Origin of the sequence: Bombiscardovia apis, from assembly GCF_033095945.1 — a bacterium.
Lineage (GTDB): Bacteria > Actinomycetota > Actinomycetes > Actinomycetales > Bifidobacteriaceae > Bombiscardovia > Bombiscardovia apis.
The window spans coordinates 1,556,091-1,612,810 of sequence record NZ_AP026800.1; the positions used below are offsets into that span (position 1 = coordinate 1,556,091).

Below are 56,720 nucleotides of genomic sequence, written 5' to 3' on the forward strand. Positions count from 1 at the left end.
TGCTTACTTCTCCTCAGCTTCGCTCTTGCTGCTGTCTGCACCTTCGGGCGCCTGGCTCATGCCGAGCTCGCGTTCGCGCAGGACGGTGTACATCCTGGCGATGTCGTGCTTGACAGCCTTGAGACGAGAGGTGTTCTCGAGCTGACCGGTTGCAGCCTGGAAGCGCAGGTTAAACAGCTCTTCCTTGGACTTCTTGAGGAAGTCCTCAATTTCTGCATCAGTCTTCTCGTTCAGACTCTTGATTGAATATTCGGCTGTTCCGACTGTCATCAGATGTCACCGCCTTCGCGCGCAATAATCCTGCACTTCATAGGAAGCTTGTCGATTGCGCGGCGCAGAGCCTCGCGAGCGACGTCTTCACTCACACCACCGATTTCGAAAAGCACACGGCCGGGGTGAATGTTAGCAACCCAGAACTCAGGAGCTCCCTTACCGGAACCCATTCGAGATCCGAGAGCGTGCTTAGTCAGCGGGCGATCAGGGAAGACCGTAATCCACACACGACCACCGCGCTTGATGTAACGAGTCATGGCGATACGAGCAGCCTCAATCTGACGGTTAGTCAGATATGTCGGGGCCAGCGCCTGAATGCCAAAATCGCCGAAAGCGATCTCATTGCCGCCCTTAGACATGCCCCTACGCGTGGGACGATGCTGCTTGCGGTAGTTAACCCTCTTTGGGATAAGCACAGCTCACTCCTTTGCTTCCGTTGCGACCGGAGCCGTAGCCTCGGTCAATGCGGCCTCAGCTGGCGGCGTGGCTACGCCACTGTTCGCCTGCTCCTCGGCCTGACGCTGACGCGTACGACCTTCGGAGGGGCGAGCACCCCTGCGGGGACGGCGATCGGAACCACGGCGGCCGCGGTTACCCTGCTGGGCCTGCTGCTCGTCGAACTCACGCTCGGTCATGTCTCCCTTGTAAATCCACACCTTTACGCCAATACGGCCGTAAGTAGTGCGAGCTTCAAAGAAGCCATAGTCAATCAGTGCACGCAGCGTCTGCAGCGGCACGCGACCTTCGCGGTAGAACTCAGAACGGCTCATTTCCGCTCCGCCAAGACGGCCGGACAGCTTGATGCGGATACCCTTGGCACCGGCCCTCATAGCGTCCTGCTCAGCCTTACGCATTGCGCGGCGGAAGGTGACGCGGTTGGTCAGCTGCTCAGCAATTCCCTGAGCGACCAACTGAGCGTCGATAGCAGCGTTCTTCACCTCGAAGATGTTGAGCTGTACCTGCTTGCCAGTGATCTTCTCCAGCTTGGCACGCACTCGCTCGGCTTCCGCGCCACGACGTCCAATAACAATGCCTGGACGGGCAGTGTGGATGTCAACGCGGACGCGATCACGGGTGCGCTCGATGATGATCTTGGAAACGCCTGCGCGCTCCAAGTCTTTGTTCATCTCCTTGCGGATCTTGTCGTCCTCGAGCACGAAGTCGCGGTAACGCTCTCCCTGCTTCTGAGAGTCAGAGAACCACTTGCTGCGGTGCTCTTCGGTAATGCCGAGTCGGTACCCAAACGGGTTAATTTTCTGTCCCATTATCGGGCTCCTTCCTTGTCGGCCACGACAACCGTGATATGGCTGGTGCGCTTGTTGATACGAGCTGCACGACCCTGAGCACGGGGACGGAACCGCTTCATGGTTACGCCTTCGTCTACATAGGTCTCAGTAATCACCAAGTCGTTCTCGCGGAAAGGCTCATTGGCCTTATCTGCTTTGACACGAGCATTGGCGATGGCACTCTCCAAGACCTTGCGAACCGGAACGGCTGCATCCTGAGGAGCGAACTTTAGGATAGTCACGGCTTCAGTCGCACGCTTGCCTCGGATGAGGTTGACGACGCGGCGAGCCTTGCGCGGCGTCACGCGTACGTGACGGGCAATTGCTTTAGCTTCCATGTGTCTTTCTCTTCCTCGCCTTTAGCGGCGTGCTTTCTTGTCATCCTTCACGTGACCCTTGAAGGTACGCGTGGGGGCGAACTCACCGAGCTTGTGGCCAACCATAGCTTCAGTCACGAAAACTGGAACATGCTTGCGACCATCGTGCACAGCGAATGTGTGACCGATAAAGTCCGGGGTGATCATCGAACGGCGCGACCAAGTCTTAATGACTTCATGCGTGCCCTTCTCATTTTGCGCGTCGACTTTCTTCTGCAAGTGGGCGTCGACGAATGGGCCCTTCTTGATGCTACGAGTCATCTTTTCGACACTCCCTTACTTGCGGTTCTTACCATTGGGGCGGCGGCGCACAATCATCTTGTTCGAAGCCTTCTTCGGACGACGAGTACGAACCTCTCCCTTGCCCCACGGAGACACTGGCGGTTTGCCACCGCGCGTACGTCCACCATGCGGATGATCGACCGGGTTCATGGACTCACCACGAGTGTGGGGCCGCTTGCCAAGCCAACGGGCACGTCCTGCCTTACCGAGCTCAATGTTGGCATGCTCGGAGTTACCGACCTCACCAACCGTTGCACGGCAACGAGCGTCGACGTTGCGAATTTCGCCCGAGGGCATACGCAGCTGAGCGTAAGCGCCATCCTTAGCAACCAGCTGTACGCCGGCGCCTGCGGAACGAGCAATCTTTGCACCACCCAAGGGACGCAGCTCAATCGCGTGCACAATGGTACCAGTGGGGATGTTGCTCAGAGGCAGGTTGTTGCCAGGCTTAATATCAGCCTGAGGACCAGTCTCGATAACATCGCCCTGCTTGACACCTTCAGGAGCAACGATGTAGCGCTTCTCACCATCTGCGAAGTGCAGGAGGGCAATGCGAGCGGAACGGTTGGGATCGTACTCGATCTCAGCAACCTTTGCTGGCACGCCATCCTTGTCCCAACGACGGAAGTCGATAAGACGATACTGACGCTTGTGCCCACCACCGCGGTGGCGGCTGGTGATACGGCCGTAAGAGTTACGACCGCCAGTGCGGTTCTTCTTGCGAACCAACGACTTTTCGGGCTTGGAACGCGTAATCTCGGAGAAATCCGAAACAGAAGCGTTGCGACGGCCCGCGGTCGTCGGCTTATATGTACGGATAGCCATAATCTAGTTCTTCCTTAACTTTCTCGGCTAGCCTTCAGTTACCGAAGACATCGATTGACTGACCTTCAGCCACCGTAACGATGGCGCGCTTCTCGTTGACGCGACGGCCGTAGCCTGTGCGAGTACGAGTACGCTTGCCCTGGCGGTTGAGGGTGTTGACCGAAGTCACCTTCACGTTGAAGATCTGCTCAATGGCCTGCTTGATAGCAACCTTGTTGGAATCAGGATCAACCACGAAAGTGTACTGGCCGCGATCCGAGTTGGTATAACTCTTCTCGGAAACGACCGGCTTGATGATGATGTCGTGTGCTGGCTTGTGAATAGCTACCATGTAAATCAGGCCTCCTTCGCAGTCTCAGCCTTGGCCGCATTCTTCGCCTCAATGAAAGCGTTGAAGCCTTCCTTGGTGAAGACGACGTCCTCAGCAGTGACCACATCATAGGTGTTCAACTGATCAGCGAAGATCGTGTGGACAGTAGGCAGATTCCTTACGGAGAGCCACTCGTTAATCTCGTCACGGGAGAAGACGATCGTGGTGAAACGCTCGGCAACTACCGGCACAAGAGCACCCATAGCACTCTTAGTGGAGGGCTGCTCACCGATACCGAAGTCGATGATGTGAGTACGGCCAGCGTTAGTGCGGTCGGACAGGACGTAGCGCAGAGCTGCGGCCTTCATCTTCTTGGGAGTCTTCTGTGAGTAGTCACGAGGGACGGGACCATGTGCCACGCCGCCGCCGGCCCACTGTGGAGAACGGATGGAGCCCTGACGAGCACGACCGGTGCCCTTCTGCTTCCAAGGCTTCCTACCGCCACCGGAGACCTCAGCGCGGGTCTTTGCCGAGTGAGTGCCTTGACGAGCAGCAGCCAGCTGACCCAGAACTACCTGGTGAATCAGCGGAATGTGATCGTGAACATCTTCTGCGGAAATGCCGAAGATATCAGCAGGTGCCTCAACGGAGCCAGCTGCCTTGCCCTTTGCATCAGTGATGTTCAAAGTTACGCTTGCCATAAGAATCAAGCTCCCTTCACTGCCGAGCGGACAACGACAATCGAGCCGCGAGGACCAGGAATGGCACCCTTAACTGCGATGATGCCGTTCTCAGTGTCTGCAGAGACAATCGTGAGGTTCTGCACGGTAGAAGTATCGTGGCCCATACGGCCAGCCATGCGCTTGCCCTTTAGAATGCGGCTCGGCGTAGCGCAAGCGCCCACGGAACCGGGGCGGCGCTCGTTTTTGTGAGAACCGTGGGTACGACGATAGGACTTGAAGCCCCAGCGCTTAATCGTACCGGCGAAGCCTTTACCCTTAGTGGTGCCCGTAACGTCTACTTCGCTGCCTTCAGGCAACAAATCAACGGCGAGTTCTTGGCCAGGCTCATACTTGTCGGCATCCTCAGTGCGCACCTCTACGAGGTGACGGCGAGGAGTGACACCGGCCTTAGCAAAGTGGCCAGCTAGAGGCTTAGTCACCTTAGTAGGGTCAATCTGACCGTAGCCAATCTGAACAGCCTTGTAGCCGTCAGTGTCTTCAGTCTTGACCGCTGTTACAACGTTGGTCGAAACATCAACCAGCGTTACGGGGACGAAGAAGCCGTTCTCGTCCCATACTTGCGACATACCAAGCTTGCGGCCCAGCAGTGCAGTAGTGTTTTTCTGCTCTCGAGTCATGCGGTTCCCTCCTCCCTTACAGCTTGATTTCGATGTTGACGTCTGCAGGCAGATCGATATGCATCAAGGAATCCACTGCCTTAGGAGTGGGGTCCACGATGTCAATGAGGCGCTTGTGCGTCCGCATCTCGAAGTGCTCGCGAGAGTCCTTGTACTTGTGAGGAGAACGGATGACAACATACACGTTCTTCTCTGTCGGTAGCGGAACGGGGCCAACAACTGTTGCGCCCGCGTTCGTCACCGTCTCGACGATTTTCTTCGCCGATTGGTCGATGACCTCATGGTCATAGGACTTAAGCCTGATGCGGATTTTCTGTCCCGCCATTGCCGTCCGCCCTTTCTAGCGATGAGTTAACTGTTTACCAACCTGCATTCAGGGCATCGGCGCTTATGGCTCAACGGACACTACGCCCGCTCAACCAATCCACATCAATGCGCGGACACAAGAGCAACTGGGAAGAAACTCTTGCGCTACGCTCGCTATTTTGATTACAAAGTGCGAGCCCCAAAAGAGGCAACTGTACAATTAAAGCACGAGGGGGGCCCTAGCATAATCCGGGCGTGTCGTTGATATATAGGTCCGCAAACGTCAAGAGCCCCAAGCCTTAACGACCCTTATTCACTGGTCGCCAGCTTGGAGCTCTTGCTGAGTGGTTTCATCACCTGTTTTTCAGTTCACATGGCCTTCGAACAGGTGGGCTCGCTACTTGCCTCGCTGCGATGCTTCCTCAGTTGCAGCCTCACCCTGACGCGCTACGCGACGGATATGGGCTTCTTCCTGAGTAATGCCGTAATAAGCAGCAATTGCAATATCTTTCATATCTTCGATCTGAGGCACACGCGGATTGGCTGGGGTGCACTGATCCTCGTAAGCGCGAGTACCAATCTGATCGAGAATGCTCCAGAAGTAATCCTCGTCGACACCGGCAGCCTGGAAGGTGGAATCCATGCCCAGCTTGTTGTCACGATAATCTTCCAAAGCCTGAGCGTACTTTTCGACTGCCTCAGCGGGGGAAGAGGACTTGATGCCCAGCTCTTTTGCCAATTCCTGGTAGCGCTCAGCAGCGATATATTCGCTGTACTTGGGCCAAGACGTCGACTCCTGTGGAACCTGACCGTTGTAGCGGACCACGTACGGCAGCAAGATAGCATTCGTACGTCCGTGAATCAGGTGGCATAGAGCGCCGATAGTGTGGGCCATGCCGTGGCACATGCCCAAGAAGCCTGAGCCGAAAGCCATGCCGGCCATCGTAGCTGCGTTGTGCATTTTGGCCTGGGCATGAATCTTTGCCTCACCCGGCTCCTCATTGACCGAAGGAGCCAAGTTATCCCAAATGAGCTTGGCAGCATGCAGGGCCATAGCGTCTGTGTAGTCGTTGGCATACACCGATACAAAGGCCTCAGTGGCGTGTGTCAAAGCATCGAAGCCAGAATCGCAAGCCAGAGACTTCGGCTGCGTACGGGCCAAAACTGGGTCGACGATAGCCACTGTAGGAGTGAGCGCATAGTCGGTAATGGGGTACTTGTAGCCGGTCTTGTGGTCGGTGATGACAGCGAATGGCGTGACTTCCGAGCCCGTTCCCGAAGAGGTAGGAATGCAGACCAGCTTGGCCTTCTCCCCCAGCGGCGGAATCTTGAAGGCGCGCTTGCGGATGTCGAAGAACTTCTCGCGCACATCGGAGAAGGAGATTTCTGGGTGCTCATAGAGCAGCCACATAATCTTGGCAGCGTCCATAGGAGAACCGCCGCCTACCGCGATAATGGTGTCGGGCTTGAACTCCTCGCGCATCATTTGAGCGCCGCGCTCCACAGTCTCCACGCTGGGCTCAGGCTCAACGTAGTCGATAGTGCGGAAGGTGACAGCATCCGGGCGAAGACGCAGCTGGTCGATAATCTTGTCGACAACACCCAACTGCTCCATGACCTTGTCGCAGACGATGACGGCACGATGAATGCCTGACATATCACGCAAATACTTAATAGCATTCGGCTCGAAGTAAGTCTTAGATGGCACCTTGAACCACTGCATGTTGTTGTTCCTCCGCGCAATCCGCTTGACGTTAATGAGGTTGACCGCTTGGACGTTGCCCGATACGGAATTGCCGCCGTAGGAGCCGCAGCCCAAGGTCAGTGAGGGGGCGATGGAGTTGTAGATATCTCCGATACCGCCCAAGGAGGAAGGCTGGTTCCAAATGATGCGGCAGGCGTGCATACGCAAGCCGTACTCGCGCACCAGCTCTTCGTTGTCTGTGTGGATAGACGCCGTGTGGCCAGCACCATGAACGAGCATCTGCTCGCACATCTTGAAGGCCTGTTCCTTATCGTTGGCGCCAAGCACAGCCTGAACGGGAGCCAGCTTCTCCATCGTGAGAGGCTCCATCTCGCCCACTTCCTTGCACTCAGCAGCAAGAAGGGTGGCATCCTCAGGAATCTCAAAACCGGCCTCGCGGGCGATGTATTGAGGAGACTTGCCCGGCACCGTGGAATTGAGCTTAGGAGCAGGAGCACCTTCGCTGGCGTAAGCAGTCACGCCGAACATGTACTGCTCAAGCAAAGCCTTTTCTTGGGCGTTAACGAAGTAGGCTTTGCGGCGCTTCATCTCTGCAACTAGGCGATCGTAGATGTCCTTGTGGGCAATGATGGCCTGCTCGGTGGCGCAAATCATGCCGTAATCGAAGTGCTTGGAGAGCACCAAATCGTTGACTGCACGAGTCACATTCACGTCTTTATCGACGTATGCAGGAGCATTGCCGGCACCGACACCGAGGGCGGGCTTACCGGAAGAATAAGCGGCCTTGACCATGCCGGGGCCACCGGTGGCAAGAATCGTTGCCACGCCCGGATGCTGCATAAGAGCGCCCGTTGCCTCAATAGATGGATGCTCAATCCACTGAATGCAATCCTTGGGAGCACCTGCTTCGATAGCGGCGTCGCGCACAATGCGAGCAGCCTCAGCAGAGCACTTCTGAGCGAAGGGGTGGAAGCCGAATACGATTGGGCAGCGGGTCTTCAAAGCAATGAGCGACTTAAAAATGGCCGTTGAAGTGGGGTTGGTAACTGGCGTAACGCCTGCAACAACGCCTACTGGCTCAGCGATCTCAATGATGCCGTCTACATCGTTCTCGTTAATGATGCCGACCGTGCGCTGGTGCGAGAGGTGGTTGGTGACATGCTCGCAGGCAAAGATGTTCTTAGTAGCCTTGTCTTCAACCAAGCCACGGCCGGTCTCTTCAACAGCCATCTTTGCCAGTACTAAGTGCTTATTGAGAGCCGCGATTGAAGCCTTTGCCACGATGCGGTCTACTTGCTCTTGATCAAGTTTCTCAAATTCAACCAGAGCCGATTGAGCTCGGGTTACCAGATTGTCGACTTCAGCCTCAGCGCTTACCTTGGCCTGCTCGTCGCTCTGCGTCGTCGATGATTTTTTCTGTGCCGAAACCACGGCCCCTCCTTCAACAGCATGCCTTGCGCCTGCCCTAGGGTTCAACCCCCGTATAGGATGCGGCGCCTCTGTCTCAATCGAATACTTCTGACACATAATGTGACCAGTTTCACAATTTACCGGTAGGGCACTACCTTCTTCGCTCTCAGCAGCCCAAGTTCACTTCTCCGGCGTGTCGCGAGTGCAATTGTTACCTTTGTGCTCATATAACGGTAAACAGTGTTTGTTTATTCTTGGGCTCTTCAACCGTGCCTAACGGTTTTTGAAATAGCGGAAGAGCTGAGACTGACGAATAGATAGAGCCGCACCTAAGGCACCGATTAGAGTGCCAGCTAGCAAACCCACAGGCGAGCGTAGAGCAGTAAGCACTATCAACTCTTGGTCAGCGGGCGCTGTGAGATAGACCAAGGCAACTAGCCCGCCGACTGCGGCCGCCGTTCCCAACAAAAGCCAAATCACAGTTTCCAATGCCACAGTCAGGAGTTGAGAACCTTTATCTTGCCCAGAATGAAGCGCTCCGGCATATTCTAAACGGCGACGAATTACTGACCACACTCCCATGAAAATACCCACAACAACAGCCAGGTAAGGCATCCATCGAGTAAGCCTTGCTCGATAGGAGGCAAGCCCGTCATAATGCGAGTCAAAACCTTTATTCAAAAGGGTAGTTGCGGCACCTTTACTATCAGCTCCGCCCACTGGTTGCGCCACCTTCATCAGCGCATCCAAATCTGGGGAAAGCGGCCATTGTTGCGCCCAGCACTCTTGGAAGCTGCCATCTGATGCCGCAACCGGCGTTACCAGCGCGTATGCCAACCGAGTATCGCGCCCATCATTGGGCCAGTCAAAAATGCCAGCAATATGAGCATCACCGTGGTCTGTAGGCAATACCGAACCAACATTCAAGCCAAAATCACGAGCTAGGTCGCTCGAAACCCAAGTGCCGGAAGGATCTACCTTTACAGATGGATCAGTCGAAAGGATAGAAAGCAGACCCGACGTAATCTGGAAGGAAGCAAGGTCCATACCCGGCGTAGCCAGAGGAGTTATTTGAGGACCTTTACGGAAAGCTCCCGAAGAAGAGGGGCCACCGCTAGCTTGTGTGAGGCGTTCGCATGTCACCCCATCCACGTGCTCCCCCAATAGCATTTTCACATCAGCATGAGCCTGAACACGGGTCCGAGCTTGGTTCTGCAAGGTTGAGATAGTTGCTGCTTCGTAGCCACCCATAAGCAAACCTAAAACAGCGGTAATGACCACCATCAAAGCCAGCTTGGCAGTGCCGCAAGTTAAGTTTCGCCAAGCTTCAGAACATATAGAGGACAATCTCATGTTTGCCTCCCATTGCCTTCAGCCGCGACAGTTGGCAGTTCAGATATGGTTACTTGGCTAGTGTCATCGCACAGCTCCACAGCCATTGCCCCAGGTTGTTTAGCCTCGTTTGGAGCATAGTCAGCAAGGTCAATGGCGCTCTGGCAGGCATCGCGAGTATCTTCATCGTGCGTAGCCACAACGACAGCCATACCTTGCCCTGCTAAATTACCTAGCACACGGCTTATCGAATGCGCAGTGCGAGTATCAAGCTGAGCTGTCGGTTCGTCTACCAGCAAAAGGTCAGGGCGAGAGCAGACCGCACGCGCGAGCATAAGCCGCTGGGCTTCACCACCTGAGAGTGCCGAAAAAGGCCGCATAGCAGTCGCCTCTAAATCGAAGAGTCGCAAGGTCTCAACAGCGCGAATTTCCGCCTGCTTCCGCCGCTCTCCCTTAGCCAACAGAGGTAAGACTACATGGTCCAGAGCCGAGCGCTGAGCCACCCCGTAGGGGTTTTGAAAGACCCAACCAATTCGCCCAACTCCATCCAAGTTCACCACGCCCGCTGTCGGTGTCTGCCAACCTGCCAAAATTGACATGAGTGTAGATTTACCACAACCTGAAGGCCCGCAGACCGCCAAGGTTTGCCCGGACTCAACAGTGAAAGTTACATGCTCGAAAAGAGTATCGGTACCTGTGAAGCGGTGGCCTAAATCTTCTACGCTCACGAACATTTCACTTGCGCCAATCTTGCGCCTAAATCTACCTGTTGAATCTGAACTGATCCCTGCGCACTTTCCTCTTCCACCTGGACCAAGCTCACACCAAGCTCAGAACCAACAATTGAAACTTTTCTGCTTTTGCCTTCCGACACAATACAGCCCTTGCTCTCTTTAATACCTACAATGGCAGCGGCCGGCACTCGCAGCACCTCTACCGGCTGAGCAAACGCGAGAGAACCGTCTAAGCCAGCTTTCAGTTCCTCTGCCGTATATGCAGCGAACTCCGTTTTGGCAGCCACTCTGTTGCAAAAATCAGCATCTGTTGTTTCGATAGTTCCAGCCGGTAACTTGCCAGTCTCGCCAAAAATGGTTAACGTCTGCTCACGGTCAAGCGGCGGACCGTTCTTAATGGATAGCTTAAGAACAGAACCCGGAACCTCCGCAATAGGTGCCCCTGATTGAATCGCCATACCCGTTTGCTGCGCCCAGGAGGAAATATTAACTGCCGGCGCGGGTAGCCAGACCATGCTATCTACCGTGAAGTCACCTTCTGGCTTGAGCCCATTGTCTTTCAAAAGCTGATGCCAACCAGCTGCGGTAGCGGCCGTATACGAAGTGGAATAGTACGATGAAGAGTAACCGAGGCGAGACAGCTCAACATTGAGAGCCTTAACATCATTGCCTGTATCCCCAATTTTCAGCTCCCTGTATGGAGGCGTTTCTAAGGCGAGTGCCAGCACAGGCCTATCATTAACGCTAAAAGCTGTTTGCCCAGATTTCAAAGTCGAAGAAGTCGACAATGAAGTCAGCGTACCAGAGGTATTACTCACCAGCTCACGCTTGGCACTCATTTGTGGAATCACACTGACTTGCTTACGACCTTCGTAAGTCTGGCGAGCCACCGGTGCCGTATTCACACTCGACGGGGCGTCGAGAAGCTGCGGTGCCTTATCAGGCAACACAAGAGCACATACCCCCACACTCACAGCAGCAGTAACGACCACCGCCACCAACACCCACTGCCAGCCCACAGACCGAGCGCGCTGAATTTGCTGTTGTGGAACGGCGGAGTCCAACTGCTCTCTATCATCTGTAACCATATCGGCCCCTCTCCCCGCCGTCCCCCGTCAGACGTAACTACTTTTTGCTTAAATCATAGAGAAAGATATTGTTGGGCACAAAACAGTTCTGAACCGGACTACTGAATACATCTATTGTTGCATCTGGCCCTGAGCTAATATCTTTATTCAATTGTTGAAGACTATAATTCTTGGGAACTGCCCCCGACTTATGCAAGCAATCGAGTGCAGCTTCACGTGGATTTGAGTACAAATTGGGATTACCTACTTGCAACTCATATATATATGAGATTTCTGAACTATACTCACTTGAACATAGTTGAAAATCTTTTTGAATTTTGTCAGCTTCAGCCGGAGAGTCAGAAGGCACGTCATAAGTCTGGTCATAGATACCGTTACTAGTTTTTTCAAAGCTAATGTCGCCATGACCTTTTTCTGTAAAACACCGTTTGAACGAAGCCCAAGCGTTCTCATAGTCACCGGTACTTATAGAGCCTTGGCTAACTGCTTTCTCCAAAATCTGTTTTTGAAAGTCAGATGGATCAGTTTCATCTATCCTCTTCCTAGCTAAAACAGCTATCGAAGTTGCCATTTTCTCACCGGTACTTTGAAAGACACCTTGGAAGTTATCGTCAGAAGGCGAACCTGACTCTTGGGCCTTATCAGAACTGCCAACTTCCCCACCACATGCAGAAAGACAAAGTAGAAGAGCGCAACAAGTTACCAAAGAACGACTCATTAACTTTCTTCGCGCTTGTTGCATACCCACAGCTCATTTCCTTGCATCTAGCAGGTAAATACCGTTAGGCACTAAGCATTCCTGAACTGCATTATTCTTAATATCGAAGCTAGAGCCTTTGGAGCCCTTTACCTCGTTGTTAAAATCCTCTAGAGTATAATTCTTGGGTACGAGATTCATGTGATGCAGACAATCTACAGCAGCCTCTTCAGGAACCGAATATAGCTTAGGATTACCCACCTGCTTCTCATATACGTCAGCCACATCCGAAAAGTAGTCGAGGATACAGAAGCTGTAGGCATTGTCGTACAGTCCACCAGTTAAATTAGGCGTTTTTTCAGAATTAACGAAAATATCATAAATTCCATTGTCAGTTTTGTTATAGCTTAACTCAGGAAAACCCTTGTCTGACATACATCGTTTAAACATGCTCCAAGAATTCTCATAATCACCAGCAGGCATGGAACCTTCTTGTACAGTCCGTTTCAAAATCTCCGTCTGAAAATCAGATGTCTGGCCTCTAGAAAGGATACTATCCGCATACTCACCGATTGATGCAGCTAGTTTACTCCCCTCTCCCTTTTTTGACGACTTCGCTGATTTTTCAGCAGTCGATGAAGAAGTGCCACTCTCGGAATCCAATGAGCTTGCGCAAGCAGACAGAACAAGGACTGTCGCACAAGAAAGAAGGAAGGCAACAATAATCGCCCCTGTCCGTCTGCTTTTCATAGCAATCTCCTAATTATTCTGAATATTAGTATGCAAGTGCACCATCATTATGATTTCTTGGATTCCCATTTACAGCTTGAGTAACAATCTGATTAGGATACTTTGCAGTTCTAGTCACTCTCCACCCATCTTGCCGTGCCATAGCATGAGCGAGATAGCTACCACGCCCCTGGGCGGAAGCGTACGAGTAAGACCAGTTGTAATACCAAGTGCCTGTTACCCGGGGATTATTAACACCACCACTATCAGCATTAGCCGGTGTCGCTCCAACTCCTAATGACAGGATAACCGACACAAACACTGCGAGTACAGCATTTAGACCCTTTCTCTTTGCTAACATAATTCATCTCCCTTATTATCCGTAATTCGTGTAGTAAGGTCTCAGTACTTCAAGACAGACCAGCTGCGCCCTCGCCAGCATTCTGAAATTGATTTTCCCTTAAGCTTAAAATACAACATCACTTATGTGAATACAAGTACGCTATGCTAATAATCGACTAGTCCTCGGGTTTGGTTGCATCGAACATCTCGAAGTTGTTGGGAACTAAACAGTTCTGCGCTTCGGGGGTAAAAGGATCGAAACCTAAGTCTTTGTCGGATCCTTGAGCGGCCCGGAAACGTTCAATCTTGTAGTTCTTGGGCACTACATTCTCCCGATGCAGACAATCTACAGCTGCCTCTGCATTGTCAGCGTAAAGATTGGGATTGCCTACCTGCACGTTATATATTATTGAAACCACGTCAACGTATTCTTCCTGGCAGTCTGAGTGCACCTCAGCAAAGCGCGGAGTATTCTCATCTGAGCCGTCACGGCCTCCGAAAGCAAAACTGTAGATGCCGTTTGCAGTCTTTTTGGGCGCAAAGCGCGGGTAGCCTCTGTCGACTATACATCGCTTCATCATTCCCCAAGCGTTCTCATAGTCAGATGCGCTCATAGACCCACTTTCAACCGTGCGCTGAAGAATTTCCCTTTGAAAGCCGCTAACTTGCCTTTGCTCCAACTCTTGCTTAGCCAAGACTGCGATTGAATCAGCCATTTTGCCAGAACCGGGTTTAACCGTGCCATTCGTGATAGTAGGCATATCATGTTGAGCATTTGATCCACCATCCGTGTTTGGACCACAGGCAGACATGGACAGCAAAACGGAGGCAGTTAGCATCAGAACACCTATGTATTTGATTCGACGAATCGCACAATTACTGGCAGTCAAGGGAATAGTCCTCTCTAATTGCTGAACCGCATAGACAAGTAGCACAAGCTTCGAGATGCTCTGCCACGTTTGTTGTGGTTACGCTGAGTCACGGGGCACCTACTTAGTTACATTCGGCTATGAACAGTGGGGAGACTTCGACGCGATGTCTCGTATTGGCTCTGAAGGAACTGCGGGCTGTTTATGGACACTTAGGCCTCTTGTGAAGACAGAACGCAGTACGAATATAGTTCCAATAAACTATAGATAGACGCAAAAAGCCCCTGCAAGTCCACATAGTGGACAAGCAAGGGCTTATAAAACGACTTGAAAGCCGAGGCTTTTAGCGCTTCGAGAACTGAGGAGCGCGACGGGCCTTGTGCAGACCAGCCTTCTTGCGCTCGACGATACGAGAATCGCGAGTCAGGAAGCCAGCCTTCTTGAGAGCTGCGCGGTTAGCATCGCGGTCGATAGCATTGAGAGCACGGGCCACACCCAAGCGGATTGCTCCAGCCTGACCGGTAACGCCGCCACCATCTACGATGACCTTGATGTCGAACTTGCCTTCGAGCTTCAGGAGCACGATGGGCGAGTTAACCTCGCGCTGGTGCAGGCGGGAGGGGAAGTACTCCTCCAGAGTGTGACCGTTGATGATCCACTTGCCTTCACCGGGAACCAAGCGAACGCGAGCGACAGCTTCCTTGCGGCGGCCGGTGCCGTAGCCCGGTGCGATTGCGGAAGTGCCGGTGCCTGCGCCGGAGTTGGTTTCAGAAGTGTAAGATGCCGCGTTCTGCTCAGCTTCGAGAACCGCGGAGCTGTTGTTGTTTTCAGCCATAGTAATTATTCCCTTCGGTTCTACTTAGCCTGCTGAGAGACCTGAGTGATCTGGTACTCAACGGGCTTCTGGGCCTCGTGCTTGTGGTCCTCACCTGCATAGACATGCAGACGAGTCAGCTGAGTGCGAGACAGCTTGTTCTTTGGCAGCATGCCCTTAACAGCAGTGGTAATAATCCGCTCAGGATTATTCTGCATGAGCTCGCCGTAAGAATCGCGACGCAGGCCACCAGGACGACCGGAGTGCGTGTAGAGCACCTTGCCGTCTTTGTTGCCGGTCAGGGCAACCTTGGAAGCGTTAATAACGATTACGTGATTACCAGAGTCGGCGTGAGGTGCAAATGTGGGCTTATTCTTGCCGCGCAGCAGGTTTGCAACCTGAGCAGACAAGCGACCCAGCACCATATCAGATGCGTCGACGATGTACCAGTCGTGACTCAAGTCAGCTGGTTTAGGGGTGAACGTTTTCACAGTTTCAACCTTTTCCTTGCATTGTGTTTCTGGCTCCCCGCAGCGCTGTTAAGGCAGCGAGCGGACAACCGCATTATCCGTGGGCTCCCTGCAAGTCCTAGACGGCGAGTGGGAAAAGCGCTTTGAGGACCCCTGAGGGAAACACAACAATACATAATTGTATCGCTTAGCGAGACAAGCTTCAAGCTCACCCGCATTCGCGAGTCGTTTTATGCTTGTTTAATCAAGAGACAAAAAGCTGAGAACCGGTTAGCACGACCGTTTATCGGGAGGAAGCAGCTTTAGCAACATGCTTGTCTGCATCTTTGGCAAGCCGGGAGATGGTTTCTGCATTTGCAGAAGGATTCAACGCCACTGCCCTACGCACCATCGTGGCCAACACAGTGGGTGCTCCCGGTTCAATTTCAACACCCAACTGGCCCAACCAATCCAAAGTTTCAGAATCTGTATCTTCGCTCTGTGCGCCCTCAAGCCGCATCTTCCACGATGTCATCGGATTCATTAACGCGGCAGCGCGCACGCCTTGGTCTGGATCTTTCGTTAACACACCGGCCAACCAGTTTTTATCGTCTTTATTAGCAGCCACGGCCCGGCGCACCTGCGGGTCAGGATCGTGCGAAAGCTTAACTAAGACATTAGGGAAGGGCATAGTTTGAGCCATGAAGACGCGGTCTTCGAGTGGCGTGTGCTCATTGCCGGCAACTGCTTCTAAGAGTGCCGTGGCGCGCGAATATGCTGCCTGATCAGACCTATCAGGCAGGGTTTGGCGGGCAAGTTTGCTCAGCTCTGGCGAATTGCTCGAATGCCGAATCCGCTCATACGAGACGGTGAGCACCTCCCCGGGATGCTCCTCTTCCTGCTGCTGATTACTCTCTTCGCTCATACCCCCAAGCATAAGCGATGTTCACGATTTTTACGCCTATCCGCATAAGAACCTTAGCAATTCGATAGAAGCTTCTCGCAGGTCATGTTTATGCTGATAATAAGTGAGAAATATACTTGGGAGGCGGGATGCGGACGGTTTTGGACTCGCCTGGGCAGCCGGCGGTTGGGGAGCTGGAGGAGCGCAAGTCGGTGTTTATCGGGGCGGCTTGCCATATCAGCAGCGAGGCCGAGGCGCTGGCATTTTTGGAAGAGCAGCGAGAGGCCAATCCTAAAGCTCGGCACGTGTGCCATTGCGCGATTTGGGGCGGAGACTCGGTCGGGCCGGATGCACAAGAGCCTACAGACTCAGCAGATACGGACGGACTCGACGCTCAGCCGAGCCCCACCAATTCCGGCTCCGGCACGCTCTCGGAGCACATGAGCGACGACGGGGAGCCCTCTGGTACGGCCGGTAAGCCGATTCTGGAAGTGCTGCGCCGCAACGATATGACTGACTGCATCGTGACTGTGACCCGCTACTTTGGTGGCATCCTGCTGGGCTCAGGCGGGCTAATCCGCGCCTACTCCTCAGCAGCTTCCCTAGCGCTCAAAGCCGCCCGGCAAGCGCAAATTGTGCCCGCCCGGCGATTGCTGGTACGCGTGGACTACCCCCGCTACGAGCGCCTCAAACAACTAGTCGAGCGCTGCCGGGGCCAAGTAAGCAATGAGGAATTCACGGACCAAGTCACGCTCACTATTGACCTAGCAAGCGACCAGACCGAAGCCTTCACAGCCGAGCTCACCAACCTCTTCAACGGGCAAGTCAGCGCCCAAGACCGAGGCTCCACCGCCTTCTACCAAGCCACGGAATCGTAAGCGGCCAAAAGCTCGCGAATAACCCAACTTGTCGCGAAATTTGTGCCGTTTACAGCGCAAAAATGGCCAAAAGCTCGCGAATCAGGGATATTGCCGCGAGCTTTTGGCCGTTTGGAATCAGATTGCGAAGAAGGTCTTGAAGATGAAGGCGCCTAGGATGGCTCCTAGGATTGGGGCTACTACTGGGATCCAGGCCTCGTCCCAGCGGGAAGTGCCCTTGCTTGGGATGGGGAGAATCTGGTGGAGGATGCGCGGCACTAGGTCGCGAGCGGGATTGAGGCCGGGGCCAGTTGGGCCGCCGAGAGACGTGACCAAGCCCCAGACGATAAAGCCTACAACGATAGCAGCCGAAGCCTTGTTCTTGGCACCCCAAGCACCCTCGAGGCAGCACAGAGCGCCCATAACAAGCAGCAGGGTACCGACGAATTCGTTGATGAAGTAGTTGGGCTTGGATTCGCTGGCGTCGGTCGTGGTGAAGGACGCGAGGATTGCTTCAGGAGATTCGGTCTGCATATAGTGTGGATAGTAGACCGCGTAGACGATGAGTTGGCCCAGCGCTGCGCCCAGAAGCTGGACGAGAATGAAGGGTGCTACCTGGTTCCAGGGGAACATGCCATTGACTGCCTGAGCAATGGTCATAGCCGGGTTGATGTGCGCGCCCGAAATGGCACCGAACATGAGCACAGGGAACATCACGCCAAAACCGTAGCCCATGGCAATGGTCAACCAGCCGGAATGGTAGCCCTTGGTTCCCTTGAGTTCGACGTTAGCCACTGCGCCGTTGCCAAAAATCATCAGAATAGCGGTGCCAATAAACTCCGCCATTAGTTTAGTAGTCAGAGAGTAATCCATAATGAATCCTTTACCATGTTAGCGTCGTCTCCAATGATGGCGCAACCGAGCTCGCTTTCAGTTTTAATGTCTTATCGAACTGCGACTGAAACGCTCCGAGACCAGCACTGGCCCCTTAGCAAGCGAACTGTTGATATTAGTGTAACTCGAACACTTCATCTGCCTTGGCCGCCCGCAGACAATAAATATGTGACCTATGTCTCATAAACCAGAAAAACTCGGAACCGCTGTTTTCCAACGGTTCCGAGTCTACTCGCGGAGACGAGGAGATTCGAACTCCTGGACCGTTTGCACAGTCAACACCTTAGCAGGGTGCCCCTTTCGGCCGCTCAGGCACGTCTCCGAGTCTTACGCCAGCCGAAGCTTAGTGAAGACTACAAGGAGCCAGCATATCACCACGCGAGGATCAGACGCGCCGGAAGCTTCTAACTTCGCATGATTGGACCGGGATACCACTAACGATGAATGCCTCCATACCAAGTACTCAGCCCAGAGCACCAACGTTACAGCTTACGCCTAGAATAAAAGGCATGAGTACAACACCGAGAATGGCGGCCGCTAAACGCGACTGGGGCAGCGACGAAAGCGGCTGCACGGTGCTTCACATTGACATGGATGCCTTCTACGCTTCTTGCGAGGTGGCCCGACACCCCGAACTCAGAGAAAAACCACTCATTATCGGCACCGGCCCGCGTTCGGTAGTCTCGGCCGCCTCCTACGAAGCTCGTGTATACGGTATCAACTCAGCTATGGCGGTTTCACAGGCCCGGCGGCTGTGTCCACAGGGCATTTTTCTTCCCGTAGACATGCACTATTACCGGACCATTTCGGCGCAAATCTTTACCCAAGTCTTTTCGCAGATTACCGACCAAGTAGAGCAGGTTTCGGTCGATGAATGCTACATGAACGTGAGCGGAGCTCTACTGAGGTGGGAGAAGCCCAGCAATATAGCCCGCTGGATTCGCGAGCAGGTAGCCACACGCTTCCACTTGACTTGTTCGGTAGGCATAGCGTCTAACAAGCTGATCGCTAAAATGGCCTCAACGAACGCCAAACCAGACGGAGTGCTGCTCATTCCTGAGGCCCAGCAAGCCCAATTTGTACAACTTATGCCCTTGCGCGGTATACCCGGTATTGGGCAGGCCTCAGAAAAGCGGCTCAAGTCTTGGGGCATTGAAGATGTTGCATCGCTCAGCCGATGCTCTGAAGAAGAACTACAGCAGGCAACCGGCTCACACATAAGTGCTCGTAACCTCTTTTTGGCATCTCATGGTCTTGACGAACGCGCAGTAATCCCACACACTCCCGAAAAGTCTATCGGCGCCGAGCGCACTTTTTTACACGATACAAGCTCCCTCAAAACCGTGTGCGATTTGCTACGAAAATGCAGCGATGAAGTGGCCTCTTCCCTACGTAATCGTCAGCTACTTGCACGAACCCTAACAGTTAAGCTGCGCTTTGAAGATTTGCACTACATCACCAAGTCTCATACGCTGCGCATGCCCGTTCATTCTGCCGCCACGATATATCCGGAAGCCGTGCGCCTATTGACTTCCATGCTAAATATGAGCGAAGAGCAAATTAAGCAAGGAACATTGCCCAAGCTCATACGCTTGGCTGGGGTGAGTGCTTCGGGCTTAAGCAAGACCGAGGAGACAGCGGTGCAGCCCTCGCTCGACGACATGTTGCAGGAGCAAGATCCGCAGCCGGACAAGGCTCAGCAAGCGCAACTTGCCCAAGCTGAGAAAACGCTCGATAGCATACGCGGACGCTACGGAACTGGCGCAGTCAAGCTCGGCCTGTGAGCGATAAGCAGGACCGCCTGCTGAGAGCAGAATCCTCCGCGAGCGAGACCCAGAACATATAAAAATAGGCGGGGCCTAAGCGACCCAGCCTATGAAGTTTTAAAAACTACCTGCCCTGAGCGGGAAGGGCTGCGACCTTGGGATGATCGTGATCGTACGCTCCCTGCGCCTGAGCACCACCGGCATCGCCTACCTCGTTGAAGAACTCAACGGAAGCATCCTTGAACCAAGCCCAGTCTTCAGGCAAATCGTCCTCGTAGAAAATGGCTTCTACCGGGCACACAGGCTCGCAAGCGCCACAATCCACGCATTCGTTAGGATTGATATAGAGGTTGCGGGGGCCCTCATAAATGCAATCTACCGGGCACTCGTCAACGCAAGCCTTGTCTTTGACATCTACGCAAGGCTGCGCAATCACATACGTCATGAAACCCTCCTGAAAGCAAGTACTACTAGATTACGCTCAACTTACGACTCATTGCGCAAACGACTCCTCGCCAGCAATCGCACTATCTAATAGCTCCTGACCCAAGCGCGAATGACCGTAGGAGTAGCTGAAATAGATAACGAAACCGATAAGGAGCCACACCACGAAACGAATCCAGGTGAGAACTGTGAGGTTGAGCATGAGCCACAGGCATGCCAAAGCGATAGCAATGGGAATCCACGGGCTACCCGGAATCTGGAAGGAACGCTCCAAATCTGGGCGTTTGCGGCGCATAATCGGAATCGAAAGGGCAACCAGCATGAAGGCAGAGAGGGTGCCGATGTTAACCATGTCTGAGAGGACGTCAATCTTGAAGAAGCAGGCCACAATCGCCACCAAAACACCGGTAATGATTTGGGTGCGGGCAGGAGTGCCGTGGCGGCCAGTTTGCGAGAGAGAGCGGGGCAGGAGTCCGTCGCGGCTAAGAGCAAAGACAATACGGGTCAAGCCGAGCAGCAGGACCATTACCACAGTCGTTAAACCGAGGACAATACCGAAAGAGATAAACTTCGCAGCCCAAGTAGCACCGACTAACTCGAAACCTGTTGCCAGTGAAGGGTTGGGCATCTTAGCTAAATCTTGGTAAGAGACCATACCAGTAGTGACGATAGCGACAAGCACATAGAGCACGATGACCATTACCATGCCGAGGAAAATGCCGCGCGGGACGGTCTTGCGTGGATTTTTGGCCTCTTCGGAGGTGGTTGCCACAACATCAAAACCAATAAAAGCAAAGAACACGAGCGCTGCACCCGAAAGAATGCCGGGCACACCATAGATGCTAGGGCGCATACCAGTAGCCCACTGCCAGAGCGGCTGATTCATAGTCGAGGTAACTTCCAAACTCTCAATGGAAGAAGCGGGCTGGGAAGGGGGGATGAAGGGATGGTAATTTTCGGCCTTAACATAGAAGAAGCCTACGATGATAACGAAGAGCACGATGCCAATCTTCAGCACCGTCAGCGCACCGTCGAAGCGAGCCGACATCTTTGTGCCAAGCACCAGAAGAACTGTGAAGAGGCCAACTACTACAAGTGGGGCCAAGTCAACAGATTGCGATGCCAGATTGATCGTGGTTGAGAAGCCAGTGCCACCCATTAAGTGGACAAAGTCACTTAAATACACGCCCCAATATTTGGCAATCACTGAGGCAGCCATAAGCATTTCGAGGATTAAATCCCAGCCAATCACCCATGCAACAACCTCGCCAATAGTGGTGTAGGTAAAGGTGTAGGCCGAGCCAGATACGGGAATCATAGAAGCGAATTCGGCGTAGCACATAACCGCAGCGCCACACACGATGCCTGCAATGATAAAGCTGATAATCACCGCAGGACCTGCATGGAAAGCTGCGGCCTGGGCACCCACGGAGAAAATACCCGCGCCAACCGCCACGGCCACTCCCATAACCGCTAAATCCCAAGTGCTGAGGGTACGTTCCAGGCTGCGCCCCTCCTCACTAGTTTCAGCTATAGTCTGCTCGACAGATTTAGTTCTGAACAGATGCATCAGAGATCCTCATCTCACTTTCCTCAGCCAATAGTGCGTTTTGCGCGCCTACAACTATAGGACAGGGGCCGAATTACTCAGATAATTCGGCCCCTGCTGCCCTGCCCAGACGGTTCGACGGCCCTGTATTACAACCAGTCTGAGGTCGACCAGCTAAGCCCTCAAGGCATCATCGACGCCACTCTTAAGGGCGTTGGCCAGCTCACCGTGCCCGGTTGGGAACCGGAGCGGCTGGCCCACCTACCCGAACTGATGGAAGCATACAAGAGCATTGGGCACGAGGAAATGTATGCCAACTACAAGTACTTCCTCGACGCAGTCATCCCCACCTGCGAGCGCTACGATGTGAAGCTGGCCGTGCATCCAGACGACCCCGCTTTCGACCTCTTTGGCTGGCCGCGTGTGGTCTCCAGTAAGGAAGGTATTCAGCGGGTCTTGGACCTCAACCCATCGCCCTATAACGGCCTGTGCCTGTGCTTGGGCTCCTTCTCCTCGCGCCGGGGCAACGACCCAGTCGCCGCGGTCAAGACCTTCATGGACCGCATTCACTTTAGTCATGTGCGCAACATTCGCTTTACTGACGAGGCCGGCTCCTTCTACGAGGTGGGCCACCGGGCGAGCGAGGGCGATGTGGATACCATCGGCATTATGAAGGCTTACGCTGAAGCCGATTACCAGGGATATATTCGCCCCGACCACGGCCGTCACTTGTGGAGCGAGAACACCGAAGCTGGCCGCCCACGCCCCGGCTACGGCCTCTACGATCGCGCTCTAGGAATCCAGTACCTGCTGGGCTGCTGGGATTCTTTCCGCTACACCAAGTAAGGAGTCATATAGATAGATTTTTCTTCAACACATAGCACAAGGGCCCTCCCGCTCAATACTTTGCGGGAGGGCCCTTACGTATTGCTATACGCAAGAATGGCAAGCACTAACGATCAAGTTGCAAACCGACGAGCACCGGCTCGGGGATGAGGCTGAGACCAAATGCTGCTTCGACACCAGAGCGGATGGCAAACGCCAAATCTGCAAGTTCTTGGGAACTGGCCGATCCGCGATTGGTCAGAGCTAACGTATGGACTGTAGAGAGGCCCGCCTGAGCCTTAGGTAGTGCGAAGGACTTGTGGAAGCCGGCATGGTCAATCAACCAAGCAGCAGACGTCTTGACTCTTGCCGGATCTGCTTGCTGCCCGGCGCTGATTACCGGGAAACGCGGGGCTTCGGCCGGCAAAGAGACAGCCTGCTCTTCGGAAATGACAGGATTCATAAAGAACGAGCCACAAGAATGGCGGTTTGCAATCAAGTCCTGCCCCTGAGGACTATCCACTCCCCCAGCCTGGTCGACAGCTGCTTGCAGAGAGTCGATGGCTGCCTGAGCATTGTCGCGCTGCCTACTGCCCCGCATCCAAGGATTGAGATAGCGGTACGGGTCTTCTAGCATGCCTTTTTGAGCACGAATGCTGAGCACTGCCTGGCGAATCTGCTCGGTAGGCATCTGATCGCCAACTTCAACGCCCAGAGCGCGCGCCAGCTGGTCGAAGTCTACCCTGCTAGCCCTGGAATGGCGCAGGGCAAAAGTGACCGAGAGGACCACGAAACGCGGAGTTGGGAAGAAGCTTTCAGCAGGCTGACCGGGAGCCTCATACATGGAAGACTTCAGGGCCGAGCTGCGGTAGCCAAAAGCCAAGTCTTGGGCGCTGAGCTCTTGCGTGGTTTTGCGCTCGCGATCCCACACCTCAACCGACTGCACGGATTGGGCCACCTCTTGTCCGTAAGCACCGATATTTTGCACGACGGACGCACCAACCGTACCTGGAATGCCCGATAAGCCCTCTATACCGGCCAAACCCATGCGGACGCAATAATCCACCAAGTCATCCCAGTTGGTGCCCGCTGTGGCTCCTACGTGGACGCTACGGTCTTGCCCTTCAACGGGCGCTGCCTCGTCGAGCACGTACATTTCGTGGCGGGCATCGCGCACAACTAGGCCCGGAAAGGGATCATCGCTTACTAGGAGGTTGGATCCGCCACCGATTACGCATAGGGGTTGACCTTGTGCATCGGCTCCCTCTACTGCTTCAATGAGACCTACCCGGTCTTTGGGGCAAGCAAAGGCTGCGATTGAACCGCCCACGCCTATTGTGGTGATATCTGCAAATGTGGGCCTAGCTGGAGAGGCTGGCGAAGAATCAAGCATGTGTCTAGTTTAGCGTCGGGCCTAGGCATAAGCACTACTGGCGAGCCAATACGAAAAGGGCTGAAATACAAAAAAAGGCCCGACTATGAAGTCGGGCCTTGAAACAACTAAGACGCACTCAGCGAGTCTCGCGATGCAAGGTGTGCTTGCCGCAGCGAGAGCAGAACTTCTTCAGCTCGAGGCGGTCAGGAGTGTTACGACGGTTCTTAGTCGTAATATAATTACGCTCCTTGCATACGGTGCACGCCAGCGTAATGCCAGGACGAATATCTGCGGCTTTTGCCATGGTTCACCTCTGTAGTCTTTCTTCACAGGCTTATGCCTGCGATCGTAGCGAGGAAGAGACTCGAACTCTTGACCTTACGATTATGAGTCGTACGCTCTAGCCAGCTGAGCTACCCCGCCAGAGAGCCTCGGGTGAGAATCGGACTCACGACCTCTTCCTTACCAAGGAAGTGCTCTGCCACTGAGCTACCGAGGCGTGGCGGATAGTGGATTCGAACCACTGAAGCACGAAGCGGCTGATTTACAGTCAGCTCCCTTTGACCACTTGGGAAATCCGCCATGTCGTGTGCAGCCTAAGCTCCGCACGGCAACTTGCTTATCTTGCCACCTTTTTTTCTTTTTCGCAAGTCGACCTCAAGCCGTGTCGCGATAATCGGCTCAGGGCTGACTCGAAGATGGCAAAAAACTAAGTCTAAAAGTCCCAATCGTCGTCGTCTGTCTCTACAGCCTTGCCCATTACGTAGGAGGAACCAGAGCCCGAGAAGAAGTCGTGGTTCTCGTCGGCATTGGGGCTGAGCGAGGCAATGATAGCTGGGTTCACATCAGTGGTATCTGCCGGGAAGAGGGCCGGATAGCCCAAGTTCATCAAAGCCTTGTTGCCGTTGTAGCGCAAGAACTTTTCGACGTCTTCAACCAAGCCCACGCCCGAATACAGCGACTGGGTGTATTCCACTTCGTTGTCGTATAAATCGTTGAGCAATTCATAAGTGTAATCGCTCATCTCCTGCTTTTCAGCCTCGGAAACCTTGGCCAAGCCCTTCTGGTACTTGTAGCCAATGTAGTAGCCGTGCACAGCCTCGTCACGAATAATGAGACGAATCAAATCGGCCGTGTTGGTCAGCTTCGCGTGGCTGGAGAAGTACATGGGCAGGTAGAAGCCCGAGTAGAAGAGGAAGGATTCCAGCAGTGTCGAAGCCACCTTGCGTTTAAGCGGCGAGTCGCCCTCGTAGTAGTCAAGCACAATCTGTGCCTTCTTCTGCAAGAATTCGTTGTGCTCAGACCACTCGAACGCTGCATCAATCTCGGGCGTGTTGGAGAGCGTAGAGAAGATAGAGGAATAGGACTTTGCGTGGACCGACTCCATGAAGGAAATATTGGTGTAGACCGCTTCCTCGTGGGGGGTCAGCGAGTCGGGAATGAGCGAAACTGCGCCCACGGTGCCCTGGATGGTGTCGAGCAGGGTCAGGCCAGTAAAGACGCGCATAGTCAGCGTGTGCTCTTCCTCACTCATAGCTTGCCAAGAAGGAATATCGTTGGACACCGGGACCTTTTCGGGCAGCCAGAAGTTACCGGTGAGCCTATCCCAGACTTCCAGATCCTTCTCATCTTCCAAACGATTCCAATTGATGGCTGAAACCCGATCAATCAGCTTGAGCGGCTGACGAGGTATAGAAATCGGTGGCACCATGGCTTATTCTCCTTCGTTACTTTCCTAAAGCTTCATACACTGTACGCTGCCCACCTTGAAAAAGCGGGCAGCACTTCTCACAACTACCGAATTCGTGGCCTACAGCATGCAAGAAACACAATCCTTGACTTCTGTACCTTCGAGCGCCTGCTGGCGAATACGGATGTAGTACAAGGTCTTAATACCCTTGCGCCAAGCGTAAATCTGGGCCTTGTTGACCTCGCGAGTGGTCGTGGTGTCAGGGAAGAAGAGCGTGAGCGAGAGACCTTGGTCCACATGCTGGGTGGCTTCGGCGTAGGTGTCGATAATCTTCTTCCAGCCGATTTCGTAAGCATCCTCGTAGTAGGCCAAGTTCTCGTTAGTCATGAAGGGTGCCGGATAGTAGACACGGCCAATCTTGCCTTCCTTACGAATCTCGACCTTGGCAGGAATGGGCAGAATCGAACTCGTGGAATGGTTAATGTAAGAGATTGAACCTGTAGGAGGAATGGCCTGAAGGTTCTGGTTGTAGATGCCGTCTTTGATGATGGCAGCTTGGAGTTCCTTCCAGTCTTCAACACTGGGGATCTCAATACCATACTTAGCAAAGATGGAGCGCACCTTGTCAGTCCTAGGCTCTAGCGAGCGGCTACCGTCTGTGTACTTATCGAAGTAGTTGCCCTGGCCTGGCTCCTTGGCGTAGTCAGACTTGGCGAAAGTTGAGAAAGCATGACCGCGCTCTTGGGCAATCTGGTTGGAAGCCCGGTAAGCGTGGTAGGCCACGGTCATGAAGTAGATATCAGTGAAGTCCAAGCCCTCTTCTGAACCGTAGTGGATGCCCTCGCGAGCCAAGAAGCCGTGGAGGTTCATCTGGCCCAAACCAATGGCGTGCCCCTCGTCGTTGCCGCGCTTAATCGAGGGCACGGCCTCAATATCGGTATGGTCAGATACGGAAGTGAGAGCACGAATAGCGGTCTCAACCGTGTCTGCCAGGCCCCCATCGATGGCCTTAGCAATGTTGAGTGAACCCAAATTGCAGGAAATATCGCGGCCCACGTGCGCGTAGTTCAAGTTCTCGTCGTAAGTAGAGGGTTCCTGCACCTGAAGAATCTCTGAGCACAGGTTACTCATAGTAATACGGCCGTCGATAGGATTGGCCTTGTTGACCGTGTCCTCGAAGAGGATGTAGGGATAGCCGGATTCGAACTGAATCTCAGCCAAGGTCATGAAGAAGTCGCGAGCATCGATGTATTTCTTATGGATACGATTATCTTTAACCATCTCGTCATAGTGCTCAGAGATGGAGATGTCTGCGAAAGGCTTCCCATAGACGCGCTCAACGTCGTAGGGAGAGAAAAGGGCCATCGGTGCCTTCTGCTTAGCCAGTTCGAAGGTAATATCGGGAACCACGACACCCAAGGCCAGTGACTTAATACGAATCTTCTCGTCGGCGTTCTCGCGCTTGGTGTCGAGGAAGCGCATAATGTCGGGATGGTGGGCGTTCAAATAGACCGCGCCGGCTCCCTGTCGGGCACCCAGCTGGTTGGCATAGGAGAAGGAATCCTCCAAAAGCTTCATAACCGGCACCACGCCCGAAGACTGGTTTTCGATGTGCTTGATGGGGGCACCCAGTTCGCGCAGGTTAGTTAGCAGCAGAGCCACGCCACCGCCGCGCTTGGAGAGTTGGAGGGCAGCATTGATGCCGCGGGAGATGGACTCCATGTTGTCTTCAATGCGCACCAGGAAGCAGGAGACGGGCTCGCCGCGCTGGGCCTTACCCAAGTTCAGGAAGGTGGGAGTTGCGGGCTGGAAGCGGCCGGAGATGATCTCGTCGGCATACTTAACAGCAGCGTCTTCATCGCCATCGGCCAGTTCGAGAGCCACGGCTACTGAGCGCTGGGGGAAGTCTTCCAAGTACTGCTTGCCATCGAAGGACTTAAGGGCATACGAAGTATAGAACTTGAAAGCGCCGAGGAAGGTCTCGAACTCGAAACCGGAATTGGCAGCGCGCTCATAGATGCTATCCAAGAACTCAGGGGTGTACTTGTCGAAAACGCTCTTGTTATAGTACAGATTCTCGGTCAGGAAGGACAAACGCTCCGTAGTGGAGGTAAAAGTCTTAGTATTGGGTGCTACATGCCCTTGAATGTACTGGCGCTCAGCTTCCTCGTCCTTGTCGAACTGAATCTGCCCATCCTTATCATAGAGATTGAGCATGGCGTTCAATGCATGAAAATCGTGGGCAGGATCATAGCTTTCCCCTGCGCTTGCTGTGCGATCTAAAGCCAAGGACGTGTCTTCCTGTACTGCCATCTGGCATCCTTTCGTGGGTTGTAACCCCTGTTATAACATTCATGAAATCTTGTGTACGAACTAGGACGCAGCGATCGTCGTAACTGAATGAGCGCTGCAAAGTCTTATTCAGGATGATTGCGGAAAAATTCCAGCACTCCCTGCTTCACTTTGCGCTCGTCCTCCGTAGTGCCCATCAACTCAAAATAGTAAAGGAAGGGTACCTTGCATTTTTGGGCAATAATATCGCCGGCCATGCAGAAGGCTTCGCCAAAATTAGTATTGCCTGAGGCAATGACCCCGCGGATACCTGCTCGGTTGTCAGGATCGTTCAAAAAACGCTTAATCTGGGGCAACACAGCCTTACGCGCCGAACCACCACCATAAGTCGGCACAACTATAATATAAGGCTCGTGAACCTTGAGCGGGGCTTCGTGGGGCTTGACCGGGATGCGGAACACATCGATGCCCTCATCTTGCAATCGGCAATTAGAGATGAAACGAGCCGTGTTCTCAGACTGTGAGGAAAAATAGACCACTGCGCCAACGCGCTCCCCCACTGCCGCATACTCAGGCGTGCTGGCCACCTGTGTCCCCTGCTCTGGCACTGCTTGCTCCATCAAAACCTCCCGTAGGCACATCGTTGAGATGTTTGCCCACGCTGTAGGCTTTCTCAAGCAGGGGCAGGAACCACTATATCTAGTAACCTCGATAATTGCGATAGGCATATATAGTGTTTCTTGTGCACAATATCACAGTAGCCTTCATGGGGGTCTCCAGCCCTACTCCCCAGCCAAAATACAGCAAGGCTCTTGAACACAGTTATGCTCAAGAGCCTTGACAAATATCGAAAGTGAGAGTCTTACTTCAAGATAGCCAGCACGTCGCGTGCAGAAACAATCAAGTAATCCTCACCCTCATAGTTGACCTCGGTGCCGCCATACTTGGAGTAGAGCACCTTGTCACCTACGGTGACATCTACAGGAATCAGCCCGCCCTTGTCGTCGCGGCGACCAGGACCAACAGCAAGGACTTCACCCTGCTGAGGCTTCTCCTTGGCAGAATCCGGAATGACTAGACCAGACGCGGTCTTGGTCTCAGCCGGAGCCTGCTTAATGACAATCTTGTCTTCCAACGGTGTGAGTGAGATCGACACTGTGGACCCCCTCTTTCTATGAGTACGCTCAATAATTACCCGCGCCAGAAGTCAAGTGAGAGGCTGACGAACACCCACTACAACATCCCTTTGCGCTAGTTATTATGGTAGCGCTAAATTAGCACTCTGCCAACTTGAGTGCTAACGCTATGAGTGAACGCGATTCTGTACGAAGTTGAGAACTTAGCCGCAGCGAATCGTAGCTTACGAATTACTGCGGCGGGCCAAAATGGCTTCCACGCCAACCTTGCCCAAGGAGTCATCACTCACCTCGGGAGCATCAACATCTGCCTGCACTTCCCTACGATGAAAGTCTTCTGGCTTGCTGTTGGGGTTATTCTTACGCGAAGAGCGCACCGACGAATCCGACTCTTGAGCCTGCGTCTCTCGCTTCGGCTGAGCTTGCAACTTAGGTACGGCTTGGGCTACCTGCTTCGTTGATTTGATCTCCAAGCTCAGAGGCTCATTCTGTCGTAAGACTTGGCCGTCGCGCGACTGGCCCATAGAGAAGGAAAGTAGAGTATGCGCCTGAGCTGCAGTGAGCACAGGTTCGCGATTACTTTCGCTACTGGCAGCAGCCTTAACCTGCTTGGCCGCATCAACCTTATGAGCCGGCTGATCTACCTGTGATTCTGGTTGGGAAGCAGCGGCCGAAGCTTGTGAGGAAACGTGTTGTATAGCCTCGCGCACTGCATGCTCGGCAATACGATCTTCCTGCGCAGCCGACATCTGCTGAGCTGAACGAACAGCCAGAGCCTTCTCTTGCATCTTACGAGCCAATATAATAGCCGCACGAATATCTTCCTGGCTTAAGGCCGCAGTGGTCTGATCGCTTTCCTTGGCTTGCACCGGGCGAGCTGCGACTGGGGCAGCCGCGCGCGAGCGCAAGAGCTGGCGGTTCTGTCGAGCAGCTAAACGCTCTTCCCACTGCCGAGCTTGAGCAGAAGCGTGAGCACCAGAGACCAACACCACCCCAAGTAGAGCCAGCGGAATAAGGCAATAGAGCAGGCTGAAGGTTACAGTAACCGCCAGTACGCCAACGACGAGCGTGATGAGCAGCAAGGAAAGCGCTAAGATTTGACGCCGACGAACAGCAGAGCGACGCATTTGCCGCACACGCTTAATGCGCTCCTCTTCCTGGCGCGCCTTGCTGCCATCCTGCTGTGGCTGCATAACCAACCCTTTCACCCTATGCGGCTCAACATCGCCAAACCGCTTCGCGTCGCTCTCATCAACTAGATGGAGCGAAGCAGACATACGGTCCTGCTGGTGTTGAGAGGCGTGTTTCATACCTCTCATCGTTCGCCCCGGCAACCAGCCGAGCACGAGAATCGCCGCAATCAGCAGCAGAAGCAAGCTGGACAACGACTCATAAACCATACTTCCCTACGATAGATGACGGTATGGTCCAATCTCAAGTGATTCTAGGCGTGTCGCGATTTTTTTCTAGAAATTCTTTCAGGACACCCTCTTGACACTCGTTTGCAAGCAGGCTAAAACTCAGATGATCGCGCCACTGCCCACCAATAAACATATAGCCTCGCTTGATACCCTCTTGGTTCATACCCAACTTTTGCGCCACCCTTAACGAGCGCTGATTGCTGGGCAACACATCTATCTCTATTCGGTGCAAACGCGGACCCGATGGATCAAAAAACGCCCAATCTGCCAGTAAGGCCACCGCAAGTGGCGCAAATCCGTGTCCCACGTGGTCTTTATCAACCCAATAACCCACCGTGGCTGTGCGCATTGCCCCGTAACAAATAGCTCCCAAAGAAATCTGGCCTACAATAGCGGTTTGAAATTCCATAACAAACACGGCTGAGGAACCAGCAGTTTCGTTGCGGCGCAAGCTCGCTACCCACTCGTTGAAGGTTAGAGGACTCCCGCCCAAAGGGTCTCCAGATTCCCAAGGGGCCAGCCACTCCTTATTGCCCCAGCGCACCGCATTCCACTCATCGGCGTCGTCCAATTCGACGGGGCGCAGGCCAAAATCGCCGTATCCAACAGGTACTGACAGTCGCCGTGGCATCGTCAGACTTGGACTGGCAGGGTCAGTAGTGCGCGGGTGAGTGAAGGCATCAAGTAAGCTGTGAAGGACTGGCATAGTTCTCATTGTAGGACTCTACTCAGCAGCCGAGGGCAATATTCATTGCTTCTAGCAGCAAATACTGGCCTTTAGGTCTAGCTGGGGGCTAGGATATGTGATATTACGAATAGCTTAGTGTGAACTTTTGGAGGGATAGAACGGTGCCTACCTACCATTACCGTTGCAAAAACTGCGGATATGACTTTACGAAAGAGCAGTCTTTTAGTGATGACCCCATTACGGTGTGCCCCGAATGCGGCCAAGAGCAGGTGCGCAAAGTCTACTCGGCTGTGCCCATTGAGTTTAAGGGCCACGGTTTTTACCGCACGGACGGCGCTTCCTCGTCAAGTTCCAGCTCCTCATCAGACAAGTAAAGGCAGCTAGTAGTGCGGGCCTCGCAGGAGTTTTCCTTGATATAGCAGACCTGAGCCACATTCGACCACATTGGTCATGACCGCTTGGACAGTGCGCTTGTTGAGAGCACACTGGAGTCATGACCAATATTTTTTTCAACACTCCTCACTCACCATTGAGCCATACGCTCGCAGGGCGGCGCCGTAAGGCCTCTCTTAAACGCATCGTTGCGGCAGTATGCGCCGGATTGTCCCTGTTCTGCGTTCTTCAAATTTTGACGGGCAGTCAAGCCCAAGACCGAATACTGGTGGCTAATCGAAACATTGCTAGGGGAGCGCGTATAGAAGCCTCGGCTCTCAAAGAGATACAAGTGCCCGCCAGCCTAGCAAACTCCGCCACACTCACCAGCCGAGAAGATGCCCTAGGTCAGGTCGCCTTGGTCCAGATTGCAGCAGGCCAGCCCCTCATAAGCTCCTGTCTAAGCCGAGCGCCCAGCCTGCCCACGGGATACACCACCGTGCGTCTACTCCTAGCTTCTGCCCCAGAATCCTTAACTCCGGGCCAGTCAGTACAACTTATTGCTTCGGTGCCTTGCTCCTCTCACCAAAATACGGCCGCTGCCGAAGCTCAGGAAACCCCATCAAGTGACCACTGCCTAATAACGAGCAAGGCACTTACGATGGAGCTACCTAAGAGACAAGAGCGTAATGCGTCTCAAAGCGAATCAATCATGGGTCCGGAACACAGCCCGACTATTACCTTTGCGCTCCCGCCCGAAGACGCTATGAAAGCGCTACGGTTGCCCCAAGAAGCGGCCGTTATTGCTGTGGATAGCGGTAAGTGAAGCGTTCAGCTATACGCGCAGAGCGTGGAGCTACAAGGCGCGGGGTCAGCGGGAGCGCCCATAATAGTAAAAGGGGACAAGCCTTCCAATGAGGAAAGCAACCGTCGAGATGGAGGCAACATGACATCAGACAATCCAGTCAAGCAGCAGGCTACGCACGCAGCCCATGAATTAGCTAGCATCAGTAATAAAGAACCGCTTGCAGGCTTTAAGCAGTTCATTTCCCGCGGTTCGATGGTCGACATGGCCGTCGGCGTGGTTATGGGCTCCGCAGTAACCGCGGTGGTTAATTCGATTGTAAAGAACCTGCTCAGCCCCCTCATCGCCATGATTTTTGGCAAACCAGATCTGAGCGGTTTACTCACCATTAGCAACGGCAAGGCAACGATTTCCTTCGGTGCCATATTGGGAGAAATTCTCAATTTCCTGCTGGTGGCGGCTGCCATCTACTTCTGTGTGATTCTGCCCATGAACAAGATTCGTGATTTGACGCGCACCGCCGCCGGTGTGGGCGATAGCGCCAACGATGCGGATAGCAAGCCTAGCACTGACGAGCAAACGGTTGAGCTGCTTCAGAGTATTTTGACCCAGATGCAGGCATCAGAAACCAGAGTGTCGTATCACAACACCAAAGCCATTCCTGGCCAGTCTCAGCCTTTCTCGGCTGGGAACTGACCCCAGTGAGGCGGTAATTCATTAAGAATTCGGCGGTCATCGTCGGCAAGTTTCTTCTGCACTGGTTCGCGGGGACCGAGCGCAAAACTCTTGTCGTCGAGGCCGTCGCCTTCAAAGTGCTCAGTACCTCGTCGCACCACACGCTTATGGCGCTTAGTACGACGAGGAGACTGCCCGGAAACCTCTTCGCAGGCAGCACTAGCTTCGTCTAAGGAACTCACTCGCCGACCTGACTCTGACTGCCGGTATGCGCCGCCTTGGGAGCTAGCGACTTACGAGAACCGAGCAAACGCTGGGCTATGCGGTCGGCTTCTTTATCGGGATTGACAAAAGCAGAAACGCTCCAAGCAGTCATAGCAGACCAACCTAAACGTTCCAAATCCTCGAGACGGAAGCGGTGACGCTCTCTGGTAGATTGCGTATGCATAAAGTCAGCGTCGTCCGTTACCACAGCCAAGCTGTAGGGCTGGCCTTTGAGACCAACGACCATCGGAATACGCATGCCTTCATCGAAGCCGTAGTCAAGGGCAACTTCTAGCCCCTTCTGCTCTAGGCGCTGAGCCAAATCTGCGAATAAGACATTGTTGCTGGATTCAGCTTCGTTTGCTTCCAGCTGCTTGTCTTGGAGCTGTTCAGACCAAACGAGAAGCTCCTTTAAGAGCTTCGGGCCAGGCTGGTGCAAGCGGTCGTCTTCCATATCTTGCGAACCGAAAGCAGAAACCACATCGACATGGCGCTCTGCCACAGCCAAAGCATCGAGCAGCATACCAGAGCCACCCTCACCCTCAAGCTTGCCGAACTGCTGGAGGAGACGCCCATGCGAAGTCTTTGCAAAGCCAATCGAAAGAATCGCATCGGTGCAGGCAGTACCAGAGATTTCGTCAATATCGACAATGCGCACATGGCGTAAGAAGAGGGCGAAAGCCGAATCCTTAGCAGCTTGCGCTTTCAACTCCGCTCCCAAACGCACCCGGTGAGCCTGTGAGAACGTAACGATAGCGATAATATAGGAACGAGGTACGTTCGAAAAACTGGCGGCACGTTCGCGTAGCAGCCCCACCACGGCGTTAATCTCCTGCTGACTGGACTCCACCAGACCCGAGGAAATAGCAGGAACACCGTTGCCGCTGACTCGCGTGAAGACTACCTTGCCCCGGTTAGCTTCTTGCACCAAAGCGTACGGAATTGGACCGTAGCCATGACTACGCAGGAAATCAACAACCAAGGGCGAGCGACGGGCAGGATGGCCTTGACTGCGCACAGGCACGAGCATATTGGACAGATAGATCAAGCCATCTGAGGTCATCGTTTGCTGATGGGCCACCACCACGACTTGGCGCACACGCGCCAAAATCGAGAGTACCTGAATGGAAGGAGTGTGCGCCCCAGCGTCGATAATCGCCACATCGGCAATCTGTTCCGCACGAGTCTGGGAAGCTAAAGTCGCAGGTGTCGCGATCATAATGGGCTTAGCCGCGGCCATCAGTGTGGGATGGGCATCGATTAAGTCATTGATCGAGGGGCCCGTCTGGCCGGTCAAAGCAGCGTGGAGCTGATTAGCCTCCTGCTTGTGACCAAAAAGAATCTCAGTAAGCCTGCGCTGACTCTCCTGACCAACCATGGGCCCAACGCTCATAACGTGGTCTAAATCAACCTGGTTGAAGCGCTCAGCTGCGGAAGACAGGGCAGAACCATCTTGATTCGAGATGATACGGGAAGAATGCATAATATCGTCGAACACGGTGGTCCACCAAGCCAAGCTCAGTTCGCCTCGCACAGCATCCTTGGGCACCTGACGGTTACGCAAATCAGTAATAAGCTCTTGCAAACCAGCAGCCTTGAATTCGCGATCCAGATTGCATCGCTCAGGCAAAGTATCCAGCGCAATATGGTCATCGAAGAGGGAACGTAGACGCTCTTCGACTTCCTCGAACGGCGTGGTTTCTAAATCTCCGCCGCCAGGAGTTGAAGCCAAGACAGTGTCTAAGGCAGTCATATCTCGGCTCAAAGCCTCATAGGTGTCGAGAATATGATCGAGCTTAGCTGGCAAAACTGGCCAGCCGCCGTGGGGCACAAACTCGCGCCACTTCTTGGCTTGGCGGGCCACCACCAACAGCGCAGCATGAAGGTCGTCGACTTGCGTGCCAACGCGGACCAAAGCCTTCGCCTCTTTCACCAAGCGACGCCGCTCCCAGAAACCTAGGGAGCTGCTGCTCGACTTACGCTCGTCTTTAGACTCGCTCGCCTCAATCATGGCAGGGATGTCGCGCTCAAAAATGTCTGGCTGGAAGATGTCAAGAACCCTGCGCAGGTTCTTCAACATGGCCATTTGCTTGCCCCACTCCTGAGCCGTCTGAGGCACAGGGAAACCGCAGGTTTCTACAGTTGAAGCAACCTGCTCTCGGGTGGCTGGCAGAAGCTTTTCAAGCAGACGGACCACACGCTCATAAATAGCGACTGCTTCATCTTCTGTATAAATTGCAGCGCCAAACCAAGGCGTATCTTGCGGGCCAAGGGTGAACTCGCCCAGCTGGGCAGCCCGCTCAATCTTGTTGCCCCAAGATTCCATCTGGTCGCGCAACTGACGGGCGGTATCAACACTCAGGCGCACACGCGTTGCCGGGTGAGTGGGCAGGTTGGCGGCTTGCGCCAAGTTCTGGATGGTCTGATAAGCAGATACACCCCAAGTCTTGCTCACGCCATGCAAATCACCTAAGTAGCGCGTTAAACGGGAACGCACTCCCACCAATTCGTCTGCCAATTGGTCAAAACGAGCAGTGGCCTTACCAGGTTTAAAAGCAACGCCCTCAATGAGTTGCGTATCAATGGCCTGCTTAGCCGAGCTCGATTGCAGGTCCAAGACCAAATCGGACATTTGACAACGGTCCATATAGCGCTCAAAGCGGCGCTTTTGTTCCACCACACAGGGCACGTAGAGAACTGTACGTCCGTTCATTAAACAGCGGGCTGCTACGGCTGCCGAACTACTGATGCCATTGCGCCCTGAAACCTCGTCGAGAAGCACAGAATGCCCGCTTGCTGCCAAAGCAGCAGCGAAACGCACCTTGTTATCAACGTCTCCCACCTCGAACTCTGCATGTGGATCAGCATCAAAAGGCGAATATTGGGGCAGTGGATCGCCTTGAACCTGCTCCAAGGCTGCTTGATCGCCAGCAAGAGCGTCGAGAAGAGCATTTCCAGTAGGACCCGCAGCCATGCGGTCAATCAAATCTTGACTCTCGGCCAGCAAAAGCGCCGACGGCTCCACGAAGCAGCCCAAGATAATCTGCTGCTCAATCGAGAAATCGTTGATATGGGGAGCAACTGCTGCCGTAATGGTTTTAAAGAGGGCAGAGGTCTCCAAAGTGCCACCCTGATAGTGGGCAGAGTCGAAGAGACCAGCTGCATCAAGGTCGATACCACGGTTGCGCAAGACAGCCAAGAAAGCGCCATTGACTTGCACGCGGCCAGTGAAACGAATAATTGCTTTGTTGCCAGACTTACCTTCTTGTTCTACCTCGATAGGGTAGAGCAAAACCGGCATGGCAGCGCCACTCCAAGTAGCAACACCAACCACAATCGAAAGCTGGGCAGAACCGCTCTGGCGCTCCTTAGCATCGAGATCATCCAAGACACGTTCTAAGCGACGATGGGCCGCGCGCAACATGTTGTTGTCTCTAAAAAGCGTGTTGAGATGCACATGGCCTGAGGCGAAAAGCTGGGCAATACCCGAGGGGTGAGCATGAGTCAAATCCAGTTGAGCTGCCAGCCGACCCACGTCTTCAAGCGGCGTGGTTTCGGCTGCAATCTGATAGGCCTGTCTCCAGGCACGAATGCGCTCCAGCGGCGCTAAACCCTCATGCACAGGCTGCTCGCTGCTGGCCCCCTCCACTTCCTGAGACTCCTGCGAAGACGCAACGGCTTCTGGCTCCTCTACCGGAGCGGCAGTAGCTGCTACAGCTTGGTCTTGCTCCTGACCATCGTCTGCTTGAGAGGATGTCGTTTCACTCATCCCTGCTCACTCCTGTGCTGCTAAATACTCGCGGTATCCTTCATTCTTCTGAAGTGCAGAGTCGATGTCATCGTTACCCTGGGCCGAGAGCCAAGCATACAAATCGTCGTACAGGGAGGGGTTCATAGCTAAGAACGGCAACAACTGATTGTGCTTTGCCATTTCGAATTGTAGAGCAAAATCGGTCGAATTCTTGGCATCGTCGCTAGTCATACCGTCGACTTCAATAACCTGTTCTTGCGCATCGAAATCGCCCTTGGAAACTTTGTCAAAAACAGAACCGGGTTCAAAAGCCGGCTTGTAAGTTTGAGATTGAGGTTCGGCAGCACTGCGCTCGATTTCCTCGACCGCAGCTTGACGTTCCTGCTCTTCATCTTGCAGTTGCGCAGCCCCTAATGGCTGGAATTGAGGCTCAACATCGTCCTCAACCATAGGCTCATTGCCATCAAACACCTCAGGCTGAGCCTCTTCCTCTACAACCGGCACCTGCTCAACTTCTTCTGAAACCGCTTCCTGTTCGAAGATTGGTTCAGCCGCGTCCTGCTGGCGCAAGTCAACAACCTGATCGTGGAGGGCGCTGATGCGCGAGCGCACGTTTTCTGCATGGAAAACGCCGGTAGGCTCGCCGGCGCGCAAGTCCAAGATGTCGTCAACCGAAAGGTCAGCTTCATCGGGCTCTTGGGCGGCTTCGTCTTCATCTTGCGCATAAGAGAAGAGGTCTGGCACCTGCTCGGCAGGCTCGTCGTCTGCATCAGGTTCCACGTCTTCAATCTGGGTAAAATCAACCAGCACATCGCCGAACTGGAAACGCTCGGAATCGTGTTGCAGACTGTAATCGTTGTCTTCAGGCAGACGAATCAAATCGCCGTCAGCCTGGACCACATACGAGCCATTGGTGGAGCCCATATCTCGTAGATGTGCCTGACCATCTTCCTCGACTACGAAGGAAGCGTGGCGCTTCGACATAGACTTGGTCTGGTCTTGCACCTCTAAACGCACCATGCCGTCATCAGGCAGAGGGCGGATAGGCTTGCGCCCAATCTCAATACTTTCACCGGGGCTCAGGCGAATCTTCTCTACCCCATTTATTGTAACTACCCATTGCCGTGTCGGCCGCTGACCGTCGCTCACCGTTCTCGACCTCCCATAATTCCCAAGACAGATTTCGCACGCATACGAATGCACTATCTGCTATTGTGCCATGAAACCACGAACTCAGCGCCCGAGGCAGCAGAATCCATACATAATACTTCACACTAGCAATGCAAAAAGGGGCCGCGAGAGGCGCAAAAACCTCAAGCGACCCCTTATTAAATGCTTTCAATACCCTATTTTACTGCACGTATTGACTCTCGTCGTGGTCATCCTCTGGGTGTGGCGTGTATGTAATCTTAAAATCGTCATCTTCCGGGACGCTCGAGGTGTTGAGCTCCCCGTTCGAGCAGCGATACGACACCGTGCCGTATGCGGGCACTTCCACTACTCGCCAAGCAGCGCCCTGGCCTGCAATCGCTACTGCCGCCGAGATGGACTCAGCAGTGGGATTGTAGAGAATGACGCTGATATCGTCGCCCTTACCAAAAGCAACGGAACCCAAACCACCGGTGCGGCCATCTCGCGTATAAGAAGTGGAGGCCAAGCGACGAGCACCCAGAGGCACGTCTTGACCAAAGTTGCGCAGCATGAAGTATTCCAAATTACGCTTTACCTTACCGGTCTTGGAGTCAATCGTTACCACGCCGCGCCTGCCGGAAGTGCCCGCATAAGAGGGGAAGCCCTGCTCGTCGAGCGCCAAGTTCCACAGGTTAATTAGGCTCATACCGCCGCGGACTAACCAGGTACCAATCTCACCCATCATCACGTGGCTGGCTTCGTCTACCGTCTCGTCGAGCATGCAGCGGCGCTCGCTCATGGTGAGCTTCCAGTTGGGGAACTGCTGGGTGGCGTAGGCTAGCATCTCCGGGCGGCCCGAGTAAGTATGCAGGGCCACACCGGCGAAGCAAGCGGCCTGCGTGGGTGTCATGTATTCGCTAACTGGGCGCTCGAAGAAGCGTAGGCCATCGTCTGCAAAGTAAATTTCCACATCTGGAAAACTGCGGTCGAGCGCCGGGCGCAGGTAGTGACTCCCCCACTCGGTCAGCTCCTCAGGAGTCCAGGTGGTCATGGGCCACGGTGGCACGTTCGAGGGCTCGTTTTGCATGGTAATTGAGTTAATCGTGATGCCGTAGCGCTGGTATGCCTCGATGAACTTCACAATATATTGGGCATAGACGAAGTCAATCGTATCTTGGTAGCGGTAGCCGTTGCGGGTGCACTCCCCCAAGCGCAAGCGGCCCGAGCCCGAGAACTGGCCCGTGGTCTTCATCCAAGCCGGCGCCGACCGGGGAGAGGCCATCACCTTAACAGCTGGGTTAATAGCCAAAATCTCTTGAAGCACGGGAATCACATACTTCAAATCTTTGGTAGCATCCGGAGCGCCGGGCTCGCCCTCACCAATCGAGAAGTAGTTGAGGTCTCCGTCTGAGTAAACACCCTCGGGCAGTTCGTCGTAGCTGTAGTAGGGCTGACTGGAAAAGTCGCAGGAGCCAATCGAAATACGCACAGAAGAGAATCCGGCCTGCTCGGGGCTGAATAATTCCTCAAGCAAGGCGTGGCGCTGCTCGGGATTCATTGAGGTCCAAATCAGGTAAGCCGAGGAGTCAGTTATAGCAGCTCCTTCGCCCTCCCAAGATTGGTAGCTTCTGCTCGGGTCCACAATCACCTTGCAGGCCTCGCCCGGGTCTTGAACGACGGCGGGCTGGGCAAGTGACTCCCTGCGAGCGCTTAAATCTCCGGAAGTGCGCGTCCACAATTCTTGCTTCGTTGACATCTGCTTCTCCTTGTTGTGTGGCCAGCTGCTCTGCTGGTCTCTATCGCTATGCTTGAGCGCATCTACATAGCTGACGTTTACTTGTAATAGGTATGGGTTAGTGGCTTTTTCCCGGTGCTAAATCGTCTACTAAATCAGTGGGAGCCGGGTTGAGCTCGAATTCTTCGTCTGAGCGAGGCTGCGAGCGGCTCACCTCTTCACGCGACTTGTGCATAGTCACTGTGCCCCAAGCCGGCACTTCGACCAACTGCCAGGAGGCTCCTGCCCCTGCAAGTGCTACTGCTACTTGGATGGGCTTGCCGGTTGGATTGTAGATGTGGGCGCTCACTGAGCCGTCGGGAGCCAAGAAGCCCACTGAGCCCAAGCCCCCGGACCAGCCGTCGGGCGTGTAATTGCTGGGGTTGATGATGGTTGAGCCTGGTTCGACGTCTTGGCCGAAAGCGCGGAGCATATAGTATTCCAAGTTGCGCTTCACCTTGCCGCTGGTGTGGTCAATCGTCACCACTCCCCGCCTGCCGGTAGCGCCCACCATGTTGGGTAGGCCGCGCTCGTCTAGAGCCATATTCCACAGGGCAATGAAGGAGCCGCCCTGACGAACCATCCAGTTGCCGATAACTCCCGACATAATGTGAGCCGCGTCTTCAGGCGTTTCGTCAATCATGCACCGGCGCTCAGTCATGCCGAAAAGCCAGTGAGGATAAGCGTGAGTGGCGTTGAAGAACTTGTCGTAGGGAATGGAATAGGTATGGATGGTCAGGCCGTCGATGGAGGCAGCCTGCTCGGGCGTTACGTCTTCGCGCACTGGGCGCACCAAGCAATGGGGCGAATCGTCGTTGATGAAGATGCGGGTCTGTGGGAAAGTCTGATCGAGCACGGGGCGCAGGAAGCGGTGGGCGAAGTCGGCCTGCTCCTGCAAGGTCCAGAGCATAGCGGGCCAAGGCGCAGCGTTGGAAGGCTCGTTTTGCACGGTCACTGCCCAAATCGGAATGCCGTAACGACCCATTTCTTCAATATATTTGGCGAAATAGTGGGCGTACACGCCTTCGAAGGAGTCCTTGAGTGGGTCGTAGCCGTTGCCCGTCCACTCACCAAAGCGCAGGTGCCCACCCTGGCACAGGCTGCCGGTATCCTTCATCCAAGCAGGCGCCGACTAGGGCGATTCGATGATTTTAACAGCCGGGTTGATGGCAAGAATCTCCTGCACGACCGGCACAATATATTTCAAGTCCTTAGTCGCGTCAGGCGCGCCCGGTTCGCCTTCGCCCAAGCTAAAGAGGCTCAAGCTATTGTCATGATGACCATAGGGCACATCGTCGTAGGTGTAGTAGGGCTGAGATGCGGGTTCGCAAGAGCCGAGCGGGATGCGGATAACCGACATACCGCCTTGGTCAGGGCCGAAGAGCTCTTCAAGCAGGGCGTGGCGCTGCTCAGGATTTTGTGAGCCCCAAATAAGCGAGGCAGCCGCGTCGGTAATGGCTGCACCCGCGCCAATCCAAAGCTGGCGGCGATCGGCAGGGTCGATAACTATCTTGGATACTTGGGTTTGGAAGTAAATCAACAGTTTTTGGCTCAATAGGCTGCCGACGCTCCGATAAATCACCGGAAGTTACCGTCCAATATTCGTGTGCGAGTGAGCTAACCATAAGACCTCTTCATCTTCCATACCGTGGCGTCAGTGCCACTACAGCGCCAGCGCTTCTAGTGAATTGGCCCCCAGCATAGCACCCAATACCCAACCATCCCCACCAGTTTCCACCTGTTCCACAAGCCCAACCCCGTATACACAAGTATTGGTGTTTGATAATAGTTGCGTATACGCGATTAAAGAGCGCGATTAGCAGTTTGCTAAAACCTGTAAAGCATCGATCCCAGCTTGTCGCCTGTCAGCATCGAGATATGCCCAATGCTGCGAGTCCTCAGGAAGTTCGTCATGTAAGATTCTGAGCCTGCGACGGTCATTGCGAGAAAAATGTTCCTGCGCTTCCCTATCAGGGTCTTCAATAATCGAAGCGAGCAAGGCTGCATCTTGGAGGTGTCGGCCCTGATGCCCCAAATGATCATTTTGCCAAGCAGCACCTTTAAGAATTAAAGCCCCCAACACATTCGGTACGAAAATCGTTACCTGCCGTTGATGGTCTCGCAAAACCACTTCCATACGCCGCTGAAGGGCCTGGGCGCCTCCCGGCATCGGCAGCACCGGATTACTGTCGCCAGCAAACTTGGCATAGCGTTGTAGGTTTTTGGGCAAATGGTCAGCGACTAATAGGTCCACTGTACTACCATTCTCAGGAGCAACCATTCGCGTTGTATAACTTGTGAAAGTTCCGGGCTGGAGCTGAAAACCTTCTTTTTCCAAAACACGTTGCAGACGGGTTGCACTGTTGCATTCAGATACGATATCAATAAGAAAATCAGCATCAGTGGTCGGTCGGCTTTCGAGTCCTGCGAGCTTGGCATGGACGTCTACCATCAAACCGCCGGCGAGCAGCCAGGCACTATCGCTTTGAGCTTCGGCCAAGCGATAGACCAGGTTCCATGGGTTTCCTGCGCTTGGGATATCGACTGTTGCGGCCATAGGAGTTGGTCCTAACTATGTAGTTCCCCCACAGATGTTTAGTTCTTATATCCTGCCAGAAGGTCTACCAAACGTTGCTCACCCGCACGGCGTTCCCTAGGATTGAGCGACTCAGCTAGGTCCACAGCGCGCACAGCAACAGGCATAGGACCCTCACCTTCAGGCCAGTATGCAGCAGTTCTAAGACGGACTTTAGCAGGACTTGCCCCTTCTTTCATGCGCAAGCGCTCCACTAACAGCTTGGCTTGTTCAACCGATGCGTATCCTTCAATCACACTGGTCGGAACTAGTTCGAAATTCTCAGCTAGCTCTCCGCTCGCCGCAGAAATACGAAGTTCGCTCGCTACTTGTTCTAAAAAGGCATCTCGCACCCAGTATTCATGCAATTGCGCCCGCCTGCGCGTCTGCCAAACCAAGGTAGGTGCGTCAACAGTCTCTAACCGCTTGTGTAGACGATACTGCTCCTGCCGGTTTATCCAAGGAGCCGACTGGCCCGATAACAAGTAGAGAGTTGCCATAGCTATGCGGGGAGAGTAGGGGCGGGCACTCTTTCGGGCATACTGCTTGAAGGACCACACCGAAGCGGCATCAAAGAGCAAGGACCGACCGCCAACACTTGTTGCGATCAGGTCTCCGCTTTCACGAAGAGCGAGGACCCGGCTCTTACTCAGACCCAGTTCATGCGCTGCCTGTGAACTGGTTATCCAGTTCTTTTCTGCAAAGTACACCATAGTACTAGTGTATACACAAGTATTGGCGTTTGGCAATGGTTGTGTATACGGGTAAAGGTCGGGAGATACAACAAACCCCGCTGCCGACGGATCGGAGCGGGGTTTGTGAAGCCTTGAAAAGACTGGGCTGTGAGCTTACTTGAGCTCGACAGTTGCACCGGCCTCTTCCAGCTGAGACTTTGCAGACTCAGCGTCTTCCTTGGAAACACCTTCGACAACGGGCTTGGGAGCGCCGTCGACGAGAGCCTTGGCCTCAGCCAGACCCAGCTTGGTGATACCGCGAACGGCCTTGATGACCTGAATCTTCTTGTCGCCAGCGGCGGAGAGGATCACGTCGAACTCGGTCTGCTCTTCGCCAGCAGGTGCAGCACCAGCGGCAGGAGCAGCAGCAGCGGCCACGGGGGCAGCAGCTTCAACGTCGAACTCTTCCTCGAACTTCTTGACGAAGTCAGAGAGCTCAACCAGGGTCATTTCCTTGAAAGCTTCAAGGAGCTCATCAGCAGAGAGCTTAGCCATAATGGCTTCCTTTCAATCATGGCAACTGGGCTTGAGGCCCGCTGCCGTCACAACTTATTAAACTTCTTATTCCTATGCAGCAAGAGCGCAGCTTGAGGGCTTAACCTCAGGCGGCCTTCTCCTGCTTGTCGCGCAGGGCGTCGATCGTACGCACGGCCTTGGTAGGCAGAGCAACGAAGGCGTAAGCAGCCTTGGACATGGTGCCCTTGAGAGCGCCAGCCATCTTGGAAAGCAAAACTTCGCGAGATTCGAGGCTCGCAATCTGCTTGATTCCCTCAGCGTCAACAACGGTTCCGTCAACGAAACCACCCTTGACAACCAACTGCTTGTTGTCCGCAGCGAAGTCACGCAGGACCTTTGCAGCCTCAACGTAATCACCCTTGACGAAGGTGATGGCGCAAGGGCCAGAAATGAGGTCGTCAAGACCGTCAATTCCAGCTTCTTTAGCTGCAATGCGAGCCAGCGTGTTCTTGGAGACAGCATAGGAAGTATCGCGGCCTAGCTTGTCGCGCAGATCAGAAATCTGCGGAACAGTGAGCCCGCGGTACTCGGTGAGGATGATTGCGTCGGCCGAACGGAATTCTTCCGTAAAGTCGGCAACCACCTTTTCCTTTTCGGGCCTTTTCATGGCGTTCCTTCCTAAATCGACTCTTGGACCGGAACGGAGCGCTTGGCCAGCAGGCAATAAAAAAGCCCTGCGCACAGGCAGAGCATACGAAATCGAAGATTCCAGCGGCAGCAGGCAGGCCTACTGCTTATCTCAACCTATGCTGGCTCGGCGAACCGAACTTCGGAAGACCTTACGGCCCTCAACCAACAGTCTTTGGTTTACAACACTTTACTATAACACAACCCAGCGGACTCAGGCAAGGCAAACAGGTCAAAGCAAGAGCAGGACCTTCCCAAGGCAGTCAAAGTCCCCCCGAAAATCCTAGAGCCGCCGCATACGAATCGTGTGCTCACCCGCAGCCAGAGGGGGCAGGGGGAAGCTGCCCGGCCAGCAGATAGTGTTGGCAAGCATGAATGGCTCCTGCACGCTCGCCTGTTGCATGAGCTCGCCATCAATCTCGAAGAGCGCCAACTGCCCGGGCTCAAGATTGAGCATGGCCGGCAAAACGGGGAACACTTCCTGCCGAGGTGGAACCTTAACGCGAGCGCTCATGCCCGGCACAAAGATTCTGCCCGCCTCCACTTGGGCGGGACCACTCAACCGATATGAGGCCTCAATATCGCCGCCGTGGGAAGGCAGCACCACGCTGGCCTCCCGCACGCTGCCCGGCTGAGGAATGAAGCTAAACCGCCTCCAGCCTGGGTCTAGAGCCTTGAGCCCCATGAGCCCGTGGGGCATTAAGTATGCCGGTGAAGCTGCCCAAGGGTGCGAATAAGTAGTGTTGGGCTTGAGCGAAGGATCCCAGGCTTCCATGGTGGCGCCGGCACCCAGGTCAAGCATGTGCTCCCAAGTACGCAGGCCGCTGGTAGCCTTAATCAACTCCAAAGCATCGGCACCAAAGCCGGCCTGGTAGAGGCCCGATATATAGATAGCTGCGGTATAGACACTGCAGGGCATACCTTTCTTACGCAGAAAATCGCCGAGATCGTGCATACGAGCAATGGGAACTCGGGCAAATGCTAGCGCGAAAATCGAAGAGTGCGCTGCATGATGCTGTATGGGAGCGCCTTTGGAACCAGTATCGAGACCATCGTAGTAAGCGCCAGCTTCTGGGTCATACAGGCGAGCGTGAATGCTGGATCTCATGGCTTGCGAGCGGGTACCGAAGAGCCGGGCATCACCGTCGTGACCCAAAGCCCTCGCTATCTGCGCCATGTCCGCATAAGCCTGAGAGGCCAAGCAATTGATGACTGTATTGACACGGCCAAACACGAAACCGTCTCGTTCAGCTTCAGGCCAGTCAACGATGTCTCCGTCGAAACTGCTGGATTGGCCCGGGTCTTTGACTAAGAGGCCGCTTTCTGGGTCTATATATCGTTCTGGCAGCAAGGCGCAGAGTCGCTGGTACCCGGCGCGTACCTGTTCAAGAGAGCCCGAATGCCCCCAGGAATCGTGAATGGCCATAATGGTGTAGAGCGGCCATTCGGTGGGCCAAGTGCGGTTGGCAGCCAAGTAGTCTAAGGTGTAGCGACCTAGGGCCGGTGCATCGTCGAGAGCCATGTGGGCCCGCTGGTGAATGTAAGCGTCGGCTTCGTAAGGCGCCCGCTCTCGGGTCCACGAATCTACGTATATATTGGCACTTAAATTATCGATGGTATTGCTGGAAAGCTTCCAAATATCGTTGAGCAGCTGGTCGCTCGATTGGAAGTCGGCGCTCAAACTCGTGCGCTCGGGCTCCAGCGCGGCGATTTCCACTTGCTTCACTACCCGTGCTAAGTCGTCTACCGCACTAGAGTGAACTCCTGCTACCGATAATTCCACGTATCGGAAGACGCGAATACCCCAAGTTTCCAGCTGGTTCTCCCCCTCTTGCAAGTGCCAGTTTTCCCGGTAGCAGTTGGAGGTATTGAGCTGATATCGCACTTGGCCGCTGGGCTCAAGCACTTCTCCGTAGCGAATGTCGAGATCAATCGAAGAGTGCAGGTCCACCTTGAGGGCCAGGCCACCCATTCTGGACTGGCCGCAGTCCAGAACTGCCCTGTTGGGGTTTAGCCAGCGCACTGATTGAGGCTGGTAACGCTCCACTGCCAGCCCAGCGAGAGGGCTGGCAACTAAGCGAGCGAAGGCTTGGCGCTCTTGGGCTGCGGGCCAATCACTATCATCATAGTTCGGCAGCGACGCTTGAGAGGGGTAACTGCTGGCTTGAATATTTTCGTTGGGCGCCCAATAGTACTGGCTGCCGATGGATTGGGTGGGCGCGAAAACCTCCCCCAAAGACTGGGCTTTCCAAGTCGAATCCGAGCCATAGTGGAGCATTTGCCCGTTGTTCAAACACACGTCGAGCTGGGCGGCGAAGCGGTGGTCTTCTTGGGTATAGACGATGGCAGATATGGCGTTGCGCTCTCCGGATTTGAGCAGGCCGGTCACATCGTAGCCTTCGTAGCGGTGCTCGCCATCGATGGGAAATACTGGCCCGCAGCCCAAGAACTGCCCGTTGGCCCAGACCCGATACACGAACTGGCGGGAGGGGCAGGTGGAAGAGGCGGTCACGCTCAGGCTGGCCCAGCGAATGGGCGAATCGGGAAGCTCTATAACCGTGCGCAAGCAAGCCCAGTCGTCAAGGCTTGGCTCAGCCTCGGCGCACTGTTGAGGAGCAGACCAGATGGCCTTGCCGACGCACCAATGGTGGCCAGGGCCTGTGCCGAAAGTGGCCACCGAGGAGCGGGCTATGCATACTTCGTTGGCATCGTACACATAGACTTTGGCCCAGTAGCGTTGGGCGGGATTCATCGGTACATGGTTGAGCGACACGCCCGAAAAGCCGTCTCCCTCAACGATGCCGCTGTTCCACTTCACCCCAGCTGCCGCGTTTGCGTCGGGCCAGCGGTGGGGCGCAAGACTGTTGATATCGGGCCGATCAGCCACGATGATTTGGTAGGCATGGGGCTGCAAATCGTAGCTAAAATCGTCGGTATATCGCCAGCGCAGGGTCGGTATGGTGTAAGGCTCTATGTTGACGGGGTTTATGCGGTCGTTTACCAAAACTTGGAAGCTTTCACCAGCTGAATTATCTTCGTTACCCGCTTGCGCTTGAGTGCTTCCGCCGCTTTGGTTCATCACTTCCTACCCTTGTTACGCCTACTGCTGCATATCCTTAAACGAGGAGAACGACGGCTTGGCAGACGCGCTCACTCCCCCGTACATATCAATCACACGCTTGTCGCCGCTCTCCTGCGCCATCTGCACAAAGAGCCGGTTGGCCTGCCACCGAGCCGAAGCCCAAGCTACATACCACATAATACCGGTTCCCAAGAGCGCCACGAGAATCGGAGACTTGCTCAAACCCCAGCTGTAGCCGCCCAAAGCCAGCATGCCGATGGGCAGCATGTAGATACGGCGGACCGAAAGCAGGAACGCATTTTTAAGAGTCGGCCACCAGTGGGCCTTGGGATATTCCACCGCAAGAATCAGGGCAATGAGACAGGCTTGAACAAGCAGAATCAAAATCACTATAGCCACGGGCAATGCTAGCGAACCGTAGCCCAAAAACACCGGCAATTTGCGCATCATATAGGCAAGCAAAAGCAGCAAGAGCAAACGGTAGAGCAATGAGCCAAGAGCGCAAGGCCAGCTTCCACCAAGCCTTAAAATAGGGGCGAATCAGGGCGCCGCTAGCGTCTGGATGCACATAGGGGGACGCAATCCAATCGGGCAGCTGCCAGCCTTGCATCCGGTCAGTTACTAAGCGCTGACGCAGGGCCGCGTCCCAAGAAGCCAAGCTGGGCTGATCGCGAAACACAGCAAACATGGCCGCTAAGCCCGGCGCTGAGAGCAAGGCCGCAAGAATATAGAGCGGATAATAGCTGAGATCGCGCACCAAAAACACCACTGCCAGCAAGGGCGCGGTTCCTACGAGCATGCACCAGCCCGCAATTAAGAGCACATATATGGAGGAAACCAGCCCCATAATGGCGAACATAGTATGCGATTTGGCAGGGCTCGCATGGCCAGAGCGGCCGGGGCGAGACCCGCCAGAAGGTGAATGCGATCGTGCCATAACTAACAATTTAGTTCTTCATGCCCGAAGTTGCGATTCCTTCGATGAACTGCTTTTGACCAATGAGGAAGACGATCAAAATAGGCAGCACCGAAATCACCGAACCCGTCATAATCATGGCGTAATCAGCGTTGTACTGGGAGATGAAGAGCTTCAAGCCCAGCTGGATGGTGTAGAGGTTTTGGGAGCGCAAGTAAATCAGCGGGCCCATGTAGTCGTTCCAAGTGTTGGTAAAGGTGATAATTGCCAAGGCTGCAATGGAGGGGCCAGACAGTGGCAAAATCACACGCCAGTAAATACCAAACTCAGAGAGGCCATCCAAGCGGCCTGCCTCCGAAAGATCCTCTGGAATCGTGTCGTAGAACTGCTTCATCATAAACACGCCGAAAGCACCGAAGGCCTAGAGCAAGATAATCGACCAGCGCGTGTCGGACAGACCAACGGCGGAGACCATCTTGAACTGGGGAATCATGTATGCCTGCCACGGCACAGCCATCGTAGCGATGTAAATGAGGAAGAGCGTGGTGCGACCGCGGAAGGGAATCTTAGAGAAACCATAAGCGGCGAAGGAGCCGGTGAAGACCTGCAAAATGGTCACGATGACTGCGAAGAAGATAGTGTTGAGCAGCCAAGTGGTCATGTCTGAATGGGTCCAAATATTCGCGTAATTCTCCCAGTGCCAGACTGAGGGGAACCAGCGAAGGGGAATCGCGTAGACCTCGTTGTTGGGCTTCAGGGACGACATCACCATCCAGAAGAAGGGCAGGAGCACGAAAGCCGATACAACAACCATAGCCAGGTAGCCGATAATCGTTCCAACAATCTTGGAAATCGACGTGGGCTTGTGGTTCACAGGAATGTCTTGGCTGGAAGCCCCGGAAACTGAAGGCGAAAGCGTTTGTGCTGACATGGCTCAGTCCTCCTTTGAATTGTTGTACCAGAACTGAATGAGCGTGACCACCATGCAGATGAAGAGCAGGACGAGGGAGACGGCCGAAGCGTATCCGAAGTCGCCGCGCTCGAATGCCACACGGTAAATGTATTGGGCCAGCACCAAAGTACTAGTGCCGGGGCCGCCGTCAGTCATGATTAAGGTCAGATCCAAAATCTTGAAGGAGCCGATAGTCAGCGTCACGAGCACGAAGAAGAGGGTGGGGCGCATCATCGGCACCGTCACCTTCCAGAAGCGCTGCCAGCCGTTGGTGCCGTCGAGTTCCGCAGCTTCGTAAAGCTCAGTGGGGATGGTTTGTAGGCCTGCTAGGAGCAGAATCATGTAGTAACCCACTTCGCGCCAGGTGCCGACGATGATGACGGCGGGCATGGCCCAAGCAGTGGAGCCCAGCCAGCCGGACACGTTGTGCATAAAGAGACCGAGAATCTGGTTGATGGGGCCGGACTTGGGGTCAAAGAGCATAGCCCAGACCTGCGCGGCTGCCACCAGAGAGGTGATGTATGGGAAGAAGGCGACCGTGCGGAAGAAGGCGCGGCCCCTCAGCTTTGAATTAAGCAAGACTGCTAGAGCAAAAGATAGGGCCAAAGTCAGCGGAATGTGGACGATTGAATAGTAAATCGTGTTCCACACCGAAGTCATGAAAATTTTATCGTGGGAGAGCCGCACCCAATTTTTTAGACCGTTTGGAACCGGGCTACCGAATGCTGACCACTTGGTGAAAGCGATGTAGAAGAGGGTGAGCGTAGGAATCAGGGTCAGGCAGATGAAGCCTAAAAAGTTAGGCGTAATGAAAATTAAGCCGTTGCGTAGATTCCTGTGCGAGATTGCTTTCGCATCCATCGCACCTCTCCGGCGCCCGTGACGCCCCGAACCCTCTGGCTCAGGCGAGAGGGCTTGCGCCGTCGAATCCTCTTGCTCAAGCACCGCAGCTTCCGTCACATCTGACATAGCTGCAACCTCCTTTACACGCTCTCAGCAGGCACAGAAAGCCTGCCGATATAGACAAAAAACTTGAAATTCCAACCAGTGCGAGCCAGCAATCAGCGCGAAATCCCTACTGGTAGAGCACGCCCCCATCCAAAATCGCGATGCACTCACCCGAACCGAAAGGCAGAAAATATAGTAACTGGCTTAAAACTCGACCAAACTGAGGTGAGTCCTGCACCTGTTTGGGATGCAGGAAAGGGCACTTGGAACGCCAGCGCACCCGCCCATGACCACGGCTCAACTACAGCAAACATCCAACTGGACTTTGGGCGCAGACCCGCAAGACGACTACCCCCTGCCGTACACCTACATGATGAACTTGCCGCAGGCAGGAGCCATGCCCCTTTACCGTTTAACCGGAGGCAGTCTCTTAGGCCTGACCACCCTTGCGGCAGTAGTATACGCAGGCTACCAAATCAGCAAGCAGCGCGCACAAAGCCAAGGCCGCCACACAAACCGCAGCAGCCAGGCCCAGCCCATCAAGTAAAGGCAAAGCAAAGCGAGAATGAAAGCTAAAGTACGAGATAAAACACAATCGCAAGAGCCAAGCGCAAACTAAGGTAAGAAGTAAAAGCCAGCAACGCGCAAGCAAGCTGGCGGCGGGGTTGGATGTGAAGCAATAAGCAGTTCCCCTTGCTGAACAGCCAACCCCGCCGCCAGCGCCCGGGCACCCAACCGCATGTCAGAGCACCCAACCCAGAACCCGGGCACCCAGCTCAACAGTCAAGCACCCAACTGAGCCTCAAAGCCCCAAAGCCCCAGAGCCGAGCACCCAAAACCCAGAACAAGGCACCCAGCAAAGAAAAGCTGACTACAGCTGGGCGGCAATCTTCAGCACTAGCTTGGCTGCTGTATCGGCATACTCGGAGATGTCGAACTCCTTGAAGACCTCGTAGTCGGTGTCAGCGTTGTCGCTCAGAGCGCGAATAATCAACACCGGAACCTGGTTACGGGCAGCCACATGGGCCACGGCCGCGCCCTCCATCTCGACTGCGTCTGCCCCAGTCTCAGCCTGAACCTGCGCCGTCTTCTCCGGTGAGTCTACAAAGTAGTTGCCCGTGGCAATAGTGCCTACGATGTGCGTGATGCCCATCTCTTCCAAAGCCTGACCCGCCACCTCCAAAAGATGAGCATCGGAGTGGAACTCGGGCGTTTGAGGGGCAAACTGAGCAATCAGGCGCATGTCGGAATCCAAGTAACGCAAGGTACCGCCCAAGACCACATCGTTAATGTGAAGCGACTTGTTGAGATTGCCTGCAATGCCAGAGAAGATCAGAGCCTTAGGGTGGTAGCGGTCAATCAAATACTGGGCTGAAGCGGCGATGTTGACCGTGCCCATACCGCCCACCGTTGCGGCAATCTCAACGCCGTTGCCGTCGGCCGCCTGCAAGCTGCCGCGCACCACGTCGAGCCCAGCCCGCTTGGAGTCGGGGTCGTGACTAGCACCGGAGAGCTGCTGGGCTACCAGAGCCACTTCCTCGTCCATAGCGCCAAGCACTGCCACTACTTTGCTTTGCTGCTCACTCACCGCACTCATCATGTTCTCCTTCATAGGCAACTGCCAACGGGGCCAATCCTCACGAAACTCAGGGTAGCACCGGCAGGAACGATTGACTTCCCAGCTAGCTATTTGCGCTCACTGAGTAGGGGGCTTGACCTCTTGCCGACGGCTTTCAACTGCCTGCGCCAGGGTTTGCAAGAGCTCAGCAGTCCTAGGCCAAGCAATGCAGCGGTCGGTGATGGACTGGCCGTAAGTGAGTTCACTCAGCGGGGCAGCGCTCTGGTTGCCGCCTTCGAGGAAGCTTTCCATCATGATTCCAGTTATGCCCGGCTCCCCCGCCGCAATGCGCTCGGCCAGCTCCTCGACCAGTGCCGCCTGACGCAGCTCGTCTTTGCCAGAGTTGCCATGGGAGGCGTCGATAATGAGCCCGTGCGCTGCCGCAGAACCAGTGGGCATGCCTTCGCGCAGCTGGTTCATCGCGTCTGAGACCGACTTCGGTTCGCAGTTGGGACCGTGGGATGAGCCGCGCAACACGAGGTGGCAGTCGGGATTGCCTAAGGTTTGGACCGCCGAAGCCCGCCCTTCGTGGTTGATACCAAAGAAGGTATGCTGCCGGGAGGCGGTGAAGCAGGAATCGATAGCCGCCCCAACATCGCCGTCGGTGGCGTTCTTAAAACCGATGGGCATGGAGAGGCCGGAAGCCAGCTGCCGGTGAACCTGGCTCTCGGTATTGCGAGCGCCGATAGCCCCCCAAGAGATAGCGTCCGCAGTGAACTGGGGCGAGGTTGGCTCCAAAAACTCAGTGGCCGCGGGAAGGCCGGTGCCCAAGATGGAGAGCAAGACGCGGCGGGCTAGGACCAGACCCTTGCGAATCTTGTGACTGCCGTCTACGTCGGGGTCGTTAATCAGGCCCTTCCAGCCCATGGTCGTGCGCGGCTTCTCGAAGTATGCTCGCATCACAATCAGAAGGCGGTCTTCGAGCTGCTCGTTGAGGGCGGCGAGCTTTTGTGCATATTCGAGCGCGGCCTTGGGGTCGTGAATGGAGCAGGGGCCTACGATGACCAGTAGGCGGTCGTCTTCACCCTGGAGAACTTGACGAATGCTTTCGCGCGAGGAAATCACTAAGTCGCGGGCTGCCTGATCGAGCGGGTAGTCGGTCAGTATTTGCGCTGGGGTGGGCAGCGGATCGAGCTCGATAATGCGGCGGTTGACGATGTGCCCAATGCCGACTTCATCTTCCCAGCGGATTGCGTCGGGGTCGAAGAGTGGATTGACACCTTCGCTCAGGGCCTCTTGGGCTGCCTGAGTTTTACGGCTGGGCTCCAAATAATCCAAACTCATGCCTGCTCCCTCTTCTGATTCATGCCGCGCTCACGGCGGGTACTTACTGCTGCTGCTAAGCGCTCTAGCAGCTCGCGGGTGCGATCCCAAGCTATGCAAGCGTCGGTAATGGACTGTCCGTATGTGAGTTCGCTCAGCGGCGCAGCGCTCTGGTGGCCGCCCTGTAAGAAGCTCTCCATCATGATACCTAGGATTCCGCTCTTGCCGGCAGCTAAGCGCTCAGCAAGTTCTTCGACGACTTGCGCTTCAACTTGCTCGTCTTTACCGCAATTGCCGTGGGCCGCATCGATGAGTAGACCGTAACCGCTGGTTTCGGTAGCCTTGGACTGGCGTAAGGATTCTAGGGCTTCGTGCACGTCGCTGGCGCTATAGTTAGGGCCATGGGCTGAGCCGCGCAGGATTACATGGCAGTCCGGGTTGCCCTTGGTCTCAACTGAAATAACCTGCCCGTCGAGATTAACCGAAAGAAAGTGGTGTTCGAAAGACGAAGCGTAGCAGGAGTCGGCGGCCGCTTGGACGTTGCCGTCGGTGGAGTTCTTAAAACCGATAGGCATGGAGAGGCCGGAGGCTAGCTCGCGGTGAACCTGACTCTCAGTGTTGCGAGCGCCGATAGCTCCCCAAGAAACTGCGTCGGAGAAGTACTGTGGGGTAATGGGATCGAGCCATTCGGTGGCCGTGGGCAGGCCCAATTCCAAGATGTTGACCAAGGTCTTGCGCGCCAGCCACATACCCTTGCGAATGTCGAAGGTGCCGTTCACGTCGGGGTCGTTAATCAGGCCCTTCCAGCCCACCGTTGTGCGCGGCTTTTCGAAGTAGGCGCGCATGACGATAACGAGACGGTCTTGCAATTCCTCCCGCGCCTGAGCGAGCAGACCTGCGTATTCGAGCGCTGCCTTGGGGTCGTGAATAGAGCAGGGGCCTACGATAACGAGCAGGCGGTCGTCTTGCCCGTGTAAAACGTCTCGAATCTCCTGACGGGAGCGTAGCACTAGGTCGATTTGCTCGGAGCCAAGTGGCAAATCGCGTATAAACAAGCGGGGGGCTGGGATGGGGTCGAGCTGGCGAATGTTGACGTCGACGGTCTCAGGATAGACTGCGCTCTGGCTCAAACGCTGCTGATCGTTGTCTTGCGAGCTGCCCGGTCCGCGCAGTGGCTGCATAAGTGTTCTCCCAACTTCCCCAACATGCTTCTCTATACATAATAAGCGCCTGCCGCTCCCTTGAGAGCAGGCAGGCGCTCGTTAGCTTGAAGCTAGATTCAGGCGAGAGCGCCCATTGGATCCCAAGCAGGCAGCATGATTGCCGGCTCGTCGAAGGCCTTGCGGTACTCTTCGGGCAGCATGGACTTAGGAACTGCTACCTCGTAGACGTACTCGTCGAACCAGTCGTCGCTCATGACGAAGTAACCCTTGTCGGCAATGGCACTGCCCCAAGAGTTCTCGACCTTCCAGCGGTTGGTGGTCTTGCCGTCGTCGGCCACATCTACGCCCACGAAGGCCATAGCGTGGTTCATAGCGGACTGGCCGAAGCGCACGCGCTCTTCCTTATCGAGATCGAAGTCAACGTCGTAGACGCGACCGTACTCGAAGAGGTCGGTGGCCCACTGGCCTTCCTTGCGGTCCATCATCGGGTGGCAGTCAGCGCCGAACCAGACGGGCAGGCCCTGCTCGCTCAGGAGCTGACGGGCGCAGTCCTTCATGAACTGGGCGTCGACGTTCAGGTACTCGGTTGGGTCGCCGCCTGCCACGTTGCCCAAGTGCTCGATACCAATCTTCTTGCCCTTGGGGTGCTCACGGCGAGGATCATCGACCAGGCAGACGTAATCTTCGAGGCCAGCTTTGACATACTTCTGCCAGAACTCCTGAGGCGTGATTTCGCCATCGCGATGGAAGTTGCCGTCCTTGTCGGTCCACTCCCAGTCGAAGGAGGTGGGGGGAGTGCCCAAGTGAATGGTCAGAATGCGGTGGCCGGCAGCCGTGTAATCCTTCACAATCTGGTCGATGGAGCTAGGATCCTCAGCCATGTGTGCCACTGCCTGGTGCAGGAGGGAGCGCAGCTGGTAGTTCATCTCGCCCGTGTTCTGCGAAGAAGCAGTCTCGGGGTAGTACTGCTTGGGCACTGCACCGTACTTCTTGTAGAGATTCATGGCCATAACCCACTGGCCCCCGTCTCCCATCACGTCTGAGAGCAGGAACTGCATGAGCTGGGAGTCAACGGGCTCGCCGGCGCGCACGAGGGCGGCAGTATCTTGGAGGAAGTAGTTTACACGCTCCAGCTTGTCGCAATACATGGCGTAGTTTTGCGAAAATTCGAAGTCACCTGCTGGGTTCGAGGTGGACTCAGTGTCAATGTTGAGGGCGCGGCGGGCCACGAAGCGGGCCACGTTGAGCGAGCTGAAGAGCCAGCAGCGGCCCGAGTGGGCCTGAGTGGTGACCTTGCCATTGTCGACGCTCACCGAGAAGCGGTGCTGCAGGAGGCGAGAGCGATCGTAGTTGTGTGCAACCGGCTCAATTCCCGAACTAGTGACCGCGTTCATGGCGAGGCGGTTGGCTGGGCGCTGGTCAAATTCCTCGCGCAAACCTTCGAGTGCGGATGAAGACAGTGGTTGTAATTGAGTCATTGAGTTCTTTCCTCTTTTGTATGCACTATGAATTAGGTCTCAGAGGGCCCTACTACGCTTGGTGCCTACGCAGTAGAACTTGAGTTCAGAGCGCCCGCCTTCTGGGCGCGACGCTCTGAACTCGACGTTTCAACTCAGCGCTTAGGCTGAGCCCGATGAATAAGCTCGGTGGGAGCAGCCTGGCTGGCCGCCGACTTAGCCGTTCGGGCTGGCGGCGGAACCGGGCCGGAAGCCTTCATCGATGCCGGGGCGGGAACTGGCTCCTTGGCCTCTTCCTGGTCTTCTTTGTGAATGACAGGAATGTCAGCCGTATTCGGAGCATCGTTGTCGGATTCATCCTCAAACTCGGACTCAACTACAGGCATGGGCGCGGGCACAGCCTTGGCCTTGCTGATTGCTTCGTGCTTGGCTGGCCGGGCTGCGAGAGAAGCCGGTGCGGTAGCAGGCTCAGCGCCAAGCTTGTCGAAAGCACCGAACGAGGTGGAGAAGATAGAACGCAGCTGGTCAACGCGGGTGGTAATATCGGCCTCGCGATGCTGGAGCTTAGCAATCTGCTCCTGCAAGTTGTTGAGCTCGCTCTGGGCAGCCTTGCGGCGCTCCTCAATCTCTTCCTTGGCCTGCTTGCGGCTCTCTTCCAAAAGCTGAGCAGCCTTCTCTTCGGCTTCCTTACGCTTCGAAGCAGCAAAGTCGTCAGCTTCTTTACGGGTCTTCTTGGCCTGCTCAATCAGCTGTTCGGTCTCTTCCTCAGTCTGCTTGCGGCGCTCCTCAAGGCTCTTGAGTAAGTCGTTGACCTTAGTAGTAGCCTCTTCCTGCTGGGCAGAAATCTGCTCACGAACCCGCTGGGCCTCTTCACTCACCTTGGCCTGAGTAGTGGCACTGTTGACGTTGGCATCGTCCACAATCTTCTGGGCCTGAGTTTTTGCCTTATCGGTAATCTCACCAGCCTGGCGCTGAGCCTCAGTGAGCATCTTCGAGACCTGCTCGCGCACGTCGGAAAGCTTCTTATTAGCCTCAGCTAAAGCCTGCTGAATCTGATCGTTGGCCTCA

General features: G+C 54.7%; 58 protein-coding genes, 4 tRNA genes and 1 pseudogene (2 of these 63 cut by a window edge). 7 read left to right on the forward strand and 56 right to left on the reverse strand.

Going from position 1 to position 56,720, the window contains the following annotated elements; genetic code table 11:
- The 21 genes from rpsQ to R8377_RS06420 all read right to left on the reverse strand — a co-directional run.
- On the reverse strand, window position 1 holds a 1-nt sliver of the coding sequence (gene rpsQ, locus R8377_RS06320) for a 30S ribosomal protein S17 (protein WP_317642653.1). The gene continues 266 nt to the left of window position 1, outside the view; a 1-nt sliver of its 267-nt coding sequence is all that appears in the window; its start codon straddles the left edge of the window (only 1 of its three bases is visible, at window position 1); its stop codon lies beyond the left edge, outside the window.
- Window positions 2–3: 2 nt separating this feature from the next.
- Window positions 4–270 (reverse strand): 50S ribosomal protein L29, encoded by a 267-nt coding sequence (rpmC, locus tag R8377_RS06325; RefSeq protein ID WP_317642654.1) that lies wholly within the window; start codon window positions 268–270, stop codon window positions 4–6.
- Window positions 270–689 (reverse strand): 50S ribosomal protein L16, encoded by a 420-nt coding sequence (rplP, locus tag R8377_RS06330; RefSeq protein ID WP_317642655.1) that lies wholly within the window; start codon window positions 687–689, stop codon window positions 270–272. Before rplP ends, rpmC begins: the two co-directional genes overlap by 1 nt.
- 3 nt (window positions 690–692) lie before the next feature.
- Entirely contained in the window at window positions 693–1,538 is an 846-nt protein-coding gene (gene rpsC, locus R8377_RS06335; protein ID WP_317642656.1) for a 30S ribosomal protein S3, read from the reverse strand.
- The gene (rplV, locus tag R8377_RS06340) at window positions 1,538–1,897 is read right to left on the reverse strand and encodes a 50S ribosomal protein L22 (RefSeq protein ID WP_317642657.1); all 360 of its coding nucleotides are present in this window, start codon (window positions 1,895–1,897) and stop codon (window positions 1,538–1,540) included. Before rplV ends, rpsC begins: the two co-directional genes overlap by 1 nt.
- 21 nt (window positions 1,898–1,918) lie before the next feature.
- Window positions 1,919–2,197, reverse strand: coding sequence for a 30S ribosomal protein S19 (rpsS, locus tag R8377_RS06345; RefSeq protein WP_033504332.1), 279 nt, complete (start codon window positions 2,195–2,197; stop codon window positions 1,919–1,921).
- Between the two features lie 15 nt (window positions 2,198–2,212).
- Entirely contained in the window at window positions 2,213–3,043 is an 831-nt protein-coding gene (gene rplB, locus R8377_RS06350) for a 50S ribosomal protein L2 (protein WP_317642658.1), read from the reverse strand.
- 34 nt (window positions 3,044–3,077) lie between these two features.
- Window positions 3,078–3,374 carry a 50S ribosomal protein L23 gene (rplW, locus tag R8377_RS06355; protein ID WP_317642659.1) on the reverse strand — a complete coding sequence of 99 codons (297 nt, stop codon included), beginning with the start codon at window positions 3,372–3,374 and terminating at the stop codon, window positions 3,078–3,080.
- Between the two features lie 5 nt (window positions 3,375–3,379).
- Window positions 3,380–4,054: a 50S ribosomal protein L4 gene (rplD, locus tag R8377_RS06360; protein ID WP_317642660.1), complete on the reverse strand. Its 675-nt coding sequence runs from the start codon at window positions 4,052–4,054 to the stop codon at window positions 3,380–3,382.
- A 5-nt stretch (window positions 4,055–4,059) separates the two neighbouring features.
- A complete protein-coding gene (gene rplC, locus R8377_RS06365) occupies window positions 4,060–4,713 on the reverse strand; it encodes a 50S ribosomal protein L3 (protein ID WP_317642661.1) in 654 nt (217 codons plus the stop codon).
- Window positions 4,714–4,729: 16 nt separating this feature from the next.
- Window positions 4,730–5,038: a 30S ribosomal protein S10 gene (gene rpsJ, locus R8377_RS06370; protein WP_006295278.1), complete on the reverse strand. Its 309-nt coding sequence runs from the start codon at window positions 5,036–5,038 to the stop codon at window positions 4,730–4,732.
- A 378-nt stretch (window positions 5,039–5,416) separates the two neighbouring features.
- A complete protein-coding gene (adhE, locus tag R8377_RS06375) occupies window positions 5,417–8,155 on the reverse strand; it encodes a bifunctional acetaldehyde-CoA/alcohol dehydrogenase (protein WP_317642665.1) in 2,739 nt (912 codons plus the stop codon).
- A gap of 252 nt (window positions 8,156–8,407) precedes the next feature.
- A complete protein-coding gene (locus tag R8377_RS06380) occupies window positions 8,408–9,487 on the reverse strand; it encodes a hypothetical protein (RefSeq protein WP_317642666.1) in 1,080 nt (359 codons plus the stop codon).
- Window positions 9,484–10,200 (reverse strand): ABC transporter ATP-binding protein, encoded by a 717-nt coding sequence (locus tag R8377_RS06385; RefSeq protein ID WP_317642667.1) that lies wholly within the window; start codon window positions 10,198–10,200, stop codon window positions 9,484–9,486. The genes R8377_RS06380 and R8377_RS06385 overlap by 4 nt, the downstream gene beginning before the upstream one ends.
- On the reverse strand, window positions 10,191–11,288 hold the full coding sequence (locus R8377_RS06390) for a hypothetical protein (RefSeq protein WP_317642669.1): 1,098 nt from the start codon (window positions 11,286–11,288) through the stop codon (window positions 10,191–10,193). Before R8377_RS06390 ends, R8377_RS06385 begins: the two co-directional genes overlap by 10 nt.
- A gap of 37 nt (window positions 11,289–11,325) precedes the next feature.
- Window positions 11,326–12,036: a hypothetical protein gene (locus tag R8377_RS06395; protein WP_317642671.1), complete on the reverse strand. Its 711-nt coding sequence runs from the start codon at window positions 12,034–12,036 to the stop codon at window positions 11,326–11,328.
- A gap of 3 nt (window positions 12,037–12,039) precedes the next feature.
- Window positions 12,040–12,735 (reverse strand): hypothetical protein, encoded by a 696-nt coding sequence (locus R8377_RS06400; protein WP_317642673.1) that lies wholly within the window; start codon window positions 12,733–12,735, stop codon window positions 12,040–12,042.
- Between the two features lie 497 nt (window positions 12,736–13,232).
- Window positions 13,233–13,817 carry a hypothetical protein gene (locus R8377_RS06405; RefSeq protein ID WP_317642675.1) on the reverse strand — a complete coding sequence of 195 codons (585 nt, stop codon included), beginning with the start codon at window positions 13,815–13,817 and terminating at the stop codon, window positions 13,233–13,235.
- 451 nt (window positions 13,818–14,268) lie between these two features.
- Window positions 14,269–14,760, reverse strand: a complete 492-nt coding sequence (rpsI, locus tag R8377_RS06410; RefSeq protein ID WP_317642677.1) for a 30S ribosomal protein S9 — start codon at window positions 14,758–14,760, stop codon at window positions 14,269–14,271.
- A 20-nt stretch (window positions 14,761–14,780) separates the two neighbouring features.
- Window positions 14,781–15,230: a 50S ribosomal protein L13 gene (gene rplM / locus R8377_RS06415; protein WP_317642679.1), complete on the reverse strand. Its 450-nt coding sequence runs from the start codon at window positions 15,228–15,230 to the stop codon at window positions 14,781–14,783.
- A 262-nt stretch (window positions 15,231–15,492) separates the two neighbouring features.
- On the reverse strand, window positions 15,493–16,125 hold the full coding sequence (locus tag R8377_RS06420; protein ID WP_425604995.1) for an AbrB family transcriptional regulator: 633 nt from the start codon (window positions 16,123–16,125) through the stop codon (window positions 15,493–15,495).
- Between the two features lie 116 nt (window positions 16,126–16,241).
- Here R8377_RS06420 and R8377_RS06425 point away from each other — a divergent pair, with 116 nt between their 5' ends.
- Complete coding sequence (locus R8377_RS06425; RefSeq protein ID WP_317642682.1) at window positions 16,242–16,970, forward strand: IMPACT family protein; 729 nt, start codon at window positions 16,242–16,244, stop codon at window positions 16,968–16,970.
- 117 nt (window positions 16,971–17,087) lie between these two features.
- Here R8377_RS06425 and R8377_RS06430 read toward each other — a convergent pair whose 3' ends face one another.
- Together R8377_RS06430 and R8377_RS06435 are read right to left on the reverse strand one after the other, a co-directional pair.
- The gene (locus R8377_RS06430) at window positions 17,088–17,822 is read right to left on the reverse strand and encodes an MIP/aquaporin family protein (protein WP_317642683.1); all 735 of its coding nucleotides are present in this window, start codon (window positions 17,820–17,822) and stop codon (window positions 17,088–17,090) included.
- 256 nt (window positions 17,823–18,078) lie between these two features.
- A tRNA-Ser gene (locus R8377_RS06435) sits at window positions 18,079–18,165 on the reverse strand.
- Window positions 18,166–18,352: 187 nt separating this feature from the next.
- Here R8377_RS06435 and dinB point away from each other — a divergent pair.
- Window positions 18,353–19,627, forward strand: a complete 1,275-nt coding sequence (gene dinB, locus R8377_RS06440; RefSeq protein WP_317642684.1) for a DNA polymerase IV — start codon at window positions 18,353–18,355, stop codon at window positions 19,625–19,627.
- A 106-nt stretch (window positions 19,628–19,733) separates the two neighbouring features.
- Here dinB and fdxA read toward each other — a convergent pair whose 3' ends face one another.
- Together fdxA and R8377_RS06450 are read right to left on the reverse strand one after the other, a co-directional pair.
- Complete coding sequence (gene fdxA / locus R8377_RS06445; protein ID WP_317642685.1) at window positions 19,734–20,054, reverse strand: ferredoxin; 321 nt, start codon at window positions 20,052–20,054, stop codon at window positions 19,734–19,736.
- A 48-nt stretch (window positions 20,055–20,102) separates the two neighbouring features.
- A complete protein-coding gene (locus R8377_RS06450) occupies window positions 20,103–21,623 on the reverse strand; it encodes an APC family permease (RefSeq protein ID WP_317642686.1) in 1,521 nt (506 codons plus the stop codon).
- A 96-nt stretch (window positions 21,624–21,719) separates the two neighbouring features.
- Here R8377_RS06450 and R8377_RS06455 point away from each other — a divergent pair, with 96 nt between their 5' ends.
- A complete protein-coding gene (locus R8377_RS06455) occupies window positions 21,720–22,448 on the forward strand; it encodes a mannonate dehydratase (RefSeq protein WP_317643731.1) in 729 nt (242 codons plus the stop codon).
- A gap of 106 nt (window positions 22,449–22,554) precedes the next feature.
- Here the strand turns inward: R8377_RS06455 and R8377_RS06460 are convergent, their stop codons facing one another.
- From R8377_RS06460 to R8377_RS06510, 11 genes are all read right to left on the reverse strand, one after another.
- Complete coding sequence (locus R8377_RS06460) at window positions 22,555–23,820, reverse strand: FAD-binding protein (protein WP_317642687.1); 1,266 nt, start codon at window positions 23,818–23,820, stop codon at window positions 22,555–22,557.
- A gap of 118 nt (window positions 23,821–23,938) precedes the next feature.
- Window positions 23,939–24,106, reverse strand: a complete 168-nt coding sequence (gene rpmG / locus R8377_RS06465) for a 50S ribosomal protein L33 (protein WP_094722834.1) — start codon at window positions 24,104–24,106, stop codon at window positions 23,939–23,941.
- A 45-nt stretch (window positions 24,107–24,151) separates the two neighbouring features.
- Window positions 24,152–24,225, reverse strand: a tRNA-Met gene (locus R8377_RS06470).
- Between the two features lie 4 nt (window positions 24,226–24,229).
- Window positions 24,230–24,301 (reverse strand) — tRNA-Thr (locus R8377_RS06475).
- Between the two features lies 1 nt (window position 24,302).
- Window positions 24,303–24,384: transfer RNA gene (locus tag R8377_RS06480), tRNA-Tyr, on the reverse strand.
- A gap of 133 nt (window positions 24,385–24,517) precedes the next feature.
- Complete coding sequence (nrdF, locus tag R8377_RS06485) at window positions 24,518–25,510, reverse strand: class 1b ribonucleoside-diphosphate reductase subunit beta (protein WP_317643732.1); 993 nt, start codon at window positions 25,508–25,510, stop codon at window positions 24,518–24,520.
- Between the two features lie 102 nt (window positions 25,511–25,612).
- On the reverse strand, window positions 25,613–27,805 hold the full coding sequence (nrdE, locus tag R8377_RS06490) for a class 1b ribonucleoside-diphosphate reductase subunit alpha (RefSeq protein ID WP_317642688.1): 2,193 nt from the start codon (window positions 27,803–27,805) through the stop codon (window positions 25,613–25,615).
- A gap of 104 nt (window positions 27,806–27,909) precedes the next feature.
- A complete protein-coding gene (nrdI, locus tag R8377_RS06495) occupies window positions 27,910–28,404 on the reverse strand; it encodes a class Ib ribonucleoside-diphosphate reductase assembly flavoprotein NrdI (protein WP_317642689.1) in 495 nt (164 codons plus the stop codon).
- A 242-nt stretch (window positions 28,405–28,646) separates the two neighbouring features.
- Window positions 28,647–28,940, reverse strand: a complete 294-nt coding sequence (gene groES, locus R8377_RS06500; protein ID WP_317642690.1) for a co-chaperone GroES — start codon at window positions 28,938–28,940, stop codon at window positions 28,647–28,649.
- A gap of 204 nt (window positions 28,941–29,144) precedes the next feature.
- Window positions 29,145–30,320, reverse strand: coding sequence for a hypothetical protein (locus R8377_RS06505; protein ID WP_317642691.1), 1,176 nt, complete (start codon window positions 30,318–30,320; stop codon window positions 29,145–29,147).
- Window positions 30,321–30,354: 34 nt separating this feature from the next.
- Window positions 30,355–31,047: a GNAT family N-acetyltransferase gene (locus R8377_RS06510; RefSeq protein ID WP_317642692.1), complete on the reverse strand. Its 693-nt coding sequence runs from the start codon at window positions 31,045–31,047 to the stop codon at window positions 30,355–30,357.
- Between the two features lie 143 nt (window positions 31,048–31,190).
- Between R8377_RS06510 and R8377_RS06515 the strand changes: the two genes are divergently transcribed.
- From R8377_RS06515 to mscL, 3 genes are all read left to right on the forward strand, one after another.
- Window positions 31,191–31,403, forward strand: coding sequence for an FmdB family zinc ribbon protein (locus R8377_RS06515; RefSeq protein ID WP_317642693.1), 213 nt, complete (start codon window positions 31,191–31,193; stop codon window positions 31,401–31,403).
- A gap of 119 nt (window positions 31,404–31,522) precedes the next feature.
- Complete coding sequence (locus R8377_RS06520) at window positions 31,523–32,227, forward strand: SAF domain-containing protein (RefSeq protein WP_317642694.1); 705 nt, start codon at window positions 31,523–31,525, stop codon at window positions 32,225–32,227.
- A 120-nt stretch (window positions 32,228–32,347) separates the two neighbouring features.
- Entirely contained in the window at window positions 32,348–32,902 is a 555-nt protein-coding gene (gene mscL / locus R8377_RS06525) for a large conductance mechanosensitive channel protein MscL (RefSeq protein ID WP_317642695.1), read from the forward strand.
- On the opposite strand, the gene R8377_RS06530 is transcribed toward mscL, so the two are convergent.
- From R8377_RS06530 to R8377_RS06600, 15 genes and pseudogenes are all read right to left on the reverse strand, one after another.
- Window positions 32,878–33,123, reverse strand: coding sequence for a hypothetical protein (locus R8377_RS06530; RefSeq protein ID WP_317642696.1), 246 nt, complete (start codon window positions 33,121–33,123; stop codon window positions 32,878–32,880). The two genes, mscL and R8377_RS06530, sit on opposite strands and share 25 nt — an antisense overlap.
- Complete coding sequence (locus R8377_RS06535; protein WP_317642697.1) at window positions 33,120–36,914, reverse strand: helicase; 3,795 nt, start codon at window positions 36,912–36,914, stop codon at window positions 33,120–33,122. Before R8377_RS06535 ends, R8377_RS06530 begins: the two co-directional genes overlap by 4 nt.
- Before the next feature lie 6 nt (window positions 36,915–36,920).
- Complete coding sequence (locus R8377_RS06540) at window positions 36,921–38,045, reverse strand: FHA domain-containing protein (protein WP_317642698.1); 1,125 nt, start codon at window positions 38,043–38,045, stop codon at window positions 36,921–36,923.
- Window positions 38,046–38,247: 202 nt separating this feature from the next.
- Window positions 38,248–39,783, reverse strand: coding sequence for a glycoside hydrolase family 30 protein (locus tag R8377_RS06545; protein ID WP_317642699.1), 1,536 nt, complete (start codon window positions 39,781–39,783; stop codon window positions 38,248–38,250).
- A 97-nt stretch (window positions 39,784–39,880) separates the two neighbouring features.
- Window positions 39,881–41,383 (reverse strand): annotated as a pseudogene (locus R8377_RS06550) (glycoside hydrolase family 30 protein).
- Between the two features lie 234 nt (window positions 41,384–41,617).
- A complete protein-coding gene (locus tag R8377_RS06555; RefSeq protein WP_317642700.1) occupies window positions 41,618–42,358 on the reverse strand; it encodes a hypothetical protein in 741 nt (246 codons plus the stop codon).
- A 38-nt stretch (window positions 42,359–42,396) separates the two neighbouring features.
- Window positions 42,397–43,089, reverse strand: coding sequence for a hypothetical protein (locus R8377_RS06560; protein ID WP_317642701.1), 693 nt, complete (start codon window positions 43,087–43,089; stop codon window positions 42,397–42,399).
- 135 nt (window positions 43,090–43,224) lie between these two features.
- Window positions 43,225–43,605, reverse strand: a complete 381-nt coding sequence (gene rplL / locus R8377_RS06565) for a 50S ribosomal protein L7/L12 (RefSeq protein WP_317642702.1) — start codon at window positions 43,603–43,605, stop codon at window positions 43,225–43,227.
- A 106-nt stretch (window positions 43,606–43,711) separates the two neighbouring features.
- On the reverse strand, window positions 43,712–44,233 hold the full coding sequence (gene rplJ / locus R8377_RS06570; protein ID WP_317642703.1) for a 50S ribosomal protein L10: 522 nt from the start codon (window positions 44,231–44,233) through the stop codon (window positions 43,712–43,714).
- Window positions 44,234–44,536: 303 nt separating this feature from the next.
- Window positions 44,537–47,332, reverse strand: a complete 2,796-nt coding sequence (locus R8377_RS06575) for a family 78 glycoside hydrolase catalytic domain (protein ID WP_317642704.1) — start codon at window positions 47,330–47,332, stop codon at window positions 44,537–44,539.
- 21 nt (window positions 47,333–47,353) lie between these two features.
- Window positions 47,354–47,674, reverse strand: a complete 321-nt coding sequence (locus R8377_RS06580) for a hypothetical protein (RefSeq protein ID WP_317642705.1) — start codon at window positions 47,672–47,674, stop codon at window positions 47,354–47,356.
- Entirely contained in the window at window positions 47,637–48,272 is a 636-nt protein-coding gene (locus R8377_RS06585; protein WP_317642706.1) for a hypothetical protein, read from the reverse strand. Before R8377_RS06585 ends, R8377_RS06580 begins: the two co-directional genes overlap by 38 nt.
- A 10-nt stretch (window positions 48,273–48,282) precedes the next feature.
- Complete coding sequence (locus tag R8377_RS06590; protein ID WP_331669483.1) at window positions 48,283–48,654, reverse strand: carbohydrate ABC transporter permease; 372 nt, start codon at window positions 48,652–48,654, stop codon at window positions 48,283–48,285.
- 18 nt (window positions 48,655–48,672) lie between these two features.
- Window positions 48,673–49,182 (reverse strand): carbohydrate ABC transporter permease, encoded by a 510-nt coding sequence (locus R8377_RS06595; RefSeq protein WP_317642707.1) that lies wholly within the window; start codon window positions 49,180–49,182, stop codon window positions 48,673–48,675.
- Between the two features lie 3 nt (window positions 49,183–49,185).
- Window positions 49,186–50,172: a carbohydrate ABC transporter permease gene (locus R8377_RS06600; RefSeq protein ID WP_317642708.1), complete on the reverse strand. Its 987-nt coding sequence runs from the start codon at window positions 50,170–50,172 to the stop codon at window positions 49,186–49,188.
- Between the two features lie 265 nt (window positions 50,173–50,437).
- Here R8377_RS06600 and R8377_RS06605 point away from each other — a divergent pair, with 265 nt between their 5' ends.
- Window positions 50,438–50,698 (forward strand): hypothetical protein, encoded by a 261-nt coding sequence (locus tag R8377_RS06605; RefSeq protein WP_317642709.1) that lies wholly within the window; start codon window positions 50,438–50,440, stop codon window positions 50,696–50,698.
- A 324-nt stretch (window positions 50,699–51,022) separates the two neighbouring features.
- On the opposite strand, the gene mtnN is transcribed toward R8377_RS06605, so the two are convergent.
- From mtnN to R8377_RS06630, 5 genes are all read right to left on the reverse strand, one after another.
- Entirely contained in the window at window positions 51,023–51,763 is a 741-nt protein-coding gene (gene mtnN, locus R8377_RS06610) for a 5'-methylthioadenosine/S-adenosylhomocysteine nucleosidase (RefSeq protein WP_317642710.1), read from the reverse strand.
- An 84-nt stretch (window positions 51,764–51,847) separates the two neighbouring features.
- A complete protein-coding gene (locus R8377_RS06615; protein WP_317642711.1) occupies window positions 51,848–53,053 on the reverse strand; it encodes a 3-deoxy-7-phosphoheptulonate synthase in 1,206 nt (401 codons plus the stop codon).
- A complete protein-coding gene (locus R8377_RS06620) occupies window positions 53,050–54,213 on the reverse strand; it encodes a 3-deoxy-7-phosphoheptulonate synthase (protein WP_317642712.1) in 1,164 nt (387 codons plus the stop codon). Before R8377_RS06620 ends, R8377_RS06615 begins: the two co-directional genes overlap by 4 nt.
- Before the next feature lie 98 nt (window positions 54,214–54,311).
- Window positions 54,312–55,673: a C1 family peptidase gene (locus R8377_RS06625; protein WP_317642713.1), complete on the reverse strand. Its 1,362-nt coding sequence runs from the start codon at window positions 55,671–55,673 to the stop codon at window positions 54,312–54,314.
- A 134-nt stretch (window positions 55,674–55,807) separates the two neighbouring features.
- On the reverse strand, window positions 55,808–56,720 hold the 3' portion of the coding sequence (locus tag R8377_RS06630; protein WP_317642714.1) for a cell division protein. The gene runs 662 nt beyond the window's last position; 913 of the gene's 1,575 nt are visible here — the last part of the coding sequence; its start codon lies beyond the right edge, outside the window; its stop codon occupies window positions 55,808–55,810.

Bases quoted from the DNA above. Each gene is read 5' to 3' on its own strand.
- R8377_RS06420 (WP_425604995.1), bottom strand. From the start codon at position 16,125: ATGCTTGGGGGTATGAGCGAAGAGAGTAATCAGCAGCAGGAAGAGGAG.
- rplL (WP_317642702.1), bottom strand. From the start codon at position 43,605: ATGGCTAAGCTCTCTGCTGATGAGCTCCTTGAAGCTTTCAAGGAAATG.
- R8377_RS06505 (WP_317642691.1), bottom strand. From the start codon at position 30,320: ATGGTTTATGAGTCGTTGTCCAGCTTGCTTCTGCTGCTGATTGCGGCG.
- R8377_RS06385 (WP_317642667.1), bottom strand. From the start codon at position 10,200: ATGTTCGTGAGCGTAGAAGATTTAGGCCACCGCTTCACAGGTACCGAT.
- rplJ (WP_317642703.1), bottom strand. From the start codon at position 44,233: ATGAAAAGGCCCGAAAAGGAAAAGGTGGTTGCCGACTTTACGGAAGAA.
- R8377_RS06585 (WP_317642706.1), bottom strand. From the start codon at position 48,272: ATGGCACGATCGCATTCACCTTCTGGCGGGTCTCGCCCCGGCCGCTCT.
- mtnN (WP_317642710.1), bottom strand. From the start codon at position 51,763: ATGAAGGAGAACATGATGAGTGCGGTGAGTGAGCAGCAAAGCAAAGTA.
- R8377_RS06600 (WP_317642708.1), bottom strand. From the start codon at position 50,172: ATGTCAGATGTGACGGAAGCTGCGGTGCTTGAGCAAGAGGATTCGACG.
- R8377_RS06555 (WP_317642700.1), bottom strand. From the start codon at position 42,358: ATGGCCGCAACAGTCGATATCCCAAGCGCAGGAAACCCATGGAACCTG.
- R8377_RS06400 (WP_317642673.1), bottom strand. From the start codon at position 12,735: ATGAAAAGCAGACGGACAGGGGCGATTATTGTTGCCTTCCTTCTTTCT.
- nrdE (WP_317642688.1), bottom strand. From the start codon at position 27,805: ATGGCAGTACAGGAAGACACGTCCTTGGCTTTAGATCGCACAGCAAGC.
- R8377_RS06425 (WP_317642682.1), top strand. From the start codon at position 16,242: ATGCGGACGGTTTTGGACTCGCCTGGGCAGCCGGCGGTTGGGGAGCTG.
- mscL (WP_317642695.1), top strand. From the start codon at position 32,348: ATGACATCAGACAATCCAGTCAAGCAGCAGGCTACGCACGCAGCCCAT.
- rpmC (WP_317642654.1), bottom strand. From the start codon at position 270: ATGACAGTCGGAACAGCCGAATATTCAATCAAGAGTCTGAACGAGAAG.
- rplD (WP_317642660.1), bottom strand. From the start codon at position 4,054: ATGGCAAGCGTAACTTTGAACATCACTGATGCAAAGGGCAAGGCAGCT.
- R8377_RS06510 (WP_317642692.1), bottom strand. From the start codon at position 31,047: ATGCCAGTCCTTCACAGCTTACTTGATGCCTTCACTCACCCGCGCACT.
- R8377_RS06545 (WP_317642699.1), bottom strand. From the start codon at position 39,783: ATGTCAACGAAGCAAGAATTGTGGACGCGCACTTCCGGAGATTTAAGC.
- rpsJ (WP_006295278.1), bottom strand. From the start codon at position 5,038: ATGGCGGGACAGAAAATCCGCATCAGGCTTAAGTCCTATGACCATGAG.
- R8377_RS06450 (WP_317642686.1), bottom strand. From the start codon at position 21,623: ATGCATCTGTTCAGAACTAAATCTGTCGAGCAGACTATAGCTGAAACT.
- R8377_RS06620 (WP_317642712.1), bottom strand. From the start codon at position 54,213: ATGCAGCCACTGCGCGGACCGGGCAGCTCGCAAGACAACGATCAGCAG.
- R8377_RS06430 (WP_317642683.1), bottom strand. From the start codon at position 17,822: ATGGATTACTCTCTGACTACTAAACTAATGGCGGAGTTTATTGGCACC.
- fdxA (WP_317642685.1), bottom strand. From the start codon at position 20,054: ATGACGTATGTGATTGCGCAGCCTTGCGTAGATGTCAAAGACAAGGCT.
- rplC (WP_317642661.1), bottom strand. From the start codon at position 4,713: ATGACTCGAGAGCAGAAAAACACTACTGCACTGCTGGGCCGCAAGCTT.
- R8377_RS06625 (WP_317642713.1), bottom strand. From the start codon at position 55,673: ATGACTCAATTACAACCACTGTCTTCATCCGCACTCGAAGGTTTGCGC.
- R8377_RS06535 (WP_317642697.1), bottom strand. From the start codon at position 36,914: ATGAGTGAAACGACATCCTCTCAAGCAGACGATGGTCAGGAGCAAGAC.
- R8377_RS06390 (WP_317642669.1), bottom strand. From the start codon at position 11,288: ATGGTTACAGATGATAGAGAGCAGTTGGACTCCGCCGTTCCACAACAG.
- R8377_RS06605 (WP_317642709.1), top strand. From the start codon at position 50,438: ATGACCACGGCTCAACTACAGCAAACATCCAACTGGACTTTGGGCGCA.
- R8377_RS06615 (WP_317642711.1), bottom strand. From the start codon at position 53,053: ATGAGTTTGGATTATTTGGAGCCCAGCCGTAAAACTCAGGCAGCCCAA.
- R8377_RS06460 (WP_317642687.1), bottom strand. From the start codon at position 23,820: ATGCTTGATTCTTCGCCAGCCTCTCCAGCTAGGCCCACATTTGCAGAT.
- nrdI (WP_317642689.1), bottom strand. From the start codon at position 28,404: ATGGAGCAAGCAGTGCCAGAGCAGGGGACACAGGTGGCCAGCACGCCT.
- R8377_RS06405 (WP_317642675.1), bottom strand. From the start codon at position 13,817: ATGCCTACTATCACGAATGGCACGGTTAAACCCGGTTCTGGCAAAATG.
- R8377_RS06380 (WP_317642666.1), bottom strand. From the start codon at position 9,487: ATGAGATTGTCCTCTATATGTTCTGAAGCTTGGCGAAACTTAACTTGC.
- rpsC (WP_317642656.1), bottom strand. From the start codon at position 1,538: ATGGGACAGAAAATTAACCCGTTTGGGTACCGACTCGGCATTACCGAA.
- rpsI (WP_317642677.1), bottom strand. From the start codon at position 14,760: ATGGCTGAAAACAACAACAGCTCCGCGGTTCTCGAAGCTGAGCAGAAC.
- rplW (WP_317642659.1), bottom strand. From the start codon at position 3,374: ATGGTAGCTATTCACAAGCCAGCACACGACATCATCATCAAGCCGGTC.
- rpmG (WP_094722834.1), bottom strand. From the start codon at position 24,106: ATGGCAAAAGCCGCAGATATTCGTCCTGGCATTACGCTGGCGTGCACC.
- rplV (WP_317642657.1), bottom strand. From the start codon at position 1,897: ATGGAAGCTAAAGCAATTGCCCGTCACGTACGCGTGACGCCGCGCAAG.
- rpsS (WP_033504332.1), bottom strand. From the start codon at position 2,197: ATGACTCGTAGCATCAAGAAGGGCCCATTCGTCGACGCCCACTTGCAG.
- rplB (WP_317642658.1), bottom strand. From the start codon at position 3,043: ATGGCTATCCGTACATATAAGCCGACGACCGCGGGCCGTCGCAACGCT.
- R8377_RS06595 (WP_317642707.1), bottom strand. From the start codon at position 49,182: ATGTCAGCACAAACGCTTTCGCCTTCAGTTTCCGGGGCTTCCAGCCAA.
- R8377_RS06575 (WP_317642704.1), bottom strand. From the start codon at position 47,332: ATGAACCAAAGCGGCGGAAGCACTCAAGCGCAAGCGGGTAACGAAGAT.
- dinB (WP_317642684.1), top strand. From the start codon at position 18,353: ATGAGTACAACACCGAGAATGGCGGCCGCTAAACGCGACTGGGGCAGC.
- R8377_RS06560 (WP_317642701.1), bottom strand. From the start codon at position 43,089: ATGGTGTACTTTGCAGAAAAGAACTGGATAACCAGTTCACAGGCAGCG.
- R8377_RS06520 (WP_317642694.1), top strand. From the start codon at position 31,523: ATGACCAATATTTTTTTCAACACTCCTCACTCACCATTGAGCCATACG.